Source organism: Listeria grandensis (assembly GCF_014322885.1).
Classification (GTDB): Bacteria; Bacillota; Bacilli; order Lactobacillales; family Listeriaceae; genus Listeria_A; species Listeria_A grandensis.
This window is the reverse complement of record NZ_JAASUG010000010.1, coordinates 57,672-104,224: the sequence shown is the minus strand read 5'-3', so window position 1 is coordinate 104,224 and position 46,553 is coordinate 57,672. Positions and strand designations below refer to the sequence as shown.

37 protein-coding genes (1 of these 37 only partly in view) are annotated in these 46,553 nt (G+C 44.0%); 32 read left to right on the top strand and 5 right to left on the bottom strand.

The annotated features are described in order from the left end of the window. Window positions 1-158: 158 nt before the first annotated feature. The 15 genes from pcrB (at window position 159) to HCJ54_RS12895 (ending at window position 18,986) form a co-directional block, all read left to right on the top strand. Window positions 159-824 carry a heptaprenylglyceryl phosphate synthase gene (pcrB, locus tag HCJ54_RS12965; protein WP_187137947.1) on the top strand — a complete coding sequence of 222 codons (666 nt, stop codon included), beginning with the start codon at window positions 159-161 and terminating at the stop codon, window positions 822-824. Window positions 825-895: 71 nt separating this feature from the next. Continuing rightward, complete coding sequence (gene pcrA, locus HCJ54_RS12960) at window positions 896-3,091, top strand: DNA helicase PcrA (RefSeq protein WP_185411196.1); 2,196 nt, start codon at window positions 896-898, stop codon at window positions 3,089-3,091. 14 nt (window positions 3,092-3,105) lie between these two features. Next, on the top strand, window positions 3,106-5,121 hold the full coding sequence (gene ligA / locus HCJ54_RS12955) for an NAD-dependent DNA ligase LigA (RefSeq protein ID WP_187137946.1): 2,016 nt from the start codon (window positions 3,106-3,108) through the stop codon (window positions 5,119-5,121). Then, window positions 5,118-6,239 carry a CamS family sex pheromone protein gene (locus HCJ54_RS12950; RefSeq protein ID WP_036066350.1) on the top strand — a complete coding sequence of 374 codons (1,122 nt, stop codon included), beginning with the start codon at window positions 5,118-5,120 and terminating at the stop codon, window positions 6,237-6,239. Before ligA ends, HCJ54_RS12950 begins: the two co-directional genes overlap by 4 nt. Window positions 6,240-6,301: 62 nt before the next feature. Then, on the top strand, window positions 6,302-6,595 hold the full coding sequence (gatC, locus tag HCJ54_RS12945; RefSeq protein WP_036066349.1) for an Asp-tRNA(Asn)/Glu-tRNA(Gln) amidotransferase subunit GatC: 294 nt from the start codon (window positions 6,302-6,304) through the stop codon (window positions 6,593-6,595). A gap of 26 nt (window positions 6,596-6,621) precedes the next feature. Further along, window positions 6,622-8,073: an Asp-tRNA(Asn)/Glu-tRNA(Gln) amidotransferase subunit GatA gene (gene gatA / locus HCJ54_RS12940; RefSeq protein ID WP_036066348.1), complete on the top strand. Its 1,452-nt coding sequence runs from the start codon at window positions 6,622-6,624 to the stop codon at window positions 8,071-8,073. 15 nt (window positions 8,074-8,088) lie between these two features. Further along, the gene (gene gatB / locus HCJ54_RS12935) at window positions 8,089-9,519 is read left to right on the top strand and encodes an Asp-tRNA(Asn)/Glu-tRNA(Gln) amidotransferase subunit GatB (protein WP_187137945.1); all 1,431 of its coding nucleotides are present in this window, start codon (window positions 8,089-8,091) and stop codon (window positions 9,517-9,519) included. Window positions 9,520-9,698: 179 nt separating this feature from the next. Then, window positions 9,699-10,640, top strand: a complete 942-nt coding sequence (locus tag HCJ54_RS12930) for a diacylglycerol kinase (protein ID WP_187137944.1) — start codon at window positions 9,699-9,701, stop codon at window positions 10,638-10,640. 162 nt (window positions 10,641-10,802) lie between these two features. Then, entirely contained in the window at window positions 10,803-11,561 is a 759-nt protein-coding gene (locus tag HCJ54_RS12925; protein WP_187137943.1) for a hypothetical protein, read from the top strand. A 69-nt stretch (window positions 11,562-11,630) separates the two neighbouring features. Further along, window positions 11,631-12,995, top strand: a complete 1,365-nt coding sequence (gene rlmD / locus HCJ54_RS12920; protein WP_187137942.1) for a 23S rRNA (uracil(1939)-C(5))-methyltransferase RlmD — start codon at window positions 11,631-11,633, stop codon at window positions 12,993-12,995. Window positions 12,996-14,152: 1,157 nt separating this feature from the next. Then, the gene (locus tag HCJ54_RS12915) at window positions 14,153-14,821 is read left to right on the top strand and encodes a nucleotidyltransferase family protein (protein WP_187137941.1); all 669 of its coding nucleotides are present in this window, start codon (window positions 14,153-14,155) and stop codon (window positions 14,819-14,821) included. Continuing rightward, window positions 14,818-15,579: a Panacea domain-containing protein gene (locus tag HCJ54_RS12910; protein ID WP_187137940.1), complete on the top strand. Its 762-nt coding sequence runs from the start codon at window positions 14,818-14,820 to the stop codon at window positions 15,577-15,579. Before HCJ54_RS12915 ends, HCJ54_RS12910 begins: the two co-directional genes overlap by 4 nt. A gap of 443 nt (window positions 15,580-16,022) precedes the next feature. Beyond that, complete coding sequence (locus HCJ54_RS12905; RefSeq protein ID WP_036066343.1) at window positions 16,023-16,376, top strand: hypothetical protein; 354 nt, start codon at window positions 16,023-16,025, stop codon at window positions 16,374-16,376. Window positions 16,377-16,723: 347 nt separating this feature from the next. Next, on the top strand, window positions 16,724-17,629 hold the full coding sequence (locus HCJ54_RS12900) for an acetamidase/formamidase family protein (protein WP_425324809.1): 906 nt from the start codon (window positions 16,724-16,726) through the stop codon (window positions 17,627-17,629). A 1-nt stretch (window position 17,630) separates the two neighbouring features. Further along, window positions 17,631-18,986 (top strand): APC family permease, encoded by a 1,356-nt coding sequence (locus HCJ54_RS12895; protein ID WP_187137939.1) that lies wholly within the window; start codon window positions 17,631-17,633, stop codon window positions 18,984-18,986. A 23-nt stretch (window positions 18,987-19,009) separates the two neighbouring features. Here HCJ54_RS12895 and HCJ54_RS12890 read toward each other — a convergent pair whose 3' ends face one another. Continuing rightward, on the bottom strand, window positions 19,010-20,461 hold the full coding sequence (locus HCJ54_RS12890) for a sodium:solute symporter family protein (RefSeq protein WP_187137938.1): 1,452 nt from the start codon (window positions 20,459-20,461) through the stop codon (window positions 19,010-19,012). Beyond that, a complete protein-coding gene (locus HCJ54_RS12885) occupies window positions 20,458-20,670 on the bottom strand; it encodes a DUF3311 domain-containing protein (RefSeq protein ID WP_221644848.1) in 213 nt (70 codons plus the stop codon). Before HCJ54_RS12885 ends, HCJ54_RS12890 begins: the two co-directional genes overlap by 4 nt. Window positions 20,671-20,801: 131 nt before the next feature. Here HCJ54_RS12885 and HCJ54_RS12880 point away from each other — a divergent pair, with 131 nt between their 5' ends. Next, window positions 20,802-21,362, top strand: a complete 561-nt coding sequence (locus HCJ54_RS12880; protein WP_222713032.1) for a molybdate metabolism regulator — start codon at window positions 20,802-20,804, stop codon at window positions 21,360-21,362. Window positions 21,363-21,491: 129 nt separating this feature from the next. On the opposite strand, the gene HCJ54_RS12875 is transcribed toward HCJ54_RS12880, so the two are convergent. Next, window positions 21,492-21,818 carry a DUF898 family protein gene (locus tag HCJ54_RS12875; protein ID WP_187137937.1) on the bottom strand — a complete coding sequence of 109 codons (327 nt, stop codon included), beginning with the start codon at window positions 21,816-21,818 and terminating at the stop codon, window positions 21,492-21,494. A gap of 126 nt (window positions 21,819-21,944) precedes the next feature. Here HCJ54_RS12875 and HCJ54_RS12870 point away from each other — a divergent pair, with 126 nt between their 5' ends. The 13 genes from HCJ54_RS12870 (at window position 21,945) to HCJ54_RS12810 (ending at window position 33,955) form a co-directional block, all read left to right on the top strand. Further along, complete coding sequence (locus tag HCJ54_RS12870) at window positions 21,945-22,421, top strand: hypothetical protein (protein WP_036066333.1); 477 nt, start codon at window positions 21,945-21,947, stop codon at window positions 22,419-22,421. Between the two features lie 76 nt (window positions 22,422-22,497). Next, window positions 22,498-22,923 carry an Ohr family peroxiredoxin gene (locus tag HCJ54_RS12865; RefSeq protein ID WP_036066332.1) on the top strand — a complete coding sequence of 142 codons (426 nt, stop codon included), beginning with the start codon at window positions 22,498-22,500 and terminating at the stop codon, window positions 22,921-22,923. Between the two features lie 167 nt (window positions 22,924-23,090). After that, window positions 23,091-23,858, top strand: coding sequence for an ABC transporter ATP-binding protein (locus tag HCJ54_RS12860; RefSeq protein WP_187137936.1), 768 nt, complete (start codon window positions 23,091-23,093; stop codon window positions 23,856-23,858). After that, window positions 23,845-25,821 carry an ABC transporter permease gene (locus HCJ54_RS12855; RefSeq protein WP_187137935.1) on the top strand — a complete coding sequence of 659 codons (1,977 nt, stop codon included), beginning with the start codon at window positions 23,845-23,847 and terminating at the stop codon, window positions 25,819-25,821. Before HCJ54_RS12860 ends, HCJ54_RS12855 begins: the two co-directional genes overlap by 14 nt. 57 nt (window positions 25,822-25,878) lie before the next feature. Further along, window positions 25,879-26,556, top strand: a complete 678-nt coding sequence (locus tag HCJ54_RS12850) for a response regulator transcription factor (RefSeq protein ID WP_187137934.1) — start codon at window positions 25,879-25,881, stop codon at window positions 26,554-26,556. A gap of 13 nt (window positions 26,557-26,569) precedes the next feature. Continuing rightward, window positions 26,570-27,448, top strand: coding sequence for an NAD-dependent epimerase/dehydratase family protein (locus tag HCJ54_RS12845; RefSeq protein ID WP_187137933.1), 879 nt, complete (start codon window positions 26,570-26,572; stop codon window positions 27,446-27,448). 201 nt (window positions 27,449-27,649) lie between these two features. Then, window positions 27,650-28,120, top strand: a complete 471-nt coding sequence (locus HCJ54_RS12840) for a hypothetical protein (RefSeq protein ID WP_241433315.1) — start codon at window positions 27,650-27,652, stop codon at window positions 28,118-28,120. A gap of 38 nt (window positions 28,121-28,158) precedes the next feature. Beyond that, window positions 28,159-29,889 (top strand): adenine deaminase, encoded by a 1,731-nt coding sequence (gene ade / locus HCJ54_RS12835; RefSeq protein WP_187137932.1) that lies wholly within the window; start codon window positions 28,159-28,161, stop codon window positions 29,887-29,889. A gap of 1 nt (window position 29,890) precedes the next feature. After that, window positions 29,891-30,934: a sensor histidine kinase gene (locus HCJ54_RS12830; protein WP_187137931.1), complete on the top strand. Its 1,044-nt coding sequence runs from the start codon at window positions 29,891-29,893 to the stop codon at window positions 30,932-30,934. Between the two features lie 6 nt (window positions 30,935-30,940). Then, window positions 30,941-32,044 carry an iron-containing alcohol dehydrogenase family protein gene (locus tag HCJ54_RS12825; RefSeq protein WP_187137930.1) on the top strand — a complete coding sequence of 368 codons (1,104 nt, stop codon included), beginning with the start codon at window positions 30,941-30,943 and terminating at the stop codon, window positions 32,042-32,044. 2 nt (window positions 32,045-32,046) lie between these two features. After that, complete coding sequence (locus HCJ54_RS12820; RefSeq protein ID WP_187137929.1) at window positions 32,047-32,544, top strand: GNAT family N-acetyltransferase; 498 nt, start codon at window positions 32,047-32,049, stop codon at window positions 32,542-32,544. A gap of 18 nt (window positions 32,545-32,562) precedes the next feature. Next, a complete protein-coding gene (locus tag HCJ54_RS12815) occupies window positions 32,563-33,219 on the top strand; it encodes a DNA alkylation repair protein (protein WP_187137928.1) in 657 nt (218 codons plus the stop codon). Between the two features lie 163 nt (window positions 33,220-33,382). Continuing rightward, window positions 33,383-33,955 (top strand): VanZ family protein, encoded by a 573-nt coding sequence (locus HCJ54_RS12810; protein ID WP_187137927.1) that lies wholly within the window; start codon window positions 33,383-33,385, stop codon window positions 33,953-33,955. Between the two features lie 383 nt (window positions 33,956-34,338). Here the strand turns inward: HCJ54_RS12810 and HCJ54_RS12805 are convergent, their stop codons facing one another. Both HCJ54_RS12805 and HCJ54_RS12800 read right to left on the bottom strand, forming a co-directional pair. Continuing rightward, a complete protein-coding gene (locus HCJ54_RS12805; RefSeq protein ID WP_187137926.1) occupies window positions 34,339-34,995 on the bottom strand; it encodes an RloB domain-containing protein in 657 nt (218 codons plus the stop codon). Further along, a complete protein-coding gene (locus tag HCJ54_RS12800; RefSeq protein ID WP_187137925.1) occupies window positions 34,996-36,333 on the bottom strand; it encodes an AAA family ATPase in 1,338 nt (445 codons plus the stop codon). Between the two features lie 233 nt (window positions 36,334-36,566). On the opposite strand from HCJ54_RS12800, the gene HCJ54_RS12795 reads away from it, so the two are divergent. The 3 genes in view from HCJ54_RS12795 to HCJ54_RS12785 are tightly spaced (at most 19 nt apart) and all read left to right on the top strand, a layout consistent with a single transcriptional unit that may run on beyond the window. Then, complete coding sequence (locus tag HCJ54_RS12795) at window positions 36,567-37,013, top strand: hypothetical protein (RefSeq protein WP_187137924.1); 447 nt, start codon at window positions 36,567-36,569, stop codon at window positions 37,011-37,013. Window positions 37,014-37,032: 19 nt separating this feature from the next. Beyond that, the gene (locus HCJ54_RS12790; protein WP_187137923.1) at window positions 37,033-46,533 is read left to right on the top strand and encodes a polymorphic toxin type 30 domain-containing protein; all 9,501 of its coding nucleotides are present in this window, start codon (window positions 37,033-37,035) and stop codon (window positions 46,531-46,533) included. A gap of 15 nt (window positions 46,534-46,548) precedes the next feature. Beyond that, on the top strand, window positions 46,549-46,553 hold the start of the coding sequence (locus HCJ54_RS12785) for a hypothetical protein (RefSeq protein WP_187137922.1). Its footprint extends 418 nt past the window's final position; the window shows 5 of its 423 coding nt (coding positions 1-5); the start codon lies at window positions 46,549-46,551; its stop codon lies off the right edge, out of view.

Sequence of the window (46,553 nt, the reverse complement as noted above, 5' to 3'; positions counted from 1 at the left end):
GAAGAGAAGTGAGTTACGCTACCAATATGCATAGGAGCGGAGCGAGTATGTAATCCATCAGTTAGCGTTCGAAGCAAGACGCGATATTTTTACAAAGTCTTAGGTTATTATTTCATACGCGGAATTATTTCACTCATATACATGATGGAGGGGCTTTGGTGAAACATTTATTCAAATTAGATCCAGCTAAGCAGTTACCAAATCTAGCTGTACAGCGATTGGCTCAGTCTGGAACTGACGGGTTTATTATTGGTGGTTCAGATGGGCTAGAGATAGGCGCAGTACAGGATTTATTTCGGACTTTTGCGAGTTTGGGATTACCGGTTTTTATTGAGGTGAGTGACGAGGCGATGATTGTGCCTGGTGCAAGCGACTACTTGATTCCGATGGTTCTAAATTCGACAGACGTGACTTGGTTGATTGGCGCGCATCACGAGATTGTGAAGCAATATGGCTCTTTTATTCCGTGGCCACATGTCCAAACAGAAGGGTATTGCATTTTAAACCCAGAGGCAAAAGCGGCACAACTCGCAAGGGCAAATACAGATTTATCTGCGGATGATGTGGCGGCATACGCGAGCATTGCAGAAAACATGCTCCGATTGCCGATTTTTTATGTCGAATATAGTGGCACTTTTGGTGATAGTCGAATGGTTCAAGCCGCGCGGAATGAGCTTGTGAACACGAAGCTTTGGTATGGCGGTGGCATTAGGACGGTTGCTCAGGCACGGGAAATGAGTGAAATCGCGGATGTGATTGTCGTTGGTAATATTTTGTACGAAGATTTTGAGCAGGCGTTGGAAACGGTGAGTGCGGTTCGATAACTTTACTTGCTTTCGGTTGCTTAAAAAGTTAAAATAAGAACAAATGTTTGTATTGGCGGTGTGAGGATAAAATGCAATTAAATGCGGAAGATTTAGTAAAAGGATTGAACCCACAGCAAAAGAAGGCGGTCCAAGCGACAGAAGGGCCGCTACTCATTATGGCGGGAGCAGGCAGTGGGAAAACGCGTGTTTTGACGCATCGTATTGCTTATTTGATGAAGGAACGTAGCGTGAATCCGTATAATATTTTGGCGATCACGTTTACGAATAAGGCGGCGCGTGAGATGAAAGCGCGTGTTGGTAATTTGCTAGGACCTGAAGCAGAATCGATTTGGATTTCGACATTTCACTCGATGTGTGTACGAATTTTACGTCGGGATATTGAACGGATCGGTTTTAACCGCAATTTTACGATTTTGGATGGCGGGGATCAGCTTTCGGTTGTGAAGGGCATTTTGAAGGACAAGAATGTCGATACGAAGAAGTTTGAGCCGCGTGGGATTTTGGCGTCGATTAGTAACGCGAAGAACGAGCTTACCAATGCGGAGGAATACAAGAAGGAAGCGTTTGGTTTTTACGATCAGATGGTTGCGGATGTGTATGTCGAGTACGAGAAGAAGCTCAAAAAGAACCAGTCGCTAGATTTTGATGATTTAATCATGGTGACGATTCAGTTGTTTGAACGAGTGCCAGACGTCTTGGAGTTCTATCAACGGAAGTTTCAGTATATTCATGTAGATGAGTATCAAGATACGAACCATGCGCAATATATTTTAGTGAAGTTGCTTGCGGCTAGGTTCCGTAATCTGTGTGTCGTTGGGGATTCCGATCAGTCGATTTATGGTTGGCGTGGTGCGGATATTACGAATATTATGTCGTTTGAGAAAGATTATCCAAACGCGCAAACGATTCTTTTAGAAGAGAACTATCGGTCGACGAAGCGGATTTTGGAAGCGGCAAACCGGGTGATTGAGAACAATAGCAATCGGAAACCAAAAAATCTGTGGACGAACAATGATGAAGGTAAGAAGATTTTTTATCATAAGGCATTGACGGAGAAGGAAGAAGCTTCTTATGTTGTCGGCAAAATTCAAGAAGAAGTTATTGCGTCGAACCGGCCGCTTTCAGATTTTGCGATTTTGTACCGGACGAATGCGCAGTCGCGTGTCATGGAGGAATTTTTCATGAAGTCGAGCATGGCGTATCAAATGGTTGGCGGTACGAAGTTCTATGATCGTAAAGAGATCAAGGATGTACTGGCGTATTTGCGCCTGATTTCGAACAATGATGATGACATTAGTTTGGCGCGAATTATTAATGTACCAAAACGTGGAGTTGGCGCGGGTTCGTTGGATAAGATTGCAAATACAGCGGCAGCGTACGATTTGACGGTTTTTGAAGTGTTGGATCGTATCGAAATGGTTGGACTTTCTGCCAAAATTTCCAAACAATTAGTGGAGTTCCATGATCTGATGAAGGGTTTCACGCAAATGCAGGATTACTTGTCCGTGACGGAGCTCGTGGAACAAGTACTTGATAAAACAGGATACCGCGCAATGTTAGAAAATGAACGGACGATTGAGGCGCAGACGCGTTTGGAGAATATTGATGAGTTCTTATCTGTGACACAAAATTTTGAGAAGGAAAACGACGATAAGACGTTGATTAGCTTTTTGACGGATTTGGCGCTTGTTGCGGATGTGGATAAGTTGGATGAAGAGGATAAATCTCGTGGGGCAGTGACGCTTATGACGCTCCACTCAGCCAAAGGTTTGGAATTTCCAGTTGTCTTTTTAGTGGGCCTCGAGGAAGGGATTTTTCCGCATAGTCGGGCGCTTTTCGAGGAAGATGAGATGGAAGAGGAGCGTAGACTGGCGTATGTTGGTATTACGCGCGCTGAAGAGGAGCTGTATATGACGAGCGCTTACTCGCGAATGTTGTATGGTCGTTCGACGGCGAACAAGGAGTCGCGTTTTATTGATGAGATTCCGAATGATCTGATTGAAATGGGTCATGAGAACAGTTTGACAGAAGTGCCATTTGCGAAGTCAGCAATGCATAGCAAATCGGTGGTTGGTTACAGTTCATCAGGCGCTGAAAAAGAGGCGTGGACAGTTGGCGACAAGGCGAGTCATAAGAAATGGGGCGTCGGAACGGTTGTTAGCGTGAAAGGAACTGGGAGTAATATGGAACTTGATATTGCCTTCCCGAGTCCAACTGGAGTAAAACGATTGCTGGCGGAATTTGCGCCTGTTGAAAAAGTATAAGTAGGTGAAGTGAAATGGCTGAAAAAGAGCGTTATGAAGAACTGATAAAGGAATTGGAGCGGCTTAGTTATGAATACTATGTGGCGGATAATCCAACGGCGCCGGATTCTTTGTATGATCAACTTTTGCATGAATTGATTGGTCTTGAAGAGAAGCATCCGGATTGGGTGACGCCAGAATCGCCATCTCAGCGTGTTGGTGGGGAAATACTTGCTGGTTTTCAAAAAGTGGCGCATGAAACGCCAATGCTAAGTTTAGGCAATGCGTTTAACCATGAGGATTTGCAGGATTTCGACCGTCGCGTGCGTGAGAAGGTGGGCGAGGATGTAGCCTACATGTGTGAACTCAAAATCGATGGTTTAGCTGTCTCTTTACAATATGAAGCGGGCAGGTATAAACGTGGAGCAACGCGCGGTGACGGGACGGTTGGTGAGGATATTACGTCGAATTTGCGGACAGTGCGCTCTATTCCGATGGCGCTAAAAGAGCCGTTCACGATTGAAGTACGCGGAGAAGCGTTCATGCCAAAGCAGTCATTTCAAAGTTTGAATGAAAAGCGAGAAGAAGAAGGACTGGAGGTCTTTGCAAACCCGCGAAATGCGGCGGCAGGATCTCTACGTCAATTAGATACAAAAATTGCAGCATCGCGAAATTTAGATATTTTCTTGTATGCTGTTGCCGACTTTGGCGAGATGGGTGTGGCGACACATAGTGAAGGCTTAGCAACACTTGAAAAACTAGGCTTGAAAGTTAACAAGGAACGTCGTTTGTGCCAGTCTTTAGAAGAAATTTTTGCGTATATTGATGAATGGACAAATGGACGCGCAGGATTAGCGTATGACATTGACGGCATCGTCATTAAGGTCGACAGTTTGGAGCAGCAAAAAACGCTCGGATTTACTGCGAAATCACCACGTTGGTCTATTGCATATAAATTTCCAGCCGAAGAAGTGGCGACGAAATTACTCGACATCGAGCTTGGCATTGGTCGGACGGGTGTAGTTACACCAACTGCGATTCTGGAGCCGGTTCGCGTAGCTGGAACGACAGTTGGCCGAGCGTCCCTTCATAATGAGGATTTGATCCGCGAGCGGGATATTCGAATTGGCGATACCGTTTTAATCAAAAAAGCGGGCGATATTATTCCAGAAGTAATCCGGGTTGTGGAGGAAGAGCGGACGAAAGAGCAAGTTCCGTATCATATGCCAACGCACTGCCCGACATGTGCAAGTGAGCTTGTCCGTTTAGAAGGGGAAGTGGCGCTTCGATGTATCAATCCGAAATGTCCTGCCCAACTAAAAGAAGGCTTGATTCACTTTGTTTCACGTAATGCAATGAACATCGATGGCCTAGGCGAAAAAGTAGTTGTTCAGCTGTTTGAACAAAAATTAATTGCGGATGTGGCCGATTTGTTTTTCCTTTCGGGTGAAAAACTGGTAGAATTAGAGAGAATGGGCGAGAAATCCGTTCAAAATTTATTGGCATCGATTGACAAGAGTCGCGAGAATTCGTTGGAGAAATTGCTGTTTGGTCTTGGAATTCGCCATGTTGGTGCGAAGGCTGCGAAAGTTTTAGCACAATATTTCGAAACGATGGATGCGCTCCGTGAGGCGGAGAAAGAAGCGCTTATGGAGGTGCCTGATATTGGTGAGAAGATGGCAGACTCTATCGTCGCTTATTTTGAAAATGAAGAAGTCCATGATTTGTTAGCGAAGTTAGAAAAAGCAGAAGTCAATATGATGTATACAGGTCCGAAACTGGAATTAATGCCAGAAGAAGCGCTTGTTTTTGCGAATCAGAAAGTTGTTTTAACAGGGAAATTAGAACATCTGAAGCGTGAGGAAGCGAAAGCATTAATTGAAATGTTAGGTGGAAATGTAACGGGGAGCGTAAGTAAAAACACGGCTGTTGTTGTGGCAGGCAGTGATGCAGGTTCCAAGCTGGCTAAAGCCGAAGCATTAGGTATACCAGTGTGGAGCGAGCAAAAATTAATGGAATATTTACCAGATGAAGGTGGTCAAAACAAATGAAAAAATTACTAGTAGTTTCCCTTAGCACCGCGCTTTTACTTGCAGGATGCGCCCCGAGCCTCAATTCGGATGAGCAGGTTGTACAGAAGAAAGACACGAAACAGGCGGAAACAGGTATTATGACAAAGAATCAAATTTCCTCGGATTATTACAAAACTGTTTTGCCGTATAAAGCGAGTAAATCTCGTGGTTTAGTCGTATCAAACATCAACTCACGTTACGATATTAATGAGTTGGAATCTGGATTGATGCGGGTTTCGCAAACAAGTTATTCGCCGGATGACTATCTTTTCCAAGAAGGTCAGTATTTGACGACAGAGACCTTGACGAAGTGGTTGGATCGATCGAGTGATAAGAACAAGGATGGACTTAATCCAAAAGATAATGGTAAGACGGACGAGCAACGTGCCCCGATTTATTTGGCGCATATTTTAGAGCAAGATTATTTGAAGAAAACGGATAAGAATACGGTGGGGCTTGGAGGTATTTCGATTGCCTTAGCGATGAATTCCGTTGATTATTATCAAAAAGAGAAATTTGGCGCCACATATGAGCAAAATATTTCGGATGAGACGCTACTTGCTCAAGGAAAAGAGATGGCAGCGACGGTTTTAAGCCGGATTCGAGCTACTAAAGGATTGGATAGTGTGCCGGTTACGATTGCGATCTATAAGCAAGGTAAGCGTGACGGTGTCGTTCCTGGAAACTTTATCGCGATGGCGAATGCCGACGGTGCGGATGTCGGGAAATGGAAGACCATCGATGAGAAAAGTTATGTATTGCCGTCCTCAGATGCAAAGTCGGATCATAAAACCGACAACACTTCTTTTGAAGATTTTAAAGCCGACATTGAGAAGTATTACCCGAACTACACGGGTGTCGTTGGACGCGCTCGTTATGAGAACGGGGAGATGGCAGAGTTAAACATTGATATACCGCTACAATTTTACGGAGAAGCAGAAATTATTGGTTTCACGCAATATGTGACGGATTTACTTGGAAAACACCTCTCGACAAATGCCGCAATTCAGGTTAATATTACTACAACTGATGGTACAGCCGCACTGATTACGCGTAAAGCAAATGATGATACGCCAACAGCGCATATTTTCGAGTAATTATATTTTTAAGAAGGAAAGTATCGAACGAGGTGCTTTTCTTCTGATTAGGAGGAGAAATTTTGACAACTATTTCAAAAGAAACCGTGGAGAAAGTAGCCAACTTGGCACGCTTAGAAGTAAGCGATCAAGAGGCGCAAGCATTCTCAGAGCAATTAGAGAAAATTATTCAGATGGTGGAGAAATTAGATGAATTAGATACGGCCAACGTGGCGCCAACATCGCATGCGATTGAAGTGTCGAATGTGTTGCGTGAAGATGTATCGATTCCAGGTTTACCACGCGAGGAAGTATTAAGAAACGCGCCAGACCAACAGGATGGCATGTTCAAAGTACCAACCATTATGGAAGACTAATTTTAGGAAAGCAGGAGGGAATTAATTTGGGATTATTTGAGCATTCAGTAAAAGACCTACATGAAAAGCTTGTAAAAAAAGAAATCGCGCCATACGATCTTGTCAAAGAATCATTTGACCGTATTGATGCTGTAGAAGATAAAGTGAAATCGTTTATTACGTTGAACCGTGATAAGGCGTTAGATGTTGCCGAAGAACTTGGGGATGCTGGGATTGATCCAAACAATATGTTAGCAGGTCTGCCGATCGGTATTAAAGATAATATCGTGACGAAAAACCTGCGCACGACTGCCGCAAGTAAAATTCTGGAGAACTTTGATCCAATTTACGACGCAACGGTGATGCAAAAATTAAAAGCGGCACAAACGATTAATATCGGAAAAGTAAACATGGATGAATTTGCAATGGGCTCGTCAACCGAGAATTCTTATTTCCAAACAACGGCAAATCCGTGGAATTTAAATAAAGTACCAGGTGGTTCTTCAGGCGGTAGCGCTGCGAGTGTAGCTGCTGGTGAAGTATTGTTTTCATTAGGATCAGATACGGGTGGCTCGATTCGTCAACCGGCTGCATTCTGTGGTGTTGTTGGGATGAAACCTACATATGGCCGCGTTTCTCGCTATGGTTTAATCGCTTTTGCATCGTCACTTGACCAAATTGGGCCGATCACGCGTACCGTGGAGGACAACGCGTATTTGCTAGAAGCGATTTCTGGTGTGGATCCGCATGACTCCACGTCGATCGATCAGCCAGTGGAGAATTTTGCGTCTCACTTGACGGGTGACATTAAAGGTTTACGCATTGGCGTGCCAAAAGAGTACATCGGTGAAGGCGTGGAACCAGGCGTGAAAGAAGCGGTTTTAAAAGCGTTGAAAACGTTAGAAAACTTAGGCGCAACATGGGATGAAGTATCGCTTCCTCATTCTGAGTATGGCGTAGCAAGTTATTATATTTTAGCATCGAGTGAAGCGTCATCGAACTTGGCTCGCTTTGACGGCGTACGCTACGGTTACCGTTCACCAAACGCGCATACATTGGAAGAGCTTTACAAAAAATCACGCGCCGAAGGTTTTGGCGATGAGGTAAAACGTCGTATCATGCTAGGAACTTTTGCGCTTAGCTCCGGTTATTACGATGCATATTACAAAAAAGGACAACAAGCACGTACGCTAATCAAGCAAGATTTTGCGAATGTATTTGCAGATTACGATGTGATTATCGGGCCAAGTGCACCAACTGTTGCCTTTGATATTGGCGGATTGATCCATGACCCAATCACGATGTATTTAAATGATTTGTTAACGATTCCGATTAACTTGGCTGGTCTTCCGGCGATCTCGGTTCCTTGTGGACTCTCAGAAGGTATGCCCGTCGGTTTGCAAGTGATTGGTAACTACTTCGATGAAAAAACGATTTACCGTGTGGCGCATGCATTTGAACAAGCAACAGAATTCCATAAAGAAAAACCAAGTTTATAAGGGAGGGCGAGACATATGAATTTTGAAACAGTAATCGGACTTGAGGTCCATGTAGAATTGAAAACAGAATCCAAAATCTTTTCGCCGGCACCTGCTCATTTTGGCGCGGAGCCGAATACGAATACGAACGTGGTGGACCTTGGGATGCCAGGCGTTTTGCCAGTTTTGAATAAAAAAGCAGTCGAATACGGTATGAAAGCAGCGATGGCAATCAACTGTGAAATCGCAGAGCACACGAAATTCGACCGTAAAAACTACTTCTATCCAGATAATCCGAAAGCCTATCAAATCTCACAATTCGACCAACCAATCGGCGAACACGGCTGGATTGATATCGAAGTACATGGTGAGAAAAAACGTATCGGTGTTACCCGTCTTCACTTGGAAGAGGACGCTGGTAAAAATACGCATACATCACACGGCTACTCCCTTGTCGACATTAACCGTCAAGGCACGCCGCTTGTTGAAATCGTGTCAGAACCAGATATGCGTACAGCTGATGAAGCCTATGCTTACCTTGAAAAAATCAAGTCGATCATCCAATATACAGGCGTTTCCGACGTCAAAATGGAAGAAGGATCGATGCGCTGTGATGCGAACATCTCAATTCGCCCCGTAGGTCAAGAAGCGTTCGGAGTAAAAACGGAGCTGAAAAACTTGAACTCCTTCACAAACGTGCGTAAAGGTATCGAATACGAAATCAAACGCCAAGCAGAAGTTCTAATGGCAGGCGGCATCATTGAGCAAGAAACACGCCGTTTTGAAGAAGCCACAGGGAAAACGACGTTGATGCGTATCAAAGAAGGTTCCGATGATTATCGTTATTTCCCAGAGCCAGATTTGGTGGATTTATATATCGATAATGAGTGGAAAGAACGCATTCGTGCTGAAATTCCAGACCTTCCAGACAAACGCCAAGTGCGCTACGTAGAAGAAATTGGTTTACCAGCATATGATGCGATGGTTCTTACACTAACAAAAGAAATGTCCGATTTCTTTGAAGCAACCATTCAAAAAGGTGCCGATGCAAAACAAGCGTCGAACTGGTTAATGGGTGAAGTTTCTGCATACCTAAATGCAGAGCAACAAGAACTTGTCGATACCAAGCTAACACCTGAAAATCTTGCTGGCATGATCAACCTCATCGAAAAAGGAACGATTTCATCCAAGATAGCTAAAAAAGTTTTCCGTGAACTCATTACAAACGGTGGCGACGCGGAAGAAGTAGTGAAAGCGAAAGGCCTTGTTCAAATATCGGATGCCGGCGAACTCAGAGGTATTATTTCCGGTATTCTAGATCAAAACGAACAATCTGTAGCCGACTTTAAAAATGGTAAAGATCGTGCGGTTGGTTTCCTTGTTGGCCAAGTGATGAAAGCGACGAAAGGTCAAGCAAATCCAACAATGGTTAATGAAATTTTGGTAGATGAAATGAACAAACGTTAAATAACATACAGAGTTATTAGGGGCGGGAAAATAGACGCTCCTAGTAACTTTTTTGCATTTTTTAAGCAAGACGATAGCTTCAGAATGGGTTTTTGGAGGCTAGTTTGGTATAATGAAAAGTGTTCGGTGTAAAAATATTACACCTATAGACTCCTTTTTGAGAGGATGGAGAATATAATATGCAGAAACGAGCGCGAGTGATTTATAACCCAACATCAGGAAGAGAAATTATTAAGAAAAACTTGGCTGATGTGTTAACAATACTAGAAAATGCGGGATATATAACGAGCTCCCATGCAACGACACCAGCTGAAAATGATGCTAAAAATGAAGCACGAAAAGCAGTGGAGGATCGCTATGATTTAGTGGTAGCAGCTGGCGGTGATGGTACGATTAATGAGGTTATTAATGGTATCGCTGAACAGGAATATCGACCCAAAATAGGAATTATCCCAACTGGAACGACGAACGACTTTGCGAGGGCACTGAAAATTCCGCGTGACGTGATTAAAGCGACGGAGATCATTGCTAAAGGTGCTAGCGTCGCGATGGATATCGGAAGAGCTAATGATACGTATTTTATCAATATCGGTGGTGGTGGTCGCATTACAGAGCTTACGTACGATGTGCCGAGTCGTTTGAAAACCATGCTCGGGCAGCTAGCTTATTATTTGAAGGGCATTGAAATGTTACCATCGTTAAAGGCGACGCATGTCAGAGTGGAATATGATGATGGCGTTTTTGAAGGAGAAGCGATGTTTTTCCTACTCGGATTGACGAATTCAATCGGTGGTTTTGAAAAAATAGCTCCTGACGCTAAATTGGACGATGGCAAATTCTCATTGATTATCGTGAAAAAAGTGAATCTGGCAGAGTTTATCCGGTTAGTGACGCTGGCTTTACGTGGTGATCACATCAAGGAGCCAAACGTGATTTATGTGAAATCGGAGAAGGTGGTCGTGCATTCCGATGATCAGATGTTGATTAATTTGGACGGGGAATTAGGTGGAGAAACACCAATGATCTTCCAAAACTTGAAGCAACACATCTCCTTTTTCGCCAATGTAGCAGACATTCCAGCGTCTGACTTAAACAATAAACAAATGGAAATGATTGATTAATATACAGGGTAGCCATATTCTTTCCAGGGGAGTACTGTTTTTGTAATATATCAAGGAATTAATGTAATTATTGTAAACAACTTGTATTAAATCGTAAAATGCGATATAATGGTGGAAGCTGTTACGAACAAAGCGAGATACAAGAAAGAAGGTGTTTGCGACTTGAAGAATAGTCGTATAAGCCGTTTTATCATTGGTTTATTGGCATGCATAGCCATCGGGGGTGCAGCCTTTCTGATATTTTGGAATGTGCAGGCAGAAGAAGTAATGCCTGAGATTGATCAAGCGAAATTAATGGATAGTAATAGAACGTGGATTAAAACCAGTACGAGTATTGCGATTGAGCCGAATCTGGTCGTGCCTATTAAGGGTGACAATACCGTGACGAGTATCGCGAACAATGGCGATTTGATTTTAGATACAACCAATAAGACCGTGCTCACTAAAATGGCAAAAGTAGATTCGAAATACCGGGAAATGGATCGTTTCCGCATTCGAATTTTTGCAAATAAGGTGTCGACAGTAATGAACCCAGCGACGTTTCAGTATACGCACGACAAGGTCGATGGTTTTTTAACAAGTTACTCCATTTTGAATGGTACGCTTGAGAAGGTGGCGGGTAAAGGATTTAATCTTACAACAACAGTTGGCACACCGCTACAAGTGAACGAGAAATTAGAGACCGATTATTCTAGTCGGTTGGCGGAGAAAATCGCACCTGTATTAGGAATTAATGCTAAAATATCGAGTCAGTATTTAGAAGATGAATTTAATATTGAGGCTGGAGAGCAGGTTATCGCTTACCCTAGACAATTGCATTATCAATTTAGTGCAGAGAAGACATCACTTGTTTTTTTCAAAGGAGATAGCGACGAAGAAATTGAGCAACCAGTCGGATTAGAATATGTGATTAAGAAGTAGAGGATAGGTATGCGCTTATCCTTTTTTTTGTTATAATAAAGAGTCGAGAAAAGAGAGGGAGGGCTATTAATGGGGGCTCCAGTGAGTAAGAATGAGTGCATGGATGTAGTTTTTGAGGATTTAACGCATGATGGCAATGCCGTCGCTAAAATAAATGGCTATCCGATTTTTGTGCCACAAGGTTTGCCGGAAGAGATGGCGCGGATTAAGGTTATTAAAACGAATAAGAACTACGGATTTGGCAAAATTATCGAGTTGACGAAGGAAAGTGTGGATCGGGTGAGGCCGCCTTGCGTTGTTTATGCACAGTGTGGCGGTTGTCAGTTGCAGCATTTGAGCTATGATGGGCAATTGCGCATGAAGCAGAAACAGGTGGCGCAGGTGATGAAGCGGATTGGGAAGCAGGATGTGGAGGTATTGCCGACACTTGGAATGGCGGAGCCTTGGCGATACCGAAATAAGGCACAAGTGCCAGTCGGATTTGTCAATGGAAAGCTAGTCGCTGGCTTCTACCAACAACGATCGCATCAGATTATTGATATGGATACGTGTCTGATTCAACAGGAACAAAATGATGAAGCGATTCAGCTAGCGCGCGAGATTTTTGCGAAGTATCATATGGAGCCGTACGATGAAACAACCAGAAAAGGTGTGTTACGGCATCTGATGACGCGATTTGCGACGACGACGGGGGAATTGATGCTAGTCATCGTTACAACGAAGCCGAATTTTCCAAATAAGGAACAGATTGTTGCGGAGTTGCAGCACGCGATTCCAGGCTTAACATCGCTAGTTCAGAATGTGAATGCGGCGAATACGAATGTTATATTTGGTGATCGGACGCTGGTTCTTGCTGGGCGCGAATACATTATGGATACGATTCACGGTATTTCTTTTGCGATTTCCGCGAGGTCTTTTTATCAAGTGAATCCCGTGCAGACGGAAATCTTATATGCCGAAGCGTTGAAATTGGCGGGGCTGACAGGCAGGGAGACGGTTATTGATGCCTATTGCGGCATTGGATCAATCTCGCTTTGTTTGGCGAAAGAAGCGAAGCATGTGTACGGAGTTGAGATTGTGCCGCAAGCAATTGAAGATGCACGAGCGAATGCTAAATTGAACGAGATGGATAATGTGACGTTTGAGGTTGGGAAGGCGGAAGAAGTTATTCCTGCATGGTTTAAAGACGGCGTGAAGGCTGACGTGCTTGTTGTTGACCCACCGCGTAAAGGTTGCGACGAGGCGTTGCTCCAGACGATCTTGAAAATGAAGCCTGAGCGTGTCGTGTATGTGTCCTGCAACCCATCCACATTAGCACGAGACATGTTCGTGTTAACCGAGGGCGGATATGAGGCAAAAGTGGTACAACCGGTAGATATGTTCCCTCATACAACGCATGTGGAGTGTGTGACGGTGCTAACGCTTAAACCGTAACGCTTTGCAATGTTATAAGAGGATGGAAAAACACCATTTCCCACCCTCATGCCACCGCCTGTTGAAAGGCGGTGGCATTATTTTATCTTATCTTCAAAAATATCTACAGTGTCATCTGCCATTTTTGGCGTAACATGAGAGTAGGTATCTATCGTTGTAGAATGCCCCCTAAACGAACTTGAACACCCCTTTAGTGTTAGCTCCGCTTTCTATTAGCCTGTGTACGGCGCAGAGAATGGAAGCTAAACTTGATACCAAGATCATAGTTCACAACGCGGCTTAAATATTTCATTGAATTTTGAGATACAAGCGTTCCGTTTTCTTTTGTACATACAAAATCATTTTGAGTATAATATTCTCCGTATTTCTTTCAAGCGGATTTATACCTTGCATAATTGGAAAAATCAGATGTCGTTGATTCATCACTTCGCAAGAGAGGTGACAGAGACATTAGAGAGTGTTAAGCAGTCAATTGTAGACTACTTGAGCAGTAAAAATATCGATTCCAACATGGCTAACCATAAAAGCTAGTCCTAAGTATGGCATCGTAAACTATACTGGAACAGCGGCACCGAATATGGCTCTATTGAATAAATTAAAAGCAGGTGCTTCGCCACGTAAACCAATGCAATCAGGATATAAATGTATTTTATTAGTGGATTATCTAAAATCTGTTAAGAACGTATCTGATTATATTTCGCGTTCAAAGTACTCCAACAGTATGGTATTAAAGATTATAATGGCAGTACTTCGCAGAATCTCCGACTTTTGAAGAAGGTACGCGGATTTTAATTGAGACATAAAAGCCCTCTACTTTTGGGGCGCGTACAAAAAAGAACACTTGTTCTCTTTTTGCTTTACTATATAAAAAAAGTGTGGTATTATAAATTTAATAACAGTAATATTTGACTACTAGACATATGTAGGCAACCGATATCATTACATTAATGTTACAGTGTTTTGTTTTTTACACTTGAAACATTGGTATTATGCTATTTGTTTATATTATAAAAATTAGTTGAGGTGCTATGAGTGAAATCTTTACTTCTGTGAAAAATCGGATATAATGTTAAAGTTTGACTTTCAAGTGATTGTTTATAATAATTAGGATATAAAACATTATATATTTGTTTATTTTTCATAGGGGATGAGCGAGGATGGATGAAAATAAATTTGAACTTTTTGCGGATGAGATTCTGAAATTGCACCAATCTTTTTCAGATAACTGGAAAGAAACATCAAACTCAAAATTAATCAATTTGAAGAAGGCTACGGTTCACAATATGTTGAATGGGAAGATGTTTAATAAGGAATTTCTTGAAATAGTAGATGAGTATCATATCTTGTTGAATAGACAATTCTCAAATTTGTCAGAAATTCAATATGACTTCGAAAACGAAATATGGGAAATACGAACTAGAGTTAAACAAAAGGATTCCATAATCAATAAATTATTCCATTATAGCAAAAATCAGGCAGGAGAAGGGTATCCGTTAAATAAATGTTTGAACGATGTAATGGGGTATAGATTGATGATAGACGGAATTGATATTATGAGTCATGAAACCCAAGATTTATGCAGGAGAGTAGCAAGTAAAGATGGATTGAGAAGCTATTATCAAAATAAAGATGGGTATAAAGGGATTCATTTCTACTTTAATAATAATAATAACTTTAATTTCCCTTGGGAACTTCAGGTTTGGGCAAAAGATAACGAGGTAGAAAATGAACGACTGCATAGCGATCACAAAGCGAAGAGAAGCTATATTTCATGGCCAAATGATTATAATAATTCAAAAGCAAATGAAAGGGTGAAAGGTTTATGACATATCATTTTATCGCCATTGCAAGCGATTTTGATAAAGGTTTAAGAATTGGTTGGCATTATGCATCTAACGATAGATTAGATTCTAAAAAAATCGATACATTTCTTGATAAAGCTATGAAAAAAGGCGATATAAGCTTTGGTATGCACAAATTAACCACAGATTCTTTGGATTGGCAATCAGTAGTTAAGAAGGATAGTTTTTTTGAAGATGTGTTTGCTGTAGAGGATATGGATGAGTTCTTAGAGCGGCTGTACGATGATACAGATGTTAGCGCGTTGGATGTTGCTAGAGTGATAATTAGTATGATGGAAGTTACTCAATTAAAGCTCCAGAAGCTTGTGTATCTTTGCTATGCTGAATATTTGACTAAGTTTAAAGCGAAGTTGTTCAACGAAAAGGTGGTAGCATACAAGTACGGTCCAGTTATAGAAGAAGTTTATTCAGCCTTTAGGGAATATGGGTACAACACAATCTATAGTGCCAATGATGATAGTTCGCGCTTTCATATGAGAGATTCAGCATTTAACCCAGTGTTTATGAAAGTTCTAAGTTCTGAAAATGGTTTGGATAAAGCATTGTCTATTATAGAGAGCGTTCAATATTATGGTGATTATTCCGCTAATGATTTGGTAAGTTTAACTCATCAGGCTGACACACCATGGGATTTGGTGTATCAGGAAAATTGGAATAAACAAATAACGGATGATCTTATTTTGGAATTCCATAAAAATGAATTAGGATTATCTCTAGATTAGAGCCCCCGAATTAACCTTCGAGGGTCTTTAGTTTTTGCATATCCGATTACTTAATCGGTGCTCATCTCGATCATAAGACAAAAGCGATTAGGTGCTAGCTGGTCGCTTTAATGATATCATTCTTGGGTGGCAAACAGTAAAAATCCACCCTAGCGCGGTATAAAATACGAATAAATATAAATTAAGACCATAAGAAACGAGAGCTATAAACAGCGCATGTGGAGTGTGTGACGGTACTACAAGGAGAGCTGTCTAACGAATCCTAATTTGTAGCAGATCAGATACGATTCCTAGGGAAGAGGGGACAAAATCGGATTTAGAATTTGTCTCCCTACTTTTCTTTTCAAGGTCTGGAGATTGGTACAACTGGCATTAGAAACATGCTATAATATAGGGGATCGCTCGTTTAGAAGTGCGGTCACACGCAAAGGAGGAGTTATGATATGAAAAAGCTATTTGATGAAACGCACGAACACGAATCCGAGTTCTACCGCACGGTTTGGTATGGTTATGTGGAAGGTGACTTAGATGAAGCGCTTTTGGAGACGATTGTGTCTACGGTTCAAAGTGATCTTGCACAAAAGCTAGAGAACCCTTCAACAGCAACGCATTGGGTGTTCTATAGTGGGACAACGAATAAAGATGCGATTGATGATGCTGTTCGTTCTTCACTGATGATTCGTGAATGGAACGGGAACTTTGTCACAAACTATAATATGAGCGATTTTGAATTTGTGACAGCGTTAGATAGGATAAATGACTATAGAGGGAAGCTAGAACAACGATTAAACGCGTAAAGGGATGGATTTTGTGATCACGATTAGCCAGCTTTTTTAGTTCGTGCTTGTAGCGCTTATTTCGCATGTTTTTGATTTTATACCGAAAAATAAAGAACGCAATTGGATTACCATCTTGGTTTTGTTATTGCGGATATACTGGTCGATTTTCTGGCTGGGATAGGTGTAGAGGCAGCATGCGAGTGAATTATAAAATCAGCGAGTACTTTTCAAAAAAATAGAAGGACGAGATGCCATACGAGTATGTATGGTGTTTTTTTAGGATTCTAAATTGTCAAAAATCTACATTGACAAATGCGCCGTTTAGCTATAAGATAAATGCATCCAAAAAGAAAGGGTGAGGCGAAATGGTACATATTATAAAAAAAGGCGCGCCGATTTATGCCATGGATAAAAGGAATAAACCAGTGGCAACTGCAAAAGACGGAGATCGACTTATTTTTGAGGCGTATGATTGTTTTGAGGATCAGATCACAGATGAAGATGGTGCTTTTGAGAAGCTGGACTGGAATCGGATTAATCCGGCGACTGGGCCTGTTTTTGTGGAGGGCGCTGAGGTTGGTGATATTTTAGCGGTCACGATTGAGAAATTGGATATTGGGGATACAGCGACATTATTCACAGGTCCGGATGCTGGCGTGATAGGTGATGAGCTAACAGAAAATACAATTCGTCGTCTTCCTATCAAAAACGGAGCGATTAAATTTTCAGAAAAAATTGATTTGCCACTGAATAAGATGATTGGTGTGATTGGTACAGCGCCTGCAGGAGAGCCAGTTTCGTGTGGAACGCCCGATGCTCATGGCGGGAACATGGACTGCAAGGAAATTGGGGAGGGAACGACATTGTTTCTACCGGTGAACGTAGCTGGAGCCTTACTTGCGATGGGGGATTGTCACGCTGCAATGGGCGACGGGGAAGTCTCGGTTTGTGGAGCGGAAGTGCCATGTGATATCACCGTTACGATTAACGTTTTCAAAAATAAAGATTGGCCAACGCCGTTTTTAGTTCGTGATGGGAAGTTAAGTACGATTGCATCCGCAAAAACATTAGATACAGCAAGCGTTATGGCAACGAAGCAAATGGTTCATTTTGTGGAGCGCTACGCGGATTTGACAAAAGGTGAGGCGATTCATTTATTGTCGCTAACAGGTAATTTACGAGTGTGCCAAATTGTTGATCCAAATAAAACGGCACGGATGGAATTACCACTCACATACCTTACAAAATGGAGCACAGAGGAGCTGAATTAACATGGGTCAACCAGAAAAAGGGAGTTTGGAGTCATTTGGCTACAAACAAGAATTAAAGAGAACATTAACACTGAAGGATTTAGTCATTTACGGACTTATATTTATGGTTCCGATTGCTCCGTTTGGGATTTACGGAGAAGTGGTAACAGCATCGAAGGGAATGATCGTACTCACATATATGATTGGTATGGTCGCGATGCTGTTTACGGCGCTGAGTTACGGATCGATGTCACGGGCGTTTCCAATCGCAGGATCGGTATATGCCTATGCCCAGCGCGGAATTAACAAAACAGTCGGATTTTTAGCTGGTTGGATGATTTTGTTAGACTATGTCTTTGTGCCCGCTTTGCTTTATGTTGTGTCAGCGAACTCGTTAAAAGCGATTGTTCCTGATGTGCCAGTTTGGATTTGGCTCGTTATTTTCATTCTCGTGAACAGTTGGATTAACATTCGAGGTATTGCCTTTACGGCGCGCGCGAATATCATTTTCCTTGTGGGTGAATTGATCGTGTTGGCGATTTTTATTGCAGTTGGTATCGTTGCGATTTCCAATGGCGTTGGTGATGGCGTGACGATCAAACCGATTTATAATGCGGTCGATTTCAATTTACCATTCGTGATGACGGCGGTTTCGGTGGCCGTGCTGAGTTTCCTAGGATTTGATGGTATTAGTACGCTGGCTGAGGAGACGAAAGGTGGAAATAAGACGGTCGGCAAAGCGATTTTATGGGCGCTCATGCTGGTCGGTTTCTTGTTCATTATTCAAACGTATATTGCCGCGTTGATTCATCCAGATTATCTAAACTTTGATAATATCGATACAGCTTTTTATCAAATTGCAGGGGAAGCTGGTGGACCGTTCTTGAAAAATATAACGATTATCGCGACGATTCTTTCGTGGGGATTTGCTAATGCGCTCGCAGCTCAAGCGGCTATTTCACGAATTCTGTTCGGGATGGCCCGCGATCAAAACTTACCGAAGTTCCTCGCAAAAGTTCATCCGCGTTTTCAGACACCATACTTGAGCACGCTCATGGTTGGCTTTGTATCGCTTGTTGTAGGGCTTGTGTTCGTGAACGATATCGGGATTTTGTCATCGATCGTAAACTGCGGTGCGTTAACGGCGTTCCTAGTCATACACGTTTCGGTCGTTTACCATTACATCATTAAAATGAAATCGAAAAACTATTTGTTACATCTTGTCGTACCAGTGATTGGATTCTTGATTATTCTGTACGTGATGATTAATTTAGATAATTTGGCGAAGATTATTGGGATTTCATGGCTTGCAGTCGGGGTTGTATATTATGTGATCCTACGCTTGACAAGAAGAAAAACGACGATTGATATGGATTGAAAATAAAAACTCAGACGCCTTTTTTAGGCCGCCTGAGTTTTTTTGCGTGTGATGAAACTGATGATGAATGTCACGATTATATTTGCGATTAGTGGTAAGAAGCCGATATTGATATCGCTAATTGCAGTTGGAACACCGGGTAGTAGTGTTGCGAGTGTCATGCTATAGTTACTGATGAAAATCGTGATTAATATACCGACAACGATACCAGCCAGCACGCCTTGTTTTGTGACAGGGTTGTGCTTCATCAAGCTGGCAAATAGGGATGGGCATAGTTGAACGATCAAGCTATAGCCGACTTGTAAAATCGCTGCGAGTGCATTTCCGCCTTGAAAAACGAACAAGCAAGAAATAATCGCGAGGATTGGGACGAAAAACTTAGAAAGATTCGCAATTTTTTGTTCTGGGGTGTCTGGCTTATAGCTGTAAATAATGTTTTTCGTCAGCAGTGTGGCTGCGCTCATGAGGAGCATCGAGCCGGGAACAAGGGCAGTTAGCATTCCTGCTGCGCCAATAATGCCAACGAACCATGGATCAAACGTCTTCATTGCGAGTTGCAAAAGCGCGAGATCGCTTGCGTCGCCTTCTAAGCCTGGAATTTGTAAAACAGCGGCAAGTCCAATAAAAATCACGAATAGGAGCATCAACGTGTAAATAGGGCTAATAATCGCGTTTTTACGGAAAGTCTTGGCGTTTTTCGCGGTGAATGTCGAGGCGAAAACTTGCGGCCACATGTAGAAGCCCAACACGTAAAATAGAACGGTGGAGATGAACCAGGTAACGGTGTATGTCGTGTGCGGAAATGTGAGTAGTTCTGGCTTTACCGCAGCGATTTGTTCGAACATCTGCCCGATGCCGCCATAATAATGAACGGGTAGGTAGATTCCCATAAAGACGATGACCGCGAGAATCATGAAATCTTTTAGAACGGCAATCCATGCAATGCCGCGAATCCCAGAAATAACGGAATAAATAATGATAGCGATGGTGCCAACCACGACGGCAACTTTCATCGGGATCGCGCCGTAAGATGTAAGTGAAACGATGATGCCGAGTCCTTTTAATTGAATGACAACGATTGGAATAATCGCGATCACACCAACGAGAGCCACCACAACACCGAGCAAGTTACTATTGTACTTTTTAGCGAAAAAGTCAGACTGGGAAACGAGACGATGTTCGTGCGCGTACTTCCAGATGAGTGGCAATAGAAAATAGGATGTGACGTAGGATAAGGCGATATAGACCATGACGTAGACGGCGGATATTCCTTTGGAGTAGGCCCAACCGCTTCCGCCGAGAAAGGAGAAGGTGGTGTAGACTTCGCCTGCTGTGAGCAAGAATACGAAAACGGTATTGAAGCTTCGTCCACCGACTGCCCAGTTCTCAAGGTTCATTTTTTGCTTTTGACGGGCGCGAATTCCGATCGCTAATGTCAGCAGGAAAAAGGCAGTTAAGATGATGAGTGCGGTCATTGTTTTTCCTCCTTATTTTGCTTATCGAAATGGTAAACGATGGCTAGGATGCAAGTGGAGAGTAAGATGCCGGCAGCAACCCAGAATAAATTGAATGGCATGCCGAGTACCATTGGATGAATACGATTTGCGAAAGGCATTCCGGCCAATATAAATATAAATGGAACGATAAGCAACAGCTTGACCATGACAATCCCTCTTTTCTTCATTCGAAAACTGCTTTTATCTTACAACACTGGGCAGGTTTTTTCAATCGGTAAAGAGCTTTTGTTTTCAAGCGAGGTTTGGTAGAATATATTTGTGCATACAATCACAAATTTGAAGAAAAGGAGATAAACGAATGGCTATTGACATGTATTTTGATAATCAAGAAGTTGGACCGGATCGTAAGACGAGTCACCCACATTTTGTGTCACATTTTAAATCGGATTTTTATTTGGATTGTTCGGATGAGGAAGCTCCATTTGGAAGTGAGGAAGGTGCCGATACACTCGCGGCTTTGGAGGCGTTTTTTCAAGACAAGGCAGTAGAAGGGATTAGTTTGTCTAATTTTCCTCGACATATCATGGAGGAGCAGTGGGACATGACGTATTTTCCACCGAAAGATATGGATGAGGTCTCGCTTGCTAAGCTTGTGGCGGATAGTGAGGTGGCTGTCTGGATGTCGGATCAAGTCGTTCTGGCAACAGCATTTGGACAGATAAAGATTACGGGGTATATTATTCCTGAGCTAAGGGATATGGCGCATGATGCACTGGGTCGGATGAAGGCGATGAATGACTTGTTGGGACGCGAGGATGAATTCGGGTATTATGACAAAATGTTGTATGATTTGATGACGTTTGAGAAGACGTATATATCGGTGTTGCCAGACTTTTGGTGTAAAAGGTGCCAAATGTAGCATAGCAATTGCTCAGTAAATAGGCAGGCTTAAAAAATCAACGAGCCCTATTCGTTTACGAGAAACAGTCGAGGTTTAAGAAGCCCTGTCTCTTTGTTATCCAACTAGAGACGGGCTTTCTATTTTTATTTAGCTTGCAAATGTTGTATTTCGAGCTTTCCAATCTTCTAGTTTAATAAACACCCAGAAGGAATAGATACCAAGCGTAATGATAATCAGTAGTAGCCATTTAATCCAATTTCCGAATAGGCCAAATGCGGAGCCATGGAATTGCATGCGACGGCCTTCAATCACGGTATGGTGTATTTTCCAACCATAAATCATTGTCAGCGCCCACGGATAACAAATGCCTGCTGTTAGTACGGTCACAAGAATTCCTAAAATACTCCAACCGATAAATTGTAATAAGCCACCATCAAAAAATGAAGTTCTGCCGTTTTTCATTTCATTAATCATTGTTGAGCCACCTTTCATTTGTTTCATTGTACCTTGAAAAATAATATATTGTCGAGAATGACCTATCTTTCTGCTTTTATTCAAGGTACAATGAAGGTAAGTCTAAATTTAAATGAGGTTTTTATAGTGACAGAAAATTTTGCAGAAAAGATTGAAAATGGTGAAAAGGCGCAGTTTAAAGTGAATCCGACGCTCGTGATTTCGAGTAGTTTGCTTTGGATTGCAATTGGGATATTGCTTTATGTTATGTTTGATCATATTAAAGCGGTGAATGGGACGGAAAAACTGATTTTGTTGATTTTTATTGGATTTGTTGTGATCCGGCCATTATTCCGCTTGCTTAATTTGTCGCCAACATTGGAACTTTCCGCGGAGGGGATCGCTTATCGGGGGGACTTTCAAACTTGGGATAATATTGTAGAAGTGAAAATTACGGAACCTTCCTTCAAGCTTTTTTCACAAGGTCGGATGTTGGTGTATACAAAGATTAAGGATCAGCGCGAAATGGCGTGGGACATCGTGGCGGCGGATGTCAATTTACCGCTAGCTGATTTGGAAGAGCTGATGGCAGAATGTATGGAGCGTTATCAGACCGGGGATTAATGTTTTTTAACTACTCTTTAAGGGAATAAAAGAAGGGTAGCGAACGAGAGAAAATCTTTTTAAGGAGGTTATTTCTGTGGGAAAAACATTTTTTACGACGAGTGCAACGGGCGTTGGTGGTCGGACTGGAACGGTGAGTTCTAATGATAGTGATTTATCGTTTAAGCTAAGTCGACCGAAGTCTTTTAACGGTGAAGGTGGCAGTGGTACAAATCCAGAAGAATTGTTTGCGCTCGGCTATGCGGGCTGTTTTGGTAGCGCGTTTCAATCGGTGGCACGCAAAGAGAAGTCGGATGCGAAGGCCGCGATTACGGTTGCAGTTTCTATGAATGAGGATGATGCGCTTGGCGGGTACAAGCTTAGCATTGCCATTTTGGCAGAGGTTGCGGATGTCGGCCGTGATGAAGCGGAGAAAATAGTAGCATTAGCGCACGAAATGTGTCCGTATTCGAAGGCGACTCGTGATAATGTGAAGGTAACACTTGATGTGAAAATAAAATAGTAATGCATAAGTGGGACGCGTTGCATTTTTTTGATGGTTTTTGAACTGTTAAGAAAATGCAACGGGTCTCCTTTTTGTTTTTCTAGGTCTCAAGGTCAGGTGGGCAGGCGCAGGCTTTTAGTGTACAATGGATGCAGTAGAGTGTTTTGGAGCGGAGGAATGGATAGATGAGTGTTATTTTAAAGGCAAAGAATGTGAGAAAAGTTTATGGCTCGAAAAGTACGCTGTTTCCTGCGCTAAATAGTGTGAGTTTAGAGGTACATAAGGGTGAATTTGTTGGTGTAATGGGGCCGAGTGGTGCTGGGAAATCCACATTATTGAATGTACTTTCGACGATTGATAAGGCAACGTCGGGAAGCATTGAAATCGATGGGAAACCATTTGAAGATATGCGAGCGAAGGAGATGGCGGTTTTCAGACGGGATAAGTTAGGCTTTATTTTTCAGGATTATAATTTATTGGATACGATGACGATTAAGGATAACATCGCATTGCCATTATCGCTTTCTAAGGTGAAAACGGCGGATGTGGAGGCTCGTGTGGCGGATGTTATGCGGCAGTTTGGGATTCTAGAGCTTGCGGATAAATATCCAAGTCAGATATCGGGCGGTCAGAAGCAACGCACGGCGGTGAGTCGGGCAATGGTCACTAATCCGGCCTTGATTTTTGCAGATGAGCCGACGGGGGCGCTTGATTCGAAAGCGGCGACGAACCTGTTGGAGAGCTTGGTTCAAGCGCGCGAGGCACGGAATGCGACGATTATGATGGTAACGCATGACGCTTTTGCAGCGAGTTTTTGTGAGCGTATTTTATTTATCAAGGATGGGGAGCTGTTTACGGAAATATATCGCGGGACGGCGACCAGAAAACAGTTTTTTCAGAAGATTTTAGATGTGCTAGCAATGCTTGGCGGTGGAATGAATGACACTATTTAAAATTGCTTTTACAAATGTTCGCAAAAATTTTGGCCAGTTTTCGATGTATTTAGGATCGCTGATTTTGAGTGTGTTGATTTACTTTACGTTCGTATCACTGGCTTATAATAAGAGTATTGGAACCATCTTTAAGAAATGGGAACTTGGCGCGTACGGTGTCTTTTTAGCGGCTTCGATTGTGATTATTTTATTTGTTGCCTTTTTTGTTTTTTATTCGAGCAATTATTTTACGCGAAGTAGGAAGCGAGAACTGGGGCTCTATTCGTTGCTCGGTTTGCGCAAGGGGCAGATTGGACGCATTATTTTCTACGAGAATTTGATGATGCATGTGATGGCCGTAGTTTCGGGAATTCTGATTGGTATCTTTTTTTCGAAGTTCTTTTCGATGTTGCTGTTTCGAATTATGGACTTATCGATTCCAAGTGGCTTTACCTTTTCATGGTCAGCGATCGGTTCGACGATTTTCGTTTTTGGGATTATTTTGATCGTGACATCGGCAAATAGCTATTGGATCGTGTATCGGCATAATATGATTGAGTTGTTTAAAGCAGATGTACGGGAGAAGCATCCAGCGAAGGGTTCGCTTACGTTATCGATTATCGGAGTGCTTTTAATTGGATTTTGTTATTTTTTAGCGACTAGATCGGTCGAAAATTCAATGTTTTGGTCGAGTAATACTTTTTTTTGGTCGATGTTGTTTGTGTTGTTTGGAGTGATTTTAGGGACATGGTTGTTACTGCGATTCTTGTTTCCGTATGTTGTTTATAAGCTGTTTTTGCGCAAGTCGTTTTTCTATCGTGGTACGAATATTTTGACGGTGACATGGCTGCGTTATCGTATGAAGAAGACGGCGGGGACACTGACGATGATTGCTGTGTTAAGCGCGACGACACTGACGATTATCGGGACGCTTAGTTCTTTGTATACGAACATTATTTCGGTTACGGAGAACTCAAATCCGAATAGTTATCAGACGAGTTGGAGTACGCAGACGGAGCGAAGTGAGATTTATGCGGCGATTCGTGATAGCAAGACGAATGCGCTGATTTACCATGAAGCCGCAGATGTATATACGGCAGGCGTGATCAATGAAGTGGGTGAGAGCAATTCGTATTTGGATCAACGGATGGATCGTTTCTCGGTGATTTCGATGTCGGATTATAATCGTTTGGCGCAAAAGCTGGGCGATAATTGGAAGCAAATAAAGAAGTTGGACAGGGATCAGGCGATTTTCTTGTCCCCCACTGATGCTTTTGAGAATAGCAACCGAAAGCAGGCGTGGATGAAAGAGCCGTACAAGCTCACTTTTAAAAATAACTCAAGGCATTACAAGGTGAAAATTATGGATGTGTATGATCATACCATTTTTAATGCGGATATGGTCTCATCGGTGCTTGTTGTTAATGATGCGCTTTATAAAGAAGTAGCACAAAAAACGATGCCGAATCATATTGATATTTTTCAGGTAACGAATGAGGATAAGGCGGAGGCGCTTGATCAAAAAATCAAAAATGTGATCGGCGAGCCAAGTTATTGGTGGAACATGAACTTGTCGAGTTTTTATTCCAACTATCACATGATTAGTACGCTTGTCGGTGTGTTCCTTTATATCGGTATATTTATGGGCATCGTGTTTTTTGCGGCGACAGGAAGCATTATTTATTTCAAGCAGATCACGGAGGCGGTGGACGAGAAACCGCGTTTTGCTGTGTTGCAGAAAATGGGAATGAGCCAGCAGGAAGTGCGTCGCGTCGTCGCCAAACAAGTATTACCTGTGTTTTTGATTCCGCTTATTTTAGGGGTTTCTCACAGTATTGCGGCGATGATTGGGCTGACGGTGAATGCGATGTATAGTGTGGGTGTTCCGGTGATGATTAGTACGACGGTTTACACGCTATTTTTCATTGTTTATTATTTGGTTTGTGTGTCTACCTATACAAAGATGGTGACGAACGAGGACTAACGATTGAATGGAGGCGTCATTTTCTGTACAATGGGGATGAGGCAAGGAGGTATGGAGATGGTAAAGGTATATATAGTAGAAGATGATATCGTCATTCGTGATACAATTCAAAAACATTTATCAAAATGGGGTTTTGAGGTCAAGGTAGTGGCTGACTATAACAATATTTTAAATGAGTTCTTAGAGGTGGAACCACAGCTGGTCATCTTGGATGTAAACTTGCCGTATTTCGATGGGTTTTATTGGTGTAATCAGATTCGTGAGGTTTCGAATGTACCGATTATTTTCTTGTCGTCGCGGGATTCGAGGATGGATCAGATTATGGGGATGAATATGGGTGCGGATTATTATATTGAAAAACCGGTGGATCTCGATGTGTTGATGGCGCGGATTAATGCGTTGATTCGTCGTACATATTCGTATGCGGATCTCGAGGAGCCGAATGTGATGGAGCATAAGAATGTTTTTTTGCACATTGATACGAATACGCTCACCTATTTGGATGAAAAAATAGATCTGACGAAAAATGAGTTTTTGATTTTGTATGAATTGTTGAAGCAAAAAGGTCGGATTGTGAGTCGTGATGAGATTATGCGCGTGCTTTGGGAAGATGAGAGTTTTGTGGATGATAATACGCTCACGGTGAACGTGGTTCGAATTCGTAAAAAACTGACGGAAATCGGTTTGGCAGACTTTATTACGACTAAAAAAGGTCAGGGATATATGATCGAATAAGGGAGTGTTTGGTTTGAAAATTCTAGTTTTCGGTGGAACGCGATTTTTTGGCAAGAAATTGGTGGAGAGGTTGATACGTGACGGGCATGATGTGACGATTGCGACGCGTGGTAAAACGGCAGATGACTTTGGCGATACCGTGAAGCGCGTGGTAATGAAACGAGAGTCACGAGAAAACCTGTTTTGCTTGGCGCAGGAAGAATGGGATGTTGTCTATGATAATATTTGTTTTTCGCCACAAGATGCGTTGAATACAATCGCGGCTTTCCGTGATAAGGTCGGAAAATATGTGTATACGTCATCGCTTTCGGTATATCGGATGCGAGATCGGGCATTGGCAGAGGCTGATTTTGATCCCTTTCATTATGAGATCGTAACTGGAACGCGCGAGGATTTTGATTATGGAGAAGGGAAGCGTTTGGCAGAGGCTGTTTATTTTCAAAAGGCGACTTTTCCTGTTGTGGCGGTGCGCTTTCCGATTGTGCTGGGTGAGGATGATTATACGGGGCGCTTAGAGTTTCATATCGATCATGTGCTGGCAGGTGAGGAGATTGGTATGCCAAATCAGGATGCGGAAATTGGTTTTATTTCTTCGGATGAGGCGGCCGACTTCCTGAATTGGGTTGGTACGAGGTCGGATTTGGTCGGACCGGTGAACGCGGCGAGTGATTCCGTGTACAGGTTAGAAGAACTCATGGCGTTGATTGAAACGGCGACGGGAAAAGAGGCGCTGGTGGAAGAAAATACGGACGATAATGACGATTCTCCGTTCGGCATCGAAAAAACGTATTATTTGGATAACACGAAGGCAAAAAAGGCCGGCTTTGTTTTCCAGGATTTAAGAACGTGGTTGCCGAAGCTAATTAGATTTGGAATAGTGAAAAGGAATTAAGCAGTCATGCGCCAATTGTGATTGGTGACATAAGCATTAGTACATGAAAAGAAATGGCCTAACTCGTCAAAGTTGGATGGTCATTTCTTTTTGTCATTTTGCTGGTTGATAATGAGAATAACGAATAGCAATGAGGAGTAGTTGTTTTATTTTTTCGCCTTTCGCGGGGGATTTTAGTGTATAATGGAGCAGTGAAGCAAAATGAGAAAAGGATGTGACGAAGGAATGCTTTCCTTTGAAGAAAAGAAGAAAATTATCGATGAATATACAGAACTCGCGGCGCACCCCGTTTCGATGGGACGGATTAATTATCATTTCCCTGAAAGTGTACGTGAAAAAAGAATCGCTGTGAATCATTTACATCCGAATGGGAATGCGTTTGTTTATGCGCCTTATTTGGATGAGGCAGATAAGAATGGCTTTGTGAATATTCGTGAAGCGACTGAAAGTGAGATTAGAGAGTTAGTATCTGGTTCTATCGCATTTTTAAGTACGGATGGGGACGAGTTTGAAGAGGGGTACGAGGAAGCGTTTCGTGATGCGTACCGGACGGTTGTCATTTTGCGCTATGAGAATAAGATGTGGGCGATTTATTCAGATGATCATTTGGAGGCCATTTTTCCTACGCGTGAAGCGGCGGATGGTTATTTGGCGGACGAAGGTTTTCAGTGATTGAGAGTTAATTTTTGCGTGAAGGAGGTAAGGTGCGGATGCGAAAGGTGAAGCAGTTACAGGAACGCGTGGCAGTAAGTGATTTGCGTGCTGCAGCAGATGTGATTATTAAGAATGGTCGGATTGTGAACGTGTTCTCTGGTGAGATTATGGAGGGTGACGTCGCGATTAAGAGTGGTTATATTGTTGGCATTGGTGAGTTTAGTGAGGCTGCGGAAATTATTGATGCAAGAAGGCAGTTTATTGTGCCGGGCTTTATCGATGCACATGTCCACGTCGAAAGTGCGATGGTTCCACCTTCTGAGTTTGCGCGCGTATTGCTGCCAAACGGCGTGACGACGATTGTAACGGATCCTCATGAGATTGCGAATGTAGCAGGCGTAAAAGGAATCGAATTTATGCTGGATGATGCGGCAAAAACACCACTTGACATGTATGTGATGCTACCTTCTTCTGTTCCTGCGACACCGTTTGAGCATAATGGCGCGATACTCACAGCAAGTGATTTGCGTGCGCTTTACCACCATGAAAAAGTGATTGGACTCGCAGAAGTGATGGATTTCCCGTCCGTTGCGAGTGGACAATCCGACATTTTGCAAAAGATTGTGGATGCAGAGAAGCACGGTGGCCGGATTGATGGGCATGGCGCTGGACTTTCCAAGGCGGACTTGAACAATTATTTGGCGGTCGGGATTCGGACGGACCATGAGAGCACGACAGCGGTTGAGGCGTTGGATCGTTTGCGTGCTGGTATGTATGTGATGCTTCGTGAAGGAACGGTTGGGCGCGATATGATTCATACGTTGCCTGCTGTGAATCCGAAGAATAGTCATCGTTTTTGCTTTTGCACGGATGATAAATTGATCGATGATTTGCTTGAGGAAGGATCGATTAATTACAATGTGCGGCTTGCGATCGCGAATGATATTGATCCTGTGATGGCGATTCAGATGGCAACAATCAATGCGGCAACGTGTCATAAGTTATCGCATATCGGTGCTGTTGCAGCGGGTTATCAAGCCGATATTTTATTTTTACGTGATTTGGAAACCGTGACGATTACAAAAGTAATGAAGCGTGGACAGGTGGTCGTGGATGATGGCTTGCGAGATGAGGCGCTGTTTAAGAAAACCGTGGGTGCTTTTGAATCGCCGGCAATCAGACATTCGCTAAAGCGGGAAGATTTGAAGCTAGCAATGACGGGCAACATGGCAAACGTTATCGGAATGCAGCCGAATAGTCTGTTTACGGAACATTTGGTGGAGTCGGTGACGGTGCAAGATGGTGTCTTCCAATCCGCAACAGAGAACGATCAGTTGAAGATGGTTGTCGTTGAACGGCATAAAGGTACGGGGTGCGTTGGTGTTGGGATTGTGAAAGGTTTTGGTATCCAGCATGGTGCAATTGCAACGACGGTGGCACATGATTCACATAATATCGTTGCTGTCGGCGAATCGGATGAGGATATCTTGCTTGCCATCGCGCGTATTACAGAAATCGGTGGCGGTATCGCCGTCGTAAATAATGGCAAAGTCGCGTCCGAACTAGCATTACCGATCGCAGGCCTTTTGAGTGAAGCGCCGTATGAAGACATTCAGCAACAGCTGGATCATCTCAATGATGCCTTCCGTGAAGTTAGTACGAAGCAAGGTTTTGATCCATTTTTGACGCTATCCTTTTTGACATTGCCGGTGATTCCGAACCTGAAATTGACGGATCAAGGTTTGTTTGATTTTAATGCGTTTGGATTTATCGAAGTGGAGGTGTAAGATGACTTGGTGGAGCTATGTGCGCGATAAGAAATTTTTCTTGTTGTTTTTTGTGGTCGTGATGTTTTTTATTGGCATTTTGCTTGCGGTAGACCCGAATAGTCAGTTGACATTGGGCAATATTATTTACTTGTATGTATTTATGCTACTCTTTTTGATTGCGTATTTGGTGCTTGGTTATTCATTCAAGCGGATGTATTGGAACGCGATGCAGAAGTTGGTGGAGGGCGAGATTGAAGAGAATATTATCGAATTATTGCCAAAACCACGAACACGTGAGCAGGCGTTTTTCAATGAGTTGATGCGTAAAAAGCACTTGGAGGAGCAGCGCGAAATCACGAAATTGCGAGATAAGCAGCAGGAATATCATGATTTTATCTTGTATTGGGTGCATGAGGTGAAGACACCAATTGTGGCGAGCAAGATGTTGATTAATAATCCGGATTTGAATGACCCAACAACGATTTATCGCGGGGTGGAGGCTGAGCTTGATTCGATTGATCGGTTGGTGATGCAGGCGCTTTATTATTCGCGTCTCGACACGTTTGCAAAAGATTATTTCATTCAAGAACTGTCGCTTGGCCCGGTGATTCGTGACTGTGTGAAACGCCATTCGAAGCTCTTTATTTCGAAAAAAATGAAGCTTGATTTGGCAGAAATTAAGATCGAGGTTCGTAGTGATAGCAAGTGGCTTGGTTTTATTTTGGATCAGGTGATGACGAATGCACTGAAATACACCGATGCGGGTGGTGAAATCAAGATTTGGTGCGAGACAAGTGAGTCTGGTGGCAAAACAGAGCTACATATTCGAGATAATGGTATCGGTATTAAAGAAGAGGATTTACCGCGCGTATTTGAGCAAGGCTTTACGGGTATGATTGGACGAACGGAGAAGAAAGCTACCGGAATGGGACTTTATTTAGCACGTCAAATGTCTGGGAAGTTGGGACATAAGATTGAGATATCGTCTGAGGATGGCGTTGGCACCGAGATCGTGATGACCTTCCAGCAAAAAGAAGACTACCTATTAATAGCAAAGGATTGAGGGCTTTTGGAGAAAAATTTGATTGTTCGCGGTGCGCCGCAAGAATTTGAATGCAAAATCGGGGCTTGGCAAGCGTTAGGTGAGCATTTAGAGCGTCGCCAGATCCGTCGAGTTTTGGTGGTTCATGGTGATGCCTCGTGGGTGAAAGCAAAACGATTTTTCCCAGAGCTTACGGGTGTGGATGTGACGTTTGAGGCGTACCGCGGGGCGTGTACTTTTGAAGAGCGTGACCGGGTATCGGTGATTGCTAAGACGGTCGGTGCTGAAGCGATTATCGGCGTTGGTGGCGGGAAGGTCGCGGATTTAGTGAAGGCGATCGCGGCACATGCGACGCTTGCAGTCGTTATTTTGCCAACGCTTGCGGCGACATGTGCTGCTTGGACGCCACTCAGCGTGATGTATGACGCGCGTGGTGAGATGTTGCAATATGATGTTTTTGCGCGGAGTAATGCACTGGTGTTACTTGATCCTGAGGTGATTCTGGACTCGCCAATCGAACTGATGATTGCGGGAATTGGTGACACACTCGCGAAATGGTATGAGGCGGACGTGATTATTTCACAGCTTGCGGAACGTTCCGTGGAGATCGAGATTTCACATTATACGGCAAAACTTTGTCGGGATATCTTGCTTGCGGCTAGCGAGGAAGCGCTTGATTCGATGCGTGATGGCAAGTTAAGTGAGGCGTTCGTGAAGGTGGTCGAGACGAACATCATGGTGGGCGGTATGGTCGGTGGATTCGGTGACGATTATGGCCGGACTTCAGGTGCGCATTCCATTCATGACGCACTCACGGTTTTGGACGCGACGCATCATATATTGCATGGAAATAAGGTCGCGTATGGCGTTTTTGTGCAACTGATGATGGAAGACCGCTGTGATGAGATCGCGAGCCTGATTCCTTTCTATGAAAAATTAGGGTTGCCGACTTGTTTGCATGATATGGGATTGGCTGATTTGTCTGATTCCGCACTGGGACGAGTCGCTACGCGAGCGACAGCACCAGATGAGACGATTCATTTGATGCCAGGCGTAATAACAGCACACACGGTTCTGGGGGCAATCAAAGATCTAGAAGCATTTATAGTAAAAACGCGAGCGGAGGTCTAGAAATGACGGTAACGATAGAGGTAGCGAAAGAAGAGGATAGAAAGGCTATTCGTGAGGTTTTAGAAGCCAGTTTTCCGACGACCGCAGAGGCTGATTTAGTAGATGCCATCACGGCGTCCAAAGAATATTTACCGGACCTTGCCCTTGTTGCGCGAGTTCGTGAGGAAGTGGTTGGTTTTAGTTTGTTAAGTGAGTGTTTCGTGGGCAACGAGGTTATCCTTGTTCTTGCGCCAGTTGCTGTAAAACCAGAATGGCAATCGCGCGGTGTTGGTAAACAGTTGATGGAAGCTGGGATCACCAAGGCAAAAGACACGAATTACCGTTGTATCAGTGTTTTGGGACATGAGACATATTATCCGCGATTTGGTTTTAAGCAAGCGAAAGACTACCAAATCACGGCGCCGTTTGACGTTCCAGATGTGAATTTTATGGTGTATCCGCTCAGGAAAGAGATGCCATCAGGAGTTGTACGTTATCCAGCAAGTTTTGATAGTGTTTGATAAAGGAGTTGTATAAAAATGGATAGTAAAACAAACTGCTCTTCAAAAGCAGAAAGTATTTTAGCCCAGATAAATAATCAAACGAAGCTAGGCGATTTAAGAAAAATTGCGAAGGACATAAAAAAAGATCATGAGCTAGCGATGGAACTTTGGTCAAGTGAAGCCCTTTTGCCGAGACTATTAGCTATTTTAATTATGGATAAAAAACTTCTCAATCAAGATATTTTAAATAAACTAGATAAAGATATGCAGACGCACCCTTTCGATGAGCGAAATAATTTAATGGACTGGTTAATGGCGAATCAGCTCGCCAAAGATAAGAAAACAATCGCGTTGATGGAGTCATGGGAGAACAGTTCTTCTGCTCTTCAAAGGCGAACATTTTGGTATTATCAAGCACGGCTTAGATGGACGGGACAAACACCGCCGGATAACACCGAAGACTTGTTAGCTGCATTGGAAACTACTATTATGCAGGAAGCGCCAGAAGTGAAATGGGCGATGAATTTTCTGGCAGGCTGGATAGGCGTTTATGATGAAACGAATCGCGCACGTTGCATAAAAATAGGCGAGAAAACGGGACTTTATAAGGATGAAGTAGTGTCAAAAGGATGTACGCCTAACTATTTGCCGGAGTTTATTACGATGGAAGTTAATAAACGGCAGAATAAATAGGTTCGGCTACGCAAGGTAAGGGAGGAGCAAGTGTGACAGCTACACATCAATATTATGTGGGTAGTTCTTCATCTGATTTTTGTATTAAAGCTGAGAAAATAAGTACTAATTACACTACCAAAGGTGTAGGAACTATTAAAAATAAATAAGGTGGTTTTAGGCTATGTTAACTGCGAAAGATATACTTCTGATTGCACCCATTATTTATTTATTTTTTCTATTTCAATGGATTAGGAAAAAAGAATCCATCGAGAAGATAGTTTTTAAATCGTTTATGTTTATTTATTTAACAGGTGTTGTTGGATATACTATGTTTCCAATTATGGCAAATAGCATGTTGATTGAAGATACACGTGCACTTAGAGAAGGTGTATCCGGTATTAATGTTGTCCCTTTTGCAACTATTTGGGAAATCTATATTTATAGTGGAGATATGGATGTAAGCCAAGGAATTTTTCAAGTAGTGGCTAATGTTATTATGTTTATACCCTTAGGCTGTTTGTATCCACTTTGCTCAAAATATAAAGTTGGTTGGAAAAGAATGTTTTTGATAGTTATTACGTTATCGATGTCTATAGAATTGTTGCAGCTACTACAAAATATTGTTTACCAATCTGCTTTCAAATATGTAGATATAGATGATTTGATATGGAATGTGAGTGGTGGGATGATTGGTTATGGGTTATTTAGGCTCTGTAAACCGATATTTCAAAAGCTTAATGTTTATCATTTTTGATATAATTAAAGTCTAGTGAAATGGGGACTGTCATGCACCCCCTAAAGTTGGAATTAAAAAATCTAACTTTGGAGCGTTTAAGGCTTTATGTAAAATGTTAGGATGGAATAGCCCATGCTTTCTTTAGCCTACAGAAATAGCAAAATCTTTAATAAAATGTTGCGTGAGTATCTTGGCATGGTTTTTTTTAGGTTCAGAGTATCAAATAAATAGATTAATGGATCCTGAATCAGTAAAAGATTTTTGGTTACGAGTAGATGATTACTACATAAATTAGATTTGACCACTTTTGGTGGACTCTTTCGCATAGGAGCAGTTTTATGCGAAAGAGTTTTTTGTCACCGAGTAATCAATTGCTATATCTAACTTTATAAGGTTTCTTATCATCGACTCAAATTCTGCAATTCCTTCACCAGCAAATCCACATACGTGAACGTTTCGCGGGCAATAAAGTAGTCGAGCAGGGCTTCGTCGGTGAAATTTGGGAGTTCTGTTACGTAGCGTTTTTGGTCGCGAGAGGCACTGGACAGGATGATGCGTCGGGATTTTTTTGCGTTGGCGGTCGCGTTGCGTAAATTAGCATACAGTCGTCCGCGTTCTTTGATGTACCAGCGCTCTTTTTTTGTGTAGTCTCGGGCGACGGTTTTGTTTAGGGCGGCTTGGGAGATGAAGCGCTTGGTGTAGACGCCGTGATACATGCAAAGCCAGACTTCGAAGCTGCGGCCAGAGACGAATAGTTGGGCGTTTTCTCCGAGAGCGGCGAGATTGCGAATTTTTTTCTTGACGTATCGGAGGTTGGAACGGTCTTCTGTGAAATCTAGATCGGTTATTATGAAAAATTTATCATCGGGATGGGCGCTGAACTTCAGCGCTTTTTTGAATTTGGTTTCTTGGGCGTGTGTGTAGATTTTCAGTTGGTAGTTTTTTAGTCTGCGCTGGAAAAGTAGTTTGAAATAGTGGGCCTCGCAGCTGTTTGGTTTGACGCCACCGCTGTCTTCGGGGATGAAGAGGTGGACGATTTTGCGAATTTCGCGGCTCATTTAAAACACCTCCGGAACGGCTCCAAAACGACCGTCTAAATATAGATTCATCCAATTGTGGTTGTTATAGGTTATTTCCTTGAAATCGGCCAAGCTAAACACATCACTCGCCTGTGTATCGCGATCTTTTTGGACAAAAATGACTTGTTCTTTGGCAAAGCGATCGGGATTTAGCAGGAGCGGATTATGTGTGGCAATAATGAATTGGGCTTTTTTGTCGTTGTCTTGATGCACGAATTTGTTCAGTAGTCCTTCTTGGATTTTCGTATGGTATTTGTTATCGAATTCGTCGGTTAGGAATAAGGTCTCGTTCTGCAAAGCATCAAACAGGCGGATCGAACTTTCTAAAAATTTCTTCGTGCCATCGGATTCCATGCTGACGCTCAGCGGATAACAGATATCATCAACTATATGCGAAGTGCTAATTTCAAAGCGGCGGTTCTTCTTGGTGGTTTCGATTAATTGCGCTTTTACTTCATTGGAAAAAGTCGCCTGTTCGATGGATTCCACTAAGTTATCGGTCATATCGGTGACGGAAAAATCATGAATCGCAAAGTCAAAATCGTATAATGTTGCTAGTATTTGCTCTTTGAATGCCTTGTCGTGATCGATCTGTTTGGCGAATGCTTCTAATGAATCGCCTTCTAATTGTTCGCTTAAAAAGCCTTTTGTCACTTGATGGGCAAGGCATTCGACAACTTGATAGGCGGTCGTGCTAGTTTCTTTTTCGAAAAATTCTTTATTGATGTCATGGATCAGCATGGCGAGTATGGATTTATAGGTGATGTTTTCTTGTTCGATTTTGTTGCACATGGTTTTTATTTGGGCGTTTTTCTCGTTAATTCGTCCTTTTAGGCGTCTGAAAACGGTGATTGGCTTGGATAATGTTGTTTTGAGTATTTTTTGGTAGGTTAGGGATTCTTCTTGTATTTCAAATGTGTAGGCGTCGATCGAGAGGGAATAGGTGTATTTGATGTCTAGGCCTTCTTGGATATTTGTTTCTATGAAGGAGATGGAAAAGGTGCTGATTCTGTTTTGTCGTGCGGAGAATTGGAAGGGGCTAGGCGTTATTTGAAAATCTGCTTTTTCGGTATAGGTGTGGCTTTTGGCTATGAGTTGGCGAAGGAACGTGAAGGTATATAGCAGGTTCGTTTTACCTGAAGCATTGGCGCCGTAAATAATAGCACCGTTTAAGATGCTTCTTTTTTTATTGTTATCGTAATAGGAATAAAGCGTGTTTTGTTGGAAAGTTTCGGCTGTGCTGTAAGGTTGATCGAGCGATAAACTGATTTTGTCTTGAAATGAGAAAAAGTTGGTGAGGCTTATTTCGGAAAACATGAGATTCAACTCCTCGTGATTTTGCTTTATTATAGCATGGTTGAGGTTATTTGTTCCAAGACGGAGAGTTGTGCATTTTTTGTGGTTGTATATATTTGAAGTTGATTAGGCTAGCATGAGTCATAATTTCGCTCGAAATTGTGACGGAAAATCGACAATTTCCAGATGCTCCTAAAATCGTCCTGTTTTTATGGTATACTGGCCAAGATTGTGGAAAATAGGAGGGTTTATCGATGCAGGAATTGTTAAAAAATAAGAGGTTATGGGTCTTAATCGCCCTGTTCGTTGTGCTTATTGTTATTTTACTGATAGCGTTTCAACAGTGTTCGAAAGAGGCGGATAAGACGCAACCGGTGAAAGTGGCGCAGGATTTCAAGGAGGATTATGCGAAGTGGTCGGATTTGAAGTTGAATGGGGACATTTGTCAGCCGGCTTATTTGGCGGAGTTGCGAGAGATGGAGACGGATTTTCGGGCGGTTTATGTGAAAGCCAAGAAGCCGGATGTTTGGGACGGATTGTCGGAGCAGGATCGGAAAATTTATTCGGCTTATGGGGATGTTGGAACGGAGCTGAAAGTCATGAATGATGCGATTGAGGCGCGGGACTATAAGAAGGCGCAGGTGGTTTTGACGGGGATTTTGGAGATAGAAGAAAAAGTGAAGAAGGAAATGACATTATAAAGGGAGACGGAGATTACATATGAAAAAGGGATTGAAGATTTTATTGGTGACGCTTTTGCTATTTTCGATGATGCCGTGGCAGTTTGTGCAGGGCGCGATGAGTGTGGAGAGCGAGTTTGGGAATTATTATGGGAAACGGTTGGCGTCGCAGGATAGGGTGACGGTGGCGGATTTGGATAAGGATGCGCAGAAGCAATTGAAGGATGGAGCGCGGACGGAAAGTGTGACGGTGAGCGAGGATGTGACACCGGATACAACGACGGAGGATGCGTTGCGGCTGTTTGAGGCGGAGGCGCCGAGTGTGACGGAGGGTTTGACGGAGGACGCGAATGCTGCTGGGATGGATGAGGTGGTTGCGGATCGGACGGAGAATACGAAGACGTTTGTGAACAAGGATACTGGTGAGGGCAAGACGTATTATTTTACGGAGCCGGTGCATTTTAAGGATGACGCGACGGGAAAATGGCAGGATTTTGATACGACGCTTGTGAAGGATGGCGCGAAGGCGTGGACGGCGAGTGAGACGGCACGCTCGATTGTGACGCCGAAAATCGTGACGGAAGATGTGATGCCGACGCTTGGTTTGGATGGCGCGGATGTGGCGGTTCGGCCGAGTGGGGACGCGGATTTGACGCAGGTCGCGACGCGGGATAATCGGATATTGTATGCGAGTGAGGATGCGAAAACGGATGCTTTTACGATGCAGGCGGATAGTTTTGGGATGGAGCTTGGGCAATATGTGAAAGCGGGAGACGAGACGGCGGAATCGGTGGCGTTTGATTTGACGGTTCCGGATGGCGTGACGTTGAAGGATGATGCGAAGCGTGCGGCGACGTTGATTTATCGTGGCAAAACGTTGATTGGCGCGATTGCGAGTCCTGTTTTGGAAGATGAGAATGGGTCTGTGATCGATACGTTGTCGGCGAAATCGGTGAAGACGGCGGACGGGTATCAGTTGCAGGTCGCGGCGTTTAGTACGGCGAATGTGACGGGTAGCCTTGCCAAGGTTGCGGTTTCGTTTGTGAGTACGAAGATTACGAATGGGATTGAGGCAACGAGTTTGCGCCAGTATCGGGATGATGTCGCGTATTCTTTTCAGCCGTACATGTATATTGGATACGATGATGGGAATAACTCGGGAACGCTTGGTGCCGCTCATTTTATCACGTATGGTGTCGTGAAGGTTCCGGATAGTGAGATTAAAAAAATTGGGACGAACCGCGAAATTGAATCGGCGGAGCTTTCTCTTTTTAGAAGTGGAACGGAAGGTTTTTGGGGGGATCGTGCGAAGGATGCGAATGGCAAAATTGTGAAGCGGCAATTCGAGGTGCACGGGATTACGAAGGACGTTGGGGCGATGGATGACTTGACGTATGGCAAATTCCAGAGCCTTGGTTTTCCGTATGGTCCACCGGCGAATCTAGATGGCAACGAGACGTATATTGGCGGGATTGATGATGCGAATCGTCGGGTTTCGTTTGATATTACGACGGTTGCGAAGGATTGGGTCAATGGTGGGAAAAATAATGGCGTGATTGTGAAAACGGCGAAGGTAAACGGCTTTGAATTGCCGTATTCGCAGGCCGATGTGTTTGCTGCGCCGAAATCTGGTGTGACGAGTGAGTCGCCATATGTGGTGTTTAAGCATCGCGAGCGTCCACCGATTGATGCGGATATGCCGCTGAAAGATACGACGCTGTATTTGCGTCCTTTTGTGAGTGCGAATAATGATGGCATGCTCGATTTTACAGCGCTTGGAATGGACGGGGTTGGTCGTCCGGATGCGAAGATAAATTATAAAATTGTCGATACGTCGGATAAAAATAAGGTGACGTTTAGCGGGACGGATCCGTCGATTGGGCGGGATTATTTGTTCCCGGATTATCCGAAATTGAACAGTTTGACGCAGGAGTATCGCGAGTTGATGAGTAATTGGCAGACGAATACGCTACTTTTGAAGGGTGCTCTCGCGGAGAATCATTTGTACCAAGTGGAGGCGGAGATTAAGGACGGGAACGAGTCAGCGAGCAAGAAGTATGATACGTTTCAGATTTATCGGGTGACGGGGATGGATTCGTTGCCGCGTTTGTTGAAATTTTACGGGATTTCGAACAAGCGGTCGCAGTTTATGTTGGATAATAATATGAAGGATGAGCTCTTGGTTCAGGGGAACTTGGTGTTTATTCGGAATCCGCAGCAGAATGCGGGCAAGGCGTATCAGACGGGGAATTATTCTTCGGCGGATAAGATGCGACTGGATGCGCTTGCGGTTGGGCGTGGTAAGCATTGTACGTTCGGATATGAGCCGATTAATTTTGATAGTGGGAACTTGCTGTATGATATGGAGGACGCGAAGTGGTTTGATTTCGACGGCGAACGCACGATAACGCGGACGTATAATTCGATGGGGCAAGGCAAGGATAGTCCGATGGGGCGGAACTGGACGTTTAATTTGGCGGATCAGCTTGGTTTCCTTTCGGACGGAACGGTAATGTTGACGCGCGCGGATGGCGGAAGTGTGTTTTTTGACAAACAGACGAACGGGACTTTTAGGATTGCGGAGGATGAACCGCTTGCTTTGACGAGAAAGTTGAGTAAGGATGGTGCGCGGGAGTTTGAAGTCGTGAACTCGGAAGACGGGAGTGTGTCGCTTTTTGCGGCAAATGGACTGCTTTTGAAAACGACGGATCAGGCGGGTCATGTGACGGTGTATTCGTATAATGCGGATGGTGAGTTGACGAAGATGGTGACGGGTTCTGGGAAGGTGCTGACGTATGCGTGGGATTCGCAGGGGCATTTGAAGGAGATTACGTTACCGGATGGTGGCAAGTTGGCGTATTCGTATGACGCGGACGGGAATTTGACGAAGCTCGTGGATCAGACGGGGAAAGTGGTGACGTATCAGTATGATGACGCGCATCACATGACGTCGTATAAGGATCATGATGGGAAATTGTTGATTGAGAACGTGTTTGATGCGAATGGTCGTGTGACGAAGCAGACGGATGGCGAGGGAAATGTCGCGACGCTTGCATATGAGGACGGGAAAACGACGACGACGGATTTTAACGGGAATAAGCAGGTGATTTATTTTAATGAGCGCTTGCAGACGACGAAAATCGAATACGCGGATGGATCGGTGACGGAGAACGTGTATGATGGGAAGAATCAACTGGTTGCTTCTGTGGATCAGCTGGGAAATAAGACGACGTTTGTGAATGATGCGAACGGGAATGTGACGAAAACGGTTTATCCGGATGGGTCGACGGAAACGGCGACTTTTGATGGGAAAAATCAGCTCGTGCGGGAAACGGATAGTCTTGGCGGGGTGACGACGTATGCATATGATGCGGCGGGCAACGTGGTTCGGTCTGTTTTGCCGAATGGGGCTGTGGAGAAATACGCGTATAATGCGGATGGACAGCTGATTTCGGAGACGGACGGGAATGGTGTGACGACGAAAACGACGTATGATGCGGATGGAAATCCTGTGCGTGAAACGGATGGTCGTGGGAATGTGACGGTTTATGCGTATGATGCGTTGTCGATGCTCAGCGCGGTGACGGATGCGAATGGCGGGAAGGAGACGTATACGCGAAATGCGCGTGGGGAATTGACGCGGGAAGTGAATGCGCGCGGGGACGTGACGGCTTATGGTTATGACGCGAACGGGAATAAGGTTAGTGAAACGGACGCGAATGGGAATAAGACGGTGTACGTGTATGATGCGTTGGGTCGCTTGACTTCGGAGATGAATCCGATGGGTGGCGTGACGAGCTACGCGTACGACGGGAACGGGAATAAAATTAGTGAGACGGATCCACTTGGAAACAAGGAAAAATTTGAGTATGATACGCTGAACCGGGTCGTGAAAGCGACTGCCGCGGATGGTGCGGTGATTCGTTACACGTACGATGCGCTGGGACAGAAGTTGTCGGAAGAGACGGCGGATGGGCAGAAAACGACGTATGTGTATGACGCGAAATCGGGCTATATGACGGCGGAAACGGATCCGTTGGGGAACGTGACGGGGTACCAGTATGATGCGGATGGGAACGTGACGCGGATTACGTATCCGGATGGCACGACGGAAGCCTTTACGTATGACAAAATGGGGAACATTACGCGTTTTGTGGATCAGGAAGGGCACGTGCAGGAGTACGAATTTGATGCGAATGGCAATACGACGAAGCTGAAAGAGGCTGGGCGTGTGTCGACGTACGATTATGATGCGAATGGCAGTGTGGTTGCGGAGCGTGATGCGGCTGGTGGCGTGAAGCAGTATGCGTTTGATAAGCTGGACCAGGTGCAGACGGAGGCCGATGAGGTTGGCGCGAAAACTCGCTATGTGTATGATGCGGATGGAAATGTGACGCGGATTACGGATGGAAATGGGCACGTGGTGACGCTGGCTTATGACGGGGAAGCGAATGTGATTCGGGAGACGGATGCGGAAGGTAACGTGACGAAATATACGTATAACGCGCTCGGCTTGGTGGCGACGGAGGTTTCACCGACGGGGGATATTACGCAGTATCGCTATAATAAGAATGGCGATCTGACGGCGGAAATTGATCCTTATGGGAATGAGACGGCGTACGAGTATTCGAAAACGGGCGACGTGACGGCGATTGTGGATGCGCTTGGGAACAAGACGACGTATGCGTATGATGTGCGTGGGAATGTGACGGAGAGCGTGGATCCGATTGGCCGGAAAACGACGTATGAATATGATTTAGCGGATAATGTGATCAAACAGAAAAACGCCGATGGTACGGTTTCTACTTTTGCGTATGATAAAATGGATCGTTTGTTGGAGCAAAAAGACAATACGGGACAAAAGGAAAGTTATGCGTACAATAAAATTGGCGATGTGACGCGCGTGGCGGATCGTAAAGGCCGGAGCGAGACGTATGACTATGATGCGTTCGGGAACGTTGTTGGCGAGACGGATGTGCGTGGGAATAAGACGGGTTACGCGTATGATGCGGCGGATCGGTTGGTCGTGCAGCAACATCCGGAGGGCACGACGCAGAGCATGGTTTACAATAAACGTGGCGATGTGACGTCGGAAATTCTGCCGAATGGTGGGAAGTATGCGTACACGTATGACGCGGAAGGCAATATGCTGACGGAGACGAATCCGCTCGGCGAGACGACGCACTATGGCTATAATGGCAACGATGACTTGGTGAAAACGACGGACGCGGCGGGCGCTGTATCGAGCGTGACATACGATGCGAACGGGAATGTGATAAAAGTTGTCGATGAAAACGGCGGCGTGACCCAGCAGAAATTTGATGCGACGGGGCTTGTGACGAGCCAGACCGATGCGGAAGGAAACGAGACGCAGTTTGGCTATGATCCGCTAGGACGTTTGACGACCGAGATTGACGCGGCTGGCTTTAAGTTGCTGAATCGCTATGATGCAGCTGGTCGTTTGACGGCGGAAACAGATAAGCGCGGGAACACGACGATTTACACGTATGATGATGCGGATAATATTTTGACGGCGAAAGAGCCTGCGGGAATTACGTCCAAATTTGAATATGATTTGCGTGGAAATGTGTTGAAAGAAATCGATGCGAACGGCAAGGCGACGAGATACGCATACGATAAAGATGATTTACTGCTTTCGGAAACGGATGAAATTGGCTATAAGCAGAGTTACGCGTACAACCAGTTCGGCGATTTGACCGAGGAAAGCGACAATCAATCGAAGCAGGCAATTGTGAGCTATACGTACGATAAATTTGGCCAGCAGACGTCTGAAAAGGACGCAAAAGGCAGAATCACGCGCTATTCGTACGACAAAACGCAGCGTTTGACGGCGATTACGTACCCGAATAAACTCGCGGTCGGCTATTCGTATGATAAATTAGACCGCGTGACGGCGATGCGTGATGTCCGCGGCAACGAGTCGAAAGTGCAGTACGACAAGGTTGGCAACGTGACATCAATGATTGACCCGGGAAATCAGGCGTATCAGTATGCGTATGATAAAAAGGGGAACGTGACGAAGGAAACCGATCCTTTGAAGGCGAGCACCGAGTATCGCTACAACAAAAACGACCAAGTAGTGAGCATGAAGGACCCGACCAATGCGGTGACGACGTATCATTATGACGCGCGGGGTTTGTTGGATTCGGTGAAAGATGCACGCGGCAATGAGTCGAAAATGAAGTATGACGGTAATGAGAATGTGACGGAAACCACGGATGCGAAAGGGCAGAAGGAACAGTTTAAATATGATGCGCTGGATCGGATGACAACGGCGAAGAATCGCTTGGGGCAGACATCGACGTATACGTATGACAAAGTGGATAATCTGACGGAAATTAAAGATGCCAAGGGATTTGTGACGAAATATAGTTACAACGACCGCAGCGACATGGTCAAAGAAGTAACACCAGAGGGCAAAACAGAGAAATACGCGTATCGCCTCGACGGTTCGCTGCAATCCGAAACCAAACCAGACGGCAGCAAGACGACGTACAAATACGATGAATTGAACAATCTAGTCGAGCAACAATTCGACGGAGGCGGCTACAAATACACCTATGATGAAAACGACGAGATCAAAACCGCGACATCCAAAGACGGCACAGCGACTTTCACGTACAACAAATACGGTGATGTAACAGAGGTCAAAGATGCGAATGGCGAAACGTTGCAATACGAATACGATACCATCGGACGGAAAACCGCATTGGTGTATCCAGACGGCAAACGCGTGACCTACCGCTATGACGACACAAACCAGTTAACCGATGTCATCGAAGCAAACGGCAAGAAAACCACCTACGACTATGACGCCAACGGATTACCACTCGCGATTCACTACAGCAACGGCACCAAAACAACGTACCGGTACTCCGCAATTGGCGAAACCGAACACGTTGAAACAAGCAATAAAGCCGACAAAGTCATCGCGTCGTTCGATTACACCTACGACGAAAACGGCAATGTCACCAAAGAAACGATCAACCAAAACGGCACGAAGCGAGTCAAAACCCACACCTACGACGCCGACGATCAACTCAAAGACACGACCATCAAAGCAGGCAAAAACACCGAAGTCATCACCTACATCTATGACGCGAACGGAAACCGAAGCCAACTAAAACGCGTCAAAAACGGCAAAAAAACCATCGAAGCCTACCACTACGATGACGACAATATCCTCGCGATGATCCAAGCCGATGGAGACGCCGACACAACCTACACCCACGACAAAAACGGAAACATTACCAAAAAAGCACTAAGAAGTGGTAAAGTAGAAACGTACACATACAACGGTGAAAACCAACTCATCCAATCCGCCGACAACGAAGGCCACGTCACGACCTACAGCTACGACGCATTCGGCAACCGGATTGGCAAAGAAACCATCACCGACAAAACCAAAGAAGTCACAGGAACACTCAGCGAATGGATCACAGACTACGACAAACAAGCCAAAGACAAACTCAAAGTAACACCAGGAAAAACAGCCACAGAAGGCACGACAACGAAGCAAAAAGAAACCACGACTAAAACCGAGAGCCTAGCCAAACAACTCGAAAAACGCGCGTCTGGCGATTTTGAAGGGTGTTCTCCGATCGCCGAAGAAGGTAGCGACGTTGTGACGAAAGATAAAGGCACGAAAACAACACAAGAGAAAGACGGCATTCAAGGCAAAACCGAGCTAAAAGAAAGCGATGGCGGCAACTCGACAAGCACCGAACGCACGACAGAAACAACCAAATCCGTCGGGTACCAAGCGATCACCACGATTCGCTACATTAACGACTTAACGCAAGAGTACACCCAAGTCGCGCAACTTGACGAAACCACCGAAGACAACGGCGAAACGACGGAAACTAGCACCGATTACCGCTTTGGCGAAGACGACCAAATCCTCGGCACCGAAGACGAAAGCTATCACGAGAACGGCTTGACCGATATCGCAACGACATCCGACGGCGAAGAAAGCACGGATTACGATTACACCGACTACGGCACAGCCACCGCAGCAGTTCCAATGGCGAACCAAATCGGTTACCGCGCACAAATGCACGACACCAGCGACACACAAAATCTACGCGCACGGAATTACGACACCAACACCGGTCGATTCCTACAAGCCGACAGCTATCGCGGCGCCCTAGACGATCCACGAAGCCAAAATCGCTACATTTACGGCGGCAACAATCCCAATTCTTATGGCGATCCGAGCGGTCACTTCATGAATTGGCTGAAGAAAAAAGGGAAGAAACTCAAAAACAAAGCCAAAAAAGCAGCGAAGAAACTCGGCAAGAGCATTAAAAAAGCGGTGAAAAAAGTCAAGAAAGCTATCAAGAAAACCGTTAAAAAAGTGAAGCGCGTCATCAAGAAAATCAAGCGAGCGGCTAAAAAAGTCTACAAAAAAATAAAACGTGCTACCAAGAAAGCCATCACCAAAGTCAAACGCGCGGTAAGCAAGTTTAAAAAAGCTGCGAAGAAATCCATCAAACAAATCAAAAAAGTGGCGAAGAAGGTTTACAAAAAGGCAAAAGTAGCACTGAAAAAAGTACAAAAAGTAGCCAAAAAAGTGAAGCATATTGTAAAAACCATCAAGAAAGCAGGCATCAAACAAGTACGAAAAGCCTTCAGTTACGTCAAAGCAACAGGAAAAGCAATTAAAGCAACGGTGAAAAAACAACTAGCAGCCAAGAAAAAAGCAAAACAAAAAGCAGAAGAAGCTAGAAAGAATAAAGCGTATCAAGCTGTATGTAAAAATACGAAGCCAATCAGTTCGTATAACTTCTCTGATTATCAGAAGAGTCCGCTAGATGATGGTACCTACTGGCTATCAAAACCAGGCAATACGCCACAACAAAATGCGGCCGCGACAAAAGCCTACACGGCGGCTGTTAAAAATGGCACCGTGGGGACAAGTTCGGGTGGTATAAGTACTGACCTGATGGACATTTACATGAAACAAATGTTAGCAGTCAAAACAGGGGTGAATCCATTCAATGGAAAAGTCTTAACAGAATGGGAGAAAAAGCAATTTGCCTATGCTGGAGCTGTCGGTATGCTAAATTTAGGCTACCTAGGTGTTTGGGGTAGTAATGTTTATAAGAAGAGTAGCACAAAAAAAGCCCCTTCTTTGGATGAAATAATAGGGACTGGTAAAGTTGGTGATTTTTCTAATCTGAAAGGTAGTATAGAAGATATTGTTTCTAGGATTCCAAAAGATGCAAACAAGAGGATATTGACTCCTCAAGTTGGCAAGGTAACAGAGGGATTTGAATACACTTGGAAAACAGCAGAAGGAACTAAAATGACGGTGCGCGTCCATGGCCCAGATCCATCTGCACCAGCAGGTAGTAATGCTGCAAATGGATGGATAGCTAGAGTTCAACAAGGTAAAAAATATTTAGATCCTATATCTGGAAATTTCCAGCCACCTGGAATATCTAAACCATCAAGTGAATTCTATGATGAAGGACTTATAAACAGTACACACATACCGATGCAAGCTCCAAATAAATAAAGAGGAGATGAAAAAATGAG

Bases quoted from the DNA above. Each gene is read 5' to 3' on its own strand.
- HCJ54_RS12795 (WP_187137924.1), top strand. From the start codon at position 36,567: ATGCAGGAATTGTTAAAAAATAAGAGGTTATGGGTCTTAATCGCCCTG.
- ade (WP_187137932.1), top strand. From the start codon at position 28,159: ATGCGAAAGGTGAAGCAGTTACAGGAACGCGTGGCAGTAAGTGATTTG.
- HCJ54_RS12910 (WP_187137940.1), top strand. From the start codon at position 14,818: ATGACATATCATTTTATCGCCATTGCAAGCGATTTTGATAAAGGTTTA.
- HCJ54_RS12900 (WP_425324809.1), top strand. From the start codon at position 16,724: ATGGTACATATTATAAAAAAAGGCGCGCCGATTTATGCCATGGATAAA.
- HCJ54_RS12790 (WP_187137923.1), top strand. From the start codon at position 37,033: ATGAAAAAGGGATTGAAGATTTTATTGGTGACGCTTTTGCTATTTTCG.
- HCJ54_RS12805 (WP_187137926.1), bottom strand. From the start codon at position 34,995: ATGAGCCGCGAAATTCGCAAAATCGTCCACCTCTTCATCCCCGAAGAC.
- rlmD (WP_187137942.1), top strand. From the start codon at position 11,631: ATGGGGGCTCCAGTGAGTAAGAATGAGTGCATGGATGTAGTTTTTGAG.
- HCJ54_RS12850 (WP_187137934.1), top strand. From the start codon at position 25,879: ATGGTAAAGGTATATATAGTAGAAGATGATATCGTCATTCGTGATACA.
- HCJ54_RS12800 (WP_187137925.1), bottom strand. From the start codon at position 36,333: ATGTTTTCCGAAATAAGCCTCACCAACTTTTTCTCATTTCAAGACAAA.
- HCJ54_RS12810 (WP_187137927.1), top strand. From the start codon at position 33,383: ATGTTAACTGCGAAAGATATACTTCTGATTGCACCCATTATTTATTTA.
- HCJ54_RS12830 (WP_187137931.1), top strand. From the start codon at position 29,891: ATGACTTGGTGGAGCTATGTGCGCGATAAGAAATTTTTCTTGTTGTTT.
- ligA (WP_187137946.1), top strand. From the start codon at position 3,106: ATGGCTGAAAAAGAGCGTTATGAAGAACTGATAAAGGAATTGGAGCGG.
- HCJ54_RS12930 (WP_187137944.1), top strand. From the start codon at position 9,699: ATGCAGAAACGAGCGCGAGTGATTTATAACCCAACATCAGGAAGAGAA.
- HCJ54_RS12905 (WP_036066343.1), top strand. From the start codon at position 16,023: ATGAAAAAGCTATTTGATGAAACGCACGAACACGAATCCGAGTTCTAC.
- HCJ54_RS12890 (WP_187137938.1), bottom strand. From the start codon at position 20,461: ATGACCGCACTCATCATCTTAACTGCCTTTTTCCTGCTGACATTAGCG.
- HCJ54_RS12820 (WP_187137929.1), top strand. From the start codon at position 32,047: ATGACGGTAACGATAGAGGTAGCGAAAGAAGAGGATAGAAAGGCTATT.
- HCJ54_RS12915 (WP_187137941.1), top strand. From the start codon at position 14,153: ATGGATGAAAATAAATTTGAACTTTTTGCGGATGAGATTCTGAAATTG.
- gatB (WP_187137945.1), top strand. From the start codon at position 8,089: ATGAATTTTGAAACAGTAATCGGACTTGAGGTCCATGTAGAATTGAAA.
- HCJ54_RS12885 (WP_221644848.1), bottom strand. From the start codon at position 20,670: ATGAAGAAAAGAGGGATTGTCATGGTCAAGCTGTTGCTTATCGTTCCA.
- HCJ54_RS12855 (WP_187137935.1), top strand. From the start codon at position 23,845: ATGACACTATTTAAAATTGCTTTTACAAATGTTCGCAAAAATTTTGGC.
- HCJ54_RS12875 (WP_187137937.1), bottom strand. From the start codon at position 21,818: ATGATTAATGAAATGAAAAACGGCAGAACTTCATTTTTTGATGGTGGC.
- HCJ54_RS12895 (WP_187137939.1), top strand. From the start codon at position 17,631: ATGGGTCAACCAGAAAAAGGGAGTTTGGAGTCATTTGGCTACAAACAA.
- HCJ54_RS12860 (WP_187137936.1), top strand. From the start codon at position 23,091: ATGAGTGTTATTTTAAAGGCAAAGAATGTGAGAAAAGTTTATGGCTCG.
- HCJ54_RS12950 (WP_036066350.1), top strand. From the start codon at position 5,118: ATGAAAAAATTACTAGTAGTTTCCCTTAGCACCGCGCTTTTACTTGCA.
- HCJ54_RS12815 (WP_187137928.1), top strand. From the start codon at position 32,563: ATGGATAGTAAAACAAACTGCTCTTCAAAAGCAGAAAGTATTTTAGCC.
- pcrA (WP_185411196.1), top strand. From the start codon at position 896: ATGCAATTAAATGCGGAAGATTTAGTAAAAGGATTGAACCCACAGCAA.
- HCJ54_RS12880 (WP_222713032.1), top strand. From the start codon at position 20,802: ATGGCTATTGACATGTATTTTGATAATCAAGAAGTTGGACCGGATCGT.
- HCJ54_RS12840 (WP_241433315.1), top strand. From the start codon at position 27,650: ATGAGAAAAGGATGTGACGAAGGAATGCTTTCCTTTGAAGAAAAGAAG.